We start from the raw sequence: 56,360 nt of genomic DNA, 5'->3' as shown, positions 1-56,360 counted from the left end.
GCTTGCGCCGCAGCCGCCTCGAGAGCCGGGCGTGCCGGGTCGCGGCGCAGGACCACCCACAGCGTGAAGCCATCGGGCTGGACTGGGGTCTGGTCGGCTGCGTCGTCGGGAGTCGGAGCGGATGCCGCCCCCGGAGCGGCCGAGTTCGTCATGGCTTCCAGTCTCTCCCTCAGGGGGCACTGTTGAAAAATCGGGGGGCCTTGCCGGGCATCACATTCGGGTAACTCTGAGTGTGCGCACGGCCCACTCGGGGCATCCATCGAATAAAAGCACGCATTGGAGCGTTACTTCCACTGTTATGAGCACTGAGCGCACCCCGAAGACCGGCGGAGCGCCGAGGGTTCCTCGTCGCAGCCGCCGCCGCAAGAACACCGAATTCGTCGAGCACCTGACCGGTCAGGAGCAGATGCTGATCACCTTCCCGTGGAGCAGGAACCTGTCCGCGGCCGAGCGCCAAGAGTTCGCGGAGGCCTTGGCGAACCACCCGTCGTCGTTCAGCAACGCGCAGCTCGAGGCCCTGATCGTCTCGTGGAAGCGCAAGGCCCAGCAGGCCCAGTCCCGCGCGGCATAGTTTTCCCACCCACCAGACTCAAGTCGTCGCCACTTTTCGGCCCTTTACGAACCTCGGAGGCAACCGGAAGTGGCGACGGCTTGTGAGTGTGGTGTGCCCGGTGGTGACTAGTGCCGGCGGCGGACCAGCAGCGTCACGCTCAGCGCGATGATGCCTGCGGCAACGGTGCCGACCGCTGAGACCCCCGCGAGGAACTTGTTCGGGTCCTCTTCGCGCAGTCGGCGAATCCGCTTCGGGATGTTGACCTTGTCTTCGAGCTCAGTCAGCGCTGCGACGAGCTCGGCCCGGGCGCGCTCGACCTCGGTCTCTTGACCGACGCTGTGCCCGCTGACCGGGCCCACGCGGTGGGCCGACCGGCCGGTGTACTCATTCGTCATAGTCGCCGACTCCCTTCACGGCGTCGACGTCGTTCTTGACGCTGTCGATGGTGTTCTTCGGGGTTGCCGACCCGATCTTCTTGAAGAAGACGATGCCGATGATCGCGAGGATCGCGATGAGGACCAAGAGGATGCCTGCGACGATGAGCGCCGCGAGCCACGGCGCGACGATCGTGCTGAAGCCGAGGATCGCCGCGGCGATGAGCACCGGAACGAACAGCAGAAGCAGCAGCAGGGCGCCGAAGAACATCGCGATGCCGACCGCCGCGACCTTGGCCTTCGCGGTGAGCTCGGACTTGAGCTGGTTGACCTCGGCGCGAACGAGCGCCATGAACAGCTGCGGAAGCTCACTGATGAGCTCCGGAAGAGAACGTGCCCCCTGTGCCATGTTCAGCCGATCAGTCCAGCGGTTCCGCGGTCGACCGCAGCTCTGCGTCTGACTCCGCCGTCGCGGCGCGGGCCGCTGCCCAGCGTGCCGCCTGCGCGGTCGAGTTGGACGAGCTCGACGACCTTGACGAGCCGGAACCCGAGCCGTTCGGCGCCTTGCCCGTCGTCTTCGTCTGCGCACGGTCGATCGCCGCGTTCGTCAGCTTGCGAACACCATCGAATACCGCACCGGGAATATCTCCGACGCGGGCGGCTGCGTAGTCCTGTGCCGCGTGCACCTGCCTCTGAATGCCCGGCGACTGCCAGACCTTGTTCGCGGCGCTCGCGATCTGCTCGTACCTCTTGCGGCCGGCCCGTGCCCCCAGCACGTAACCGACGGCCAGCCCCGTTACGAAAAGCAGCTTGCCCTTCATCGACACCCCCGCGATCTACTCGTTCGGTTTCGTTAGGTTTCCAGCTCAGCTTCCGTCTGAATCGGTCAGCTTTCGCCAGCGTAGCCCACGGATGCGGGCCGCCGCCTCTCTCGCGTGTGGAATGACGGATGCCAGGCCGGTACCCGCGATCCAACTGCCCGTAACCTCGACGCCCTGCAGCTTCTCGACCGCAGCACGCAGCGAGGTCAGCCGTTCACGCTGCCCGACGGCGGCCAGCGGCTGGGCGTTCTGCCACCGCACCCTGGCGAACCCGACCACCATGGATTCCGAAAGCGGAATATTCGTCAGGGCAGCGGCATCCCTCAGCGCGCGAGCGCGGAGGGCGGCATCCGTCATCGCCTCCGTGTCGCTCGCGCGGCCCGCGCGACCGTACGACAGCCTGAGCACGTGACGGCCGGCCGGAAGCTGCTCGCCGACCCACGACCACTTCGCCGTGACGTGCGTCATCGCCTTCGCCGTGGCGAACTCGGGGTCGACCCGGTCGCTCACGAGCAGGCCGGTTCCACGCGGCGCGGCGTCGAGGACGGGCGCGTCGAGCACGAGGGTGACGAGTTCGACGCTGGTCGCCTGCGGCCAGTCCGCGTGCGCGAGCGCCTCGATTTCAGACGAGACGGATGCCAGCAGCGGCAGCGCCTCGGCAGAGGGTGCGTCGATCAGCACGGCGTCGGCCTCGATGGGGTCGTCCTGCCCGGCGATGCGCACGAGATAGCGCGGCCTTTGGCCTCCATTCGGCTGCGCCGAGTCGACCCGCGGGGCCGCGAGCTCGAGATCGACCGCACGTGCGCCCGTGCGCAGCTCGGCGCCGCGGCGGCGGGCATCGGTGATGACGGTGTACGCCAGCCGCCACATGCCGCCCTCGATGCCCCCGACCGCGGAGCCCGCCTTTGACGGCCCGCCCGCGCGCAGCTCGGCGACCGCGCCCGAGAGCGAGCCGGTGCGGGTGAGCGCGGGGTTGAGGCCTGGGGCGGCGACCGCGACGTCGAGCTGGTCGGGGTCGGCCGAGTACACGCCGGTCGTCACCGGCGCGACCAGGTTCTCGAGCACCGCGCGGCCCATGCGCCGTGAGACGAGGCGCCCGAGGTTGCGCTCCTGCCCGATCTTGAGCGGGGGAAGCATCCGATCGAGATACGCGCGCAGCGCACCGCGCCAGCCGATCGCGGCGATCACGTCGGTCGCCAGCGGCGTCGAGGGGATGCCGAGCATGCCGCCCTTCGGCGTGGGCACGGCCTTCCCCGGCAGCTGCAGCCACGACCCCGCCGGATTCGGCTGCACGACCTGGTCGGTCAGGTGCAGCTCGTCGATGAACTTCGCGACGTGGCCGCCGCGGGTGGCGAAGCTCTCGGCGCCGGCGTCGACGGTGACCTTGGTGCCGTCGGCGAGGTCGAGATCGAGTCGCTGCACCGAGCCGCCGAGTTCGTCGGATGCCTCGAGCAGCACCACCTCGAAGCCGGGGCGCGCCAGGTCGCGCGCCGCGACCAGGCCACCCATGCCGCCGCCGATGATGACGACGCGCGTGGGGTCGTCATTGATGAGGTGGTTCAGGGAGTCGCGCGGGTCGTCGCTCACGCGGGGTCTCCATCCGGCTGCGTCGGGGCGACCGGCGGAAGTGAGTGCACGAGGTCGACGATGCGGGTGAGCACGGCGGGGTCGGTCTCGGGCGGAACCCCGTGGCCGAGGTTCAGCACGTGCGCGGGGGCCGCCTTGCCGCGGGCCAGCACGTCGCGCACGTGCGCCTCGAGCACCGGCCACGGCGCGGCCAGCAGCGCGGGGTCGAGGTTGCCCTGCACGGGAACCGCGCCGCCGAGGCGCCGCACGCCTTCGTCGAGCGGGATGCGCCAGTCGATGCCCACGACGTCGGCGCCCACGTCGCGCATCGCGGGAAGCAGTTCGCCCGTGCCGACGCCGAAATGCACCTTCGGAACGTCGAGGTCGGCGATGTGCGACAGCGCGCGCGCCGAGGCCGGCGCGACGTGGGTCACGTAGTCGGCCAGCGACAGCGACCCCGCCCACGAGTCGAAGAGCTGGGCGGCGGATGCCCCGGCCAGCACCTGCGCGCGCAGGAAGAGCCCAGAGGCATCGGCGGCCCACTGCATGAGCGCGGCCCACGCGTCGGGGTCTGCGTGCATGAGGGTGCGCGCGGCGAGGTGCTCCTTCGACGGGCCGCCCTCGACGAGATAGGCGGCGAGGGTGAACGGCGCCCCGGCGAAGCCGATCAGCGGGGTAGAGCCGTCGCCGATCGCGGCGAGGCCCTCGACCGTGCGGCGCACACCGGCGGCCACCGGCGCGAGGTCGTCGACGGTCAAGGTGGGCAGGGCTGCGACATCCGCCGCCGTCCTCACCGGCTTCTCGAAGACCGGGCCGCGCCCAGGGACGATCTCGACGCCGACGCCCGCGAGCTTGAGCGGGATCACGATGTCGCTGTAGAAGATGGCGGCGTCGACGCCGTGCCGGCGGACAGGCTGCAGGGTGATCTCCGACGCGAGCTCGGGGTCGAGGCACGACGCGAGCATCGTGTGCCCGCGGCGCACCTCGTGGTACTCGGGCAGTGAGCGGCCTGCCTGCCGCATGAACCACACGGGCGTCACCTCGGGGCGGATGCCGCGATAGGCCGAGATCAGACGGGAAGAGGCAGGCGCAGAACTCACGCCTGGATTCTTCCAGCCTTGGCTGAGCGCGGGCGCCCACGGGCGTTCTCAGAGCAGGGGTGCGTAAAATCCGAGATCATGCTGTTCTGCTTCACCTCGAGCCACCGCACCGCGGGGTTCGACCTTCTCGATCGTCTTGAGCGCGGCGCAGGCGCCGTGATCGACGCGATCCGAGGGCAGGAAGCAGTGACCGGCTCTGTGGTGCTCGCCACCTGCAATCGCTTCGAGGCCTACCTCGACGTCGATCTCGCCAAGCTTGAGCTGCGCGACCACGCCGCGGCCGCTCTGATCGACCTGGTCGCCGAGGCGGCGGCCGTCGACGTCGACGAGCTGCGCGACGGCAGCCGGCTGATCTCGGGCGACGCGGTCGCCTCGCACCTCTTCTCTGTGTCGAGCGGACTCGAGTCCGTGGTCATCGGCGAGGGCGAGATCGCCGGCCAGGTGCGCCGCGCCTACATCGCCGCCCGCTCATCGGGTACCGTCACCCACGACCTCGAGCGCCTGTTCCAGAGCGCGAGCCGCACGAGCCGCGGGGTCAAGAACACCACCGGACTGATGACCCAGGGGCGCTCGATGGTGCGCCTCGCCCTCGACCTGGCCGAGAGCCGGGTCGCCGACTGGGGCGCCGTGCGGGTGCTGCTCGTCGGCACCGGGCGCTATGCCGCGGCATCCCTCGCCGCCCTGCGCGACCGCGGCGTGACGGACGCCGCCGTGTGGAGCCGCACCGGCCGCGCGCAGGCGTTCGCCGTGAGCCACGCGATCGAGGCGGTGCCCGCCGACGGGTTGACCGCGGCCGTGGCATCCGCGGATCTCGTCATCACCTGCACCGTCTCGCCCGCGCTCGTCATCACCCGCGACCTGGTCGACGAAGCCATGGAGCTCACGGAAGAGGCCCACCGCCTGCTCGTCGTCGACCTCGGCCTGCCGCGCAATGTCGAGGCGGCCGTCAGCGAGGTCGAGCGCGTCGAGTTGCTCGACCTCGAGACCATCTCGCTGCACGCTCCACTCGAAGAGCTGCAGGCCACAGACTCGGCCCGCGAGCTGGTCGGCGCGGCGGCCGCCGAGTTCGCCGCGAAGACCGCGGAACGCGACGTCGAGCCCGCGCTCGTCGCCCTGCGCCAGCACGTCTTCGAGAAGCTCGACGCCGAGATCGCCCGGTTTGCGTCCCGCCAGGACTTCGGCGACATCGAGCGCGCGCTGCGGCACTTCGCGGGGGTGCTGCTGCACTCCCCCAGCGTCAGGGCCCGTGAGCTGGCCCGCGATGGCGATGCGGCCGCCTTCATCGACGGCGTGACCGCGGTGTTCGGAGTCGACCCTGCGACAACGGGCGCGACAATAACCGAATCCGTTGCCCCACGCAACGTGGCTGAGGCGGGCAGGGAAACCGCCTAGGCTGTCACTCGGGTGGGGTGCCCCGGCTCTGCCCGCACAGGGAGGGGAGCCCATCATGACCGACACCATCGACCAGCCCGCACCTGCCACGGTTCCGTTCGACGCGTGCATCGTCACGACCGATCGGCTCGTGCTTCGCCCCCTGACCATCGACGAGGCGGTGGCCGCGCACAGCGACTTCGCCCTCGCCAAGAAGGTCGTCAAGTACCTGCGCTGGGAAGTCCGCGACCACGACGACGAGCAGAGCAACGGCAACGCGACGAAGCGCCTCGTGAACAGCTCGCGCATCAGCAACAAGGGCGACGGGCTCGCCTGGGCCGTCGAGTTCAAGCAGGCCGACGGCTCGCAGGGCGGCGAGATCGGTGACGTCGCACTCTTCGCCAAGAGCATCCGCAACGCGCAGTTCGAGATCGGCTGGGTGTTCCACCCGGCGATCCACGGCCGCGGGCTCGCCACTGAGGCGACCGCCGCCGTCTTCGACCTCGCGTTCGAGAAGATGGGCGCGCACCGCGTCTATGCCGAGTTGGATGCCCGCAACGAGGCCTCTGCTCGACTGTGCGGCATCCACGGCATGCGCCAGGAGGCGCTGCTCAAGGAGCGCGAGATCGTCGACGGCGAGTGGCACGACGTGGCCATCTATGCGATCACGGCCGAGGAGTGGGCCGCGCGCAAGGCGGCTGCGGCGAGCGCGTAGCTCGCGCCGCCTGACCGGCACAGGGCCTGACTGGCACACGGCCTGACGGGCACACACAACGCCGAAGGGCACATCGTTTCCGGGAAACGATGTGCCCTTCGAGGTTTAAGGTGCCGCCGGCTACGCGCCGACGAGCCGCTCGGCCAGGTAGGCCTTGAGGCCGGCGACGGGCACGCGCTCCTGCTTCATCGTGTCGCGGTCGCGCACGGTCACGGCGTCGTCCTCGAGCGAGTCGAAATCGACGGTGACGCAGTACGGCGTGCCGATCTCGTCCTGTCGGCGGTAGCGGCGGCCGATCGCCTGGGTCTCGTCGTAGTCGACGTTCCAGTCGCCGCGCAGCTCGTCGGCGATCTTCTGAGCGAGCGGCGTCAGCGTCTCCTTCTTCGACAGCGGCAGCACGGCCACCTTGAACGGCGCGAGGCGCGGGTCGAGGCGCAGCACCGTGCGGGTCTCGGTGCCGCCCTTCGCGGTCGGCACCTCTTCCTCGTCGTAGGCCGAGAGCAGGAACGCCATGAGCGAGCGGGTGAGACCGAACGACGGCTCGATCACGTAGGGCGTCCAGCGCTCGTTGGTGGTCGGGTCGAAGTACGACAGGTCGCGGCCAGAGACCTCGGCGTGGCTCTTCAGGTCGAAGTCCGTGCGGTTCGCGATGCCCATGAGCTCGCCCCACGGGTCGCCCTCGAAGCCGAAGTCGTACTCGACGTCGATCGTGCGGTCGCTGTAGTGCGCGCGGTCGCCGTCAGGCACGTCGAAGAGACGGATGCTGCCTGGCGAGACACCGAGGTCGACGAACCAGTTGACGCAGTCCTCGACCCACTTGTCGAAGTGCTGCGGCGCCTCGGCCGGCGGCACGAAGTACTCGATCTCCATCTGCTCGAACTCGCGCGTGCGGAAGATGAAGTTGCCGGGCGTGATCTCGTTGCGGAACGCCTTGCCGATCTGGCCGACGCCGAACGGCGGCTTCTTGCGGCTCGTCTGCAGCAGGTTCAGGAAGTTCGTGAAGATGCCCTGTGCGGTCTCTGGGCGCAGGTAGGCGAGGCCCGACTCGTCCTCGACGACGCCGAGGTAGGTCTTGAGCATGCCGTTGAACTGCCGGATCGGCGTCCACTGCCCGACGACCTTGGGGTTGTCGGGGTCGGGGATGTCGTCGAGGCCGTTCACGGGCGGGTGGCCGTGCTCCTTCTCGTACTGCTCGAAAAGGTGGTCGGCGCGGTAGCGCTTGTGCGTCACGAGCGACTCGGTGAGCGGGTCGTTGAAGGTCGCCAGGTGACCGGATGCCTCCCACGTCTTCGGGGGCAGGATGACCGACGAGTCCAGGCCGATCATGTCGCCGCGGCCGCGCACGAAGGTCTTCCACCACTGCCGCTTGATGTTCTCCTTGAGCTCCGTGCCGAGGGGGCCGTAGTCCCACGCGCTGCGGGTTCCGCCATAGATCTCGCCGGACTGGAAGACGAAGCCACGGTGCTGTGCGAGGGCGATGACGGAATCGAGACGGGACTGTTCGGCCATGAGGCGATTTCTCCTGGAGGGGCTCTTCTGATCGACCCCGAGACGGGGAATCCGATCAATTGTATGTGGGGTCCCCCTCCCCGCATTTTGGGGTGCCCGGAACCACATATGATCGACTGATCAGGGAGGGGGCCCCGGATGTTCCATCGCCCAGAGGGAGATCTGCGCACCATGTCCTCCGCCGCCCAGCAAGCCTCAGGCCGCCGCGCCCGTCACACTGCCGTGACGCTCGGAAGACACCGCGGCGAGGAGCTTGCCGACAGCTTCGAGCGCGGCTTCGCGGCGCTCGCCGAGCTCGCCCTCGCCGGCGTGCAGGTGTCTGCGCGCGCCGTCGACCTCTCCACCAGCCAGGTGCTCTTCTCGGTCGACGACCACGTCGTCATGCCCACCGCGTCGGTCGGAAAGGTGCTGCTGCTGATCGAGGTGGCCGCGCAGCTCGAGAACGGCACGGCCAGCGGGCTCACCCTTCTCGATCGTGAGGCGAGGGATGCCGTCGGAGACTCCGGCGTGTGGCAGCACCTCGCCGTCCCGTCGCTTCCCCTCGCGGACCTCGCCGCCCTGGTCGGCGCCACGAGCGACAACCTCGCCACGAACGTGCTGCTGCGGCGCATCGGTCTCGAGGCGGTCGGCGCGCGCACCGAGCAGCTCGGGCTCACCCGCACCGCGCTGCTCGATCTGGTGCGCGACCACCGCGGCCCCGACGACGCCCCGCAGCTCTCGATCGGCTCCGCCTCAGAGCTGACCTGGCTGTTCGCGGCCCTTGCCCGCGGCGAGATCGTGAGCCGCACCGTGAGCCAGCGCGTCGTGCAGTGGCTGTCGCTCAACGCCGACCTGACCATGGCCGCGGCCTCGTTCGGGCTCGACCCCCTCGCGCACCGCAGCCCCGATCACGGCATCCTGCTCGTCAACAAGACCGGCAGCGATCTCGGCGTGCGCAGCGAGGCGGGCGTGCTGCGCGGGCCGCGCACGGGCGTCGCCTACGCGGTGTCGATGGCGTTCGACGACTCTGGGCTGCCTGCGCGCCTGCGCGTGCTCGAGGGCATGCGCACCTTCGGCCTCGACCTGCTCGAGTACGTGCACTGACTTCTGCGAGCCCCGCCGACAACTGTGCCCCGCAAAGCGGGCGCATCTGTCGGGCGGGGACGCAAGTGCGTCACCAGATGGTGACGCGCTGCTCCGGCGGCAGGTAGAGGTCGTCGGACTCCTGCACGTCGAACGCCCTGTAGAACTCGTCGATGTTGCGCACGATCTGGTTGCAGCGGAACTCATTCGGCGAGTGCGGGTCGATCGTCAGCAGGCGGATCACCTCTTCATCGCGCCCCTTCTGCTGCCAGGCCTGCGCCCACGACAGGAAGAAGCGCTGCGCGCCGGTGAGCCCGTCGATGACCGGCGGCTCTGCCCCGCCGAGCGAGCGCACATACGCCTTCCACGCGATGCCGAGACCGCCGAGGTCGCCGATGTTCTCGCCGATCGTGAGTGCGCCGTTGACGTGGGGCGACCCCTCGGGCAGCTGGGCAGGCGTGAGCGCGTTGTACTGCTCGATCAGAGCGCCCGTGAGCTTCTCGAAGGCGGTGCGGTCGTCGTCCGTCCACCACGACTCGAGCTTGCCGTCGCCGTCGAACTTCGAGCCCTGGTCGTCGAAGCCGTGCCCGATCTCGTGCCCGATCACGGCGCCAATCGCGCCGTAGTTCGCGGCAGCATCGCGGTGCGGGTCGAAGAACGGGAACTGCAGGATCGCGGCGGGGAACACGATCTCGTTGAACCCCGGGTTGTAGTACGCGTTGATCGTCTGCGGGGTCATGAACCACTCGTCGCGGTCGATCGGCTTGCCGATCTTCGACAGCTCGCGGTAGAACTCGAATGCCGAGATCGCGCGCACGTTGGCGATCAGGTCGGTCGGGTTGACGTGCAGCGCCGAGTAGTCGCGCCACTTCACCGGGTAGCCGATCTTGGGCGTGAACTTGTCGAGCTTCTCGAGCGCGCGCTTCTTCGTGTCGTCGCCCATCCAGGACAGCGAGCGGATGCTGTCGCGGTACGCCTCGATGAGGTTGGCCACGAGCTCGTCCATCTGAGCCTTCGACTCTTCGGGGAAGTGCCGCTTGACGTACTCGCGCCCGACGGCCTCGCCCATGCCGCCCTCGACGAACGAGACCCCGCGCTTCCACCGCTCGCGCAGCTGCGGAGTGCCCGTGAGCGTGCGGGCGTAGAAGTCGAAGTTCGCCTGCACGAAGTCGGAGCTCAGGTAGGGAGCGCGGGCGTGGATGACCTGCCACGCCTGCCAGTCCTTCCACGCGCCGAGGCGGTCGGCGGTGAGCAGCCCCGCGAGCCCGGCGGTGAACGACGGCTGCCGCAGCACCAGCTCGCGCAGCGCGCCGTGCGGGGCCTTCAGCGCGTCGAGCCACACCTGCAGGTCGGCGCTCTCGCTGCCGGCGAGGTCCTTCAGGTCCTCCCACTTGTAGAGGTTGTAGGTCTTCTCGCTGTCGCGGGACTTCACGTTGTCCCAGTGGTGCTTCGCGAGCTCGGTCTCGAGAGCGAACACGTTCTCGGCCTTGCGCGCGGCATCCGTAACGCCCGCGAGCTCGAACATCGTCTGCACGTGCGTGACGAACGCCTTGCGGATGCCGGCGAACGTGTCTTCCCGGTAGTAGGACTCGTCGGGCAGCGAGAGGCCGGCCTGCTCGAAGAACACGAGGTAGCGCTCGGGGTCGCCCGGGTCGTTGTCGACGAAGAGCTGATAGAAGCCGCCGACGCCGTTGCGCTCGAAGTGCGCGAGCGTCTCGAGGAACTGGTCGATCGAGTGGACGTTGTCGATCATCGCGAGCGAGCTGGCGAGCGGCGTCGCGCCGAGCTGCTCGATGCGCTCGGTGTCCATGAAGCTCGTGTAGAGGTCGCCGATCTTGCGGGCCTCGGTGCCGACCTCGGCGTGCTGCGACTCCTCGATGATCTCACGCACGGCTTTCTCGGCCTCTTCGGCGAGCTGATAGAACGAGCCCCAGCGCGCCTTGTCGGCCGGGATCTCGGTGCGCTCGAGCCAGGCGCCGTTGACGTGCCGGAACAGGTCGTCCTGCGGGCGGATGTCGGGGTCGAGTTCCTCGGTGTGGATGCCGGATGCGGCCGCGTCGCTCATGCTCCCCACCTTAGTGAGGAGCCCACGCGGCGGCCGTGTGACGAAATGTAACGCTCGGTGACTTCATATACGCGCGTATCGGCCGAGAGTGGAAAGATGCGTAGATTCACGACCGCTGCGGCGGCCGCCGCAGTTGCAGCCGCCCTGGTTCTCACCGGCTGCTCTTCGAACGGAACCACGAGCTCCTCGAAGTCCGGCGGCACCCTGACCCTGCTCACCCCGGCCAGCACCGTTTCCCTCGACCCGGCGTCGAGTCAGAACCTGGCGACGACGACCCTCGGCCTCATCGACCGGCGGCTCACCACATGGGAGGTGAAGCCCGGCCAAGACGCCAAGGTCGTCCCGGACCTCGCGACGAACACCGGTGACGTGAGCGACGACGGCAAGACCTGGACCTACCACCTCAAGAGCGGTCTCAAGTTCTCCGACGGCTCGGCCGTCACGAGCGAGGACATCAAGTACGGCATCGAGCGCTCGTTCAGCGACCAGCTGCAGGGCGGTCTCAGCTACCACAAGACGCTGCTCGTGGGCGGGAGCGACTACACCGGCCCCTTCGACGGCAAGAGCCTCGACTCGATCGAGACGCCCGATGACAAGACCATCGTGTTCCACCTCAACAAGTCGTTCGGCGACTGGCCGTGGATCGTGTCGATGCCCGCCTTCTCGCCGGTGAAGCAGTCGAACGGCGCACCGGCCACCTACTCGAAGGCGCCGATCACGACCGGCCCGTACAAAGTGGAGAGCATCAAGGACGGCACGTCGCTGACGCTCACGCGCAACAAGTACTGGAGCAAGAAGACCGACCAGGTGCGCACCGCCTCGGCTGACAAGGTGATCTTCCAGGAGAGCCAGAACCAGTCGACCGCCGTGCAGAACCTGATCAACGACACCGGCGCCTACAAGAACGCCTTCGACGTGCAGTACCTCGGGGCCTCCGATCTGGCATCCGTGACCCATAACGCCGCGGCGAAGTCTCGACTCGCGACGTCCAAGGCGGGCCCGATCCAGTACCTGTCGCTGAACACGCAGAAGGGCGCGCTCAAGAATCTCAAGGTGCGCCAGGCGATCGAGTACGCCGTCGACAAGCAGTCGTACCTCGTCGCCTCGGGCGGCAAGCAGGCCGGCACGTTCGCCAGCACGCTGATCACGCCGGGCATCGCGGGGCGCGTCGACTACGACCTGTACAAGGCGCCGGCGAGCGGCGACGTCAGCAAGGCCAAGGACCTGCTCAGCCAGGCCGGCGTGAGCTCGCTGAGCCTCACGCTGCTCACGCAGAACGACGCGGCGTCGCTCGCCCAGGCCCAGGCGATCCAGCAGGGACTCAAGCGCGCCGGCATCTCGGTGACGCTCAAGCCCGAGGACCAGGACTCGTTCTACACCGACGTCGCGGTCAGCCACCCGACGTTCGACCTCTCGCTGATGAGCTGGCAGCCCGACTTCCCGTCGGCGAACTCCAACATCTCACCGCTCTTCGACTCGAGCCAGATCGGCAACGGCAACTTCAACACCTCCCAGTACTCGAACCCCGCCGTGGACGCGGCGATCGCCGCTGCGCAGGCCGAGGTCGACCAGAAGAAGGCTCAGGCCGACTGGGCGGCGATCGACAAGCAGATCATGGCCGACGCGCCGGTCGTGCCCCTGATCTACGCCAAGCAGTCGTTCCTGCGCGGCTCGGGAGTCGGGAACTTCTTCATTCCGTCGTTCCCCGCCTACCCCGACTATCGGACCGTCACGCTGAGCAAGTGAGTCCGACCAACCCGGCACCGGTTCTCTCCGTTCGGGATCTTTCGATCTCGTTCGCAAGCGGAACGACAGGTGTAGTCGAAGCCGGCCGAGTCGTGGACTCGGTCGGCTTCGACCTTGCCCCCGGCCGCGTGCTCGCCCTCGTCGGCGAGTCCGGTTCGGGGAAGTCGGTGACGGCGATGAGCGTGCTCGGCCTGCTGCCCGACAGCGCGACCGTGACCGGCAGCGTGCGCCTCGAGGGCCGCGAGCTGATCGGGGCTCCGGCAGCCGACCTTCGTGCCGTGCGCGGCGGGCGCATCGGCACGGTGTTCCAGGAGCCGATGAGCGCCTTCGACCCCGTCTACCCGATCGGCGAGCAGATCGCCGAGGCGATCCGGCTGCACCGGCCAGAGGTGCGCGGGCGCGCCCTGCGCGAGCGCGTGCGCGAACTGCTGCGCTCGGTCGGCCTGCCCGAGGCCGACCGAATCGCGACGTCGCATCCGCACGAACTCTCGGGCGGCCAGCTGCAGCGCTCCATGATCGCGATGGCGATCAGCTGCGACCCCGTCGCGATCATCGCCGACGAGCCGACGACCGCCCTCGACGTGACCGTGCAGGCCGGCATCCTCGATCTGCTGCGCACGCTGCGCGATGAGCGCGGCACCGCGATCCTGCTCATCACGCACGACATGGGCGTCGTCGCCGACCTCGCCGACGACGTGCTCGTCATGCGCCGTGGCGTCGCGCTCGAATCCGGACCCGTCGCCGAGGTATTCAGCGCGCCGCGTTCCGAGTACACGCGCGGCTTGCTCGCGGCAGTCCCCACCCTGACCACGTTGACCGAGACAGAGCGAGTGGGCGGTGCGGATGCCGCGGCCGAGCAGGAGCCCGCGACGGAGGCGCTCGGGGCCACTGCGGACCCGACCGTGGTCCTCGACGGGGCGAGCGTGGTCTTCCGCCGCCGCGGCGCCGCGGTGCACGCGGTCAGCGACGCGAGCTTCACGATCGGGCACGGCGAGGTGGTCGGCCTCGTCGGCGAGTCCGGCTCAGGGAAGTCGACGATCGGCCGTGCTCTGGTGGGCCTCGTGCCGATCTCGGCCGGCCGCGCGAGCGTGGGCGGTGTAGAGCTCGGCCGCGCGAGCCGCCGCGAGCGGCGTCGGGTGCGCAGCCGCATCGGCTATGTCTTTCAAGACCCGGCTTCGTCGCTGAACCCCCGCAACACGATCGCGACGAGCATCGCCGAGCCGCTTGAGCTGCACACAAGCGACTCCCCGACGGCGCGTGCGGCCAGGGTGCGCGAGCTGCTCGATCAGGTGCAGCTGCCGGCGGACTTCGCCGACCGCTACCCGCACGAGCTCTCGGGCGGCCAGCGGCAGCGCGTCGCCATCGCCCGCGCCCTCGCGCTCGAGCCGGAGCTGCTGATCGCGGACGAGCCGACCTCTGCGCTGGATGTGTCGGTGCAGGCATCCGTTCTCGAACTGCTCGAGCACCTGCAGCAGCAGCACGGCTTCGCCTGCCTGTTCATCAGCCACGATCTGGCGGTCGTGCGCCGTCTCGCCGATCGCGTCGTGGTGCTGCAGGGCGGTCGCGTCATCGAGCAGGGGCCGGCCGCCGAGGTGCTGGCGGCCCCGACCCAGCCGTACACGCGACGCCTGCTCGCCGCAGCGCCTGTCGCCGACCCGGCCGCCCAATCGCTGCGTCGCGAGCAGTGGCGCGAGCTCGAGGCGGTGGCCGAGTGAACGGACTGCGCAACGTCTGGGGGCACCTTCGGCGCGACCCGTGGGCGCTCGGCGGCCTGATCGTCGTGGCGATCTACGTGCTGGCCGCGATCTTCGCGCCCCTGATCACGGCGATCAACGGGCAGGACCCGTACAGCTACCACCTGCACGCACTCGACGACTCCGGGGCGCCGAAGGGTTTCGGCGGCGGCATCTCGTGGCAGCACTGGTTCGGCGTCGAGCCCCTGACCGGCCGCGACCTGTTCGCGATCGTCGTCTACGGCAGCCGGCTGTCGCTGACGGTCGGCGTTCTCGCCACGGCGGTCTCGGTGGCCATCGGAGTGACGGTCGGGCTCACCGCCGGGTACTTCGGCGGCTGGTACGACCGCATCGCGAGCCGCGTCGTCGACGTGATGCTCGGCTTCCCGAGCCTCGTCTTCATGATCTCGCTCACCGCGATCGTGGCGGCCGCGTTCCCCAGGCCGGTGCTGATGGTGCTGGTGATCGGATTCTTCGGCTGGCCGGCCGTCGCGCGCGTGGTGCGCGGCCAGGCGCTCTCGATCAGACGGCGCACGTTCGTCGTCGCGTCGGAGGCGATGGGCGCCGGCGACGGCCATGTGCTCTGGCGTCAGCTGCTGCCGAACGTCGGCGCGACCATCATCGTCTACGCCACGATCCTCGTACCGTCGATGATCGGAACCGAGGCGGCACTCTCCTTCCTCGGTGTCGGCGTGCCGCCGCCCACGCCGTCGTGGGGTCGTGCGATCGGCGACGCGGTGGCGTGGTTCTCGACCGATCCCGCCTATCTCGCCTTCCCCGGCGGCGCCCTCTTCCTGATCACCCTCGCGCTCAACGCGTTCGGCGACGGGCTGCGGGATGCGCTGGACCCGCGGGTGAACCGCAGAAGAGGCATCCGCTCGACGTCGTCGCAGAGCGCGCACAGCGCGCAGAAGCCCAGCTCGCCCGAGGAGGTGACCCCCTGATGCGCATCGCCCGCCTGATCGGAAGCCGCCTCATCGGCGTCGTCATCGTGCTGCTCGTCGTCACCGCCGTGACGTTCGTGATCTTCTACCTGCTGCCGTCGAACCCGGCGCAGCTCTCGTGCGGCAAGCCGTGCACGCCCGAGAATCTGGCGCGAGCGAAGGACTACCTCGGTCTCAACCTGCCCTGGTACGGGCAGTTCTGGGAGTTCCTGCGCGGCATCGTCGTCGGGCGCACCTTCGGCACGGGCGCCGGCGCAATCGCCTGCGCGGCGCCCTGCTTCGGGTACTCGTTCCAGCTGAACACGCCCGTGACCGAGCTGATCCTGACCCGCTTCCCGGTCACGGCGTCGATCGCGGTCGGCGCGGCCGTGCTGTGGTTCATCGGCGGAGTGGCGGGCGGCGCCGTCGCAGCCGTGTGGCGTAGGCGCGCCGCCGACCGCGCCATCATGACCGTGGCGATCGCGGGGGTTTCTGCGCCCGCATACCTGGTCGGAATGCTGCTGATCCTGCTGTTCGGCTTCGGGCTCGGGTGGCTTCCCACCGGCGGGTACGAGCCCTTCGGCGACGACCCGCTCGGCTGGTTCACGCACCTGCTGATGCCCTGGGCGGCGCTCGCCTTCATCAACGCGGCCGTCTACACGCGGCTCACCCGCAGCGAGCTCATCGACCAGCTGGGGCAGGATTACATCCGCACGGCCAGGGCCAAAGGACTCGGCGAGGGGCCCGTCGTCATCCGCCACGGTCTGCGCAACGCACTGATCCCGGTCGTGACCCTGTTCGGCCTCGACCTGGGCGTGCTGCTCGGCGGCGCCGTGATCTCCGAGCGGGTGTTCTCGATGCAGGGCATCGGCGCTCTGCTGATCGAGTCGATCAGCTCGCGCGACCTGCAGGTCGTCGTCGGGGTCACGCTGTTCGCCGCGTTCCTGATCGCGATCGCGAACGTGTTGGTCGACATCGTCTACGGAATCATCGACCCGCGGGTCCGCGCGGCCGGCTGACTTCGGGGCGCCGGGGCCGTCGCCGCTCCCCGTCGTCGAGTACGCAGTACTCGCGGTTTCGCGCGCGTTTTGAGCGCGAGTACTGCGTACTCGACGAGGGGTGTGGACGAATTGAGCGGGGGATGCCTGCGCCGCGGCATCCTCGTGAGCCATGAGACGCCGCACGCCGCTTCCCGACAGTCTGGTCGGGCGCGCCTTCTCGATCGAGGAGGCGCGAGAGGCCGGGGTGTCGCCCGCACGGCTGAGCGGCAATGACCTCTCGACTCCGCATCGCGGGGTGCGGGCGCCCGCGGGCGAGCGGACCCACGGCCAGCGCCGCGAGGACTACACCGTGCGCATCGTCAACGGCGAGTACTTCAGCCACATCACAGCCGCCGAGCTATTCGGTGTGCCGTTGCCGGCGGAGCTGCTCGCCGGCCCGGTTCACGTCAGCATGTTCCGACCGCAACGCGCCAGACAGGTGCGCGGTGTGATCCACCACGAGCTCGAACCGCGGGGCCAGCTTGCCGGGCATGTCAGTGGGGTGCCGGTACTCCACCCGGCGTTCGTGTGGGTGCAGCTCGCTGGGCTGCTCAGCCTCGACGACCTGATCATCGCCGGCGATTTCCTCGTCACCGGCAGCGAACCCTTCGACGAACGACCACCACTGACAACGATCGACGAGCTACGATCAGCCGTCGCACAGGCGCCGGGCAGCCGCGGTATCCGCGCGGCACGTGCCGCGCTCGAAGAGATTCGCTACGGGTGTCTGTCGCCACAGGAGACGCGGCTGCGCCTGCTGATCGAGCGAGCCGGGCTACCCGCACCAGAGCTCAACCATCGGATCTACGACGAGCGGGGCTCCCTTGTGGCGATGCTCGACGGCGCCTTCCCCGAGCACTTTGTCGGATACGAGTACATGGGCGACCACCACCGCACGAAGAAGTCCACCTACCGCAATGACATGCTGCGGCGGGCCCGCGTCGAAGACCTGGGCTGGAGCCAGCTCGACATCAGCAGCGACGACCTCGAGCTGCGCCCGCTCGAGACGCTCGCCCGCATCGCACGGCGGCTGCACAGCGCGGGGGCGACCCTGCGCCCCATCGAGTACGGCGTCGACGCGCGAAAGAGGCGCCGATAGCCGCGAGCACTGCGTACTCGACGGGCGAAACCCGCCGGCAAGCGCGACTACTCCGTAGTCGATGCGTCGGCGCAGCCCCGTCGCGTCCGCATCCACTCCTCGTAGAGCTCGGGCATGCGGGTGCGCATGAACTCGAAGAACTCCTGCATCTCGGTCAGGCGGGCGAGCGGCCCCTGAGCGCCGGCCTTCTTCGCCGCCTCGATGCCGGCGGGCAGCATCCCCGCGATCTCCGAGTAGAACGGCGGCTGCCGCAGCGACGCCGTGTACCAGGCCGCCTCCGGCAGCTCGTAGAGCTCCTTCCGCGAGCCCTGCTGCGCCCGCCGCCGCACCATGCCGAGCCGCTCGAGGTACGTGATCGCACCAGAGACCGCGGCAGCGCTGATGCCGAGCCGGTCTCTCAGCTCAGCCGCCGTCAGTGAGGCATCCGGCGACATCATCAGTGTCATCAGCACGCGCGACGCCATCCGCGGGAACCCGGCCACCGCGAACATCGCGGCGAGCCGCTCGGTGAACTCGAAGAGCGGGTCGGCCACGTCTCACGCTCCCGGCTTCGTGTCGCGCAGCTTGAAGAGGTACACGGATGCCACCACCAGCACCACCGCGATGAGAGCCATCACCCACCCGCCGGTGAAGCTCGGGTCCGGCAGCGCGACCGCCGGCGTGTGGGCGAAGGGTGCGAGGTCGCGGGCCCACTCAGGCAGGCCGAACAGCGGGCCGAACAGCCCGAAGATCGCGCCGAGCGCGAAGATCGCCCAGCCGACCGCGACCGTCGCGGAGGGCAGCACGGCGAACACGAGCGCGACGATACCGAGGAACACGAGGACCGCGGGCACCTCCCACACGATCGCCCAGAACCAGGTGGCGAAGCCGCCGCCCTCGTCGCCCGCGACCGCTCCGGCGACCAGACCGGCGAGTGCCAGCCCGACGACAGCGCCGACCGCGGCGACGACAAGGAATGACAGTGCCCAGCGCACGCGTCCGGCGGCGGTGCTGAGCACGGCGTCGGCGCCGCCCGCGGCCTCCTCCTGCCGCAGGCGCATGGCGCCCTGCACGCAGATGGCCGAGGCGATGAGGCCCGAGAAGACCGCGCCGACGTTGACGAAGGCCTGCAGCAGCGTGCCGCCGCCCGCGCCGCCGATCTCGTCGAGCGCGTTCGTGACGCCGGCGCCCGTGGTCTGCAGCTGGTCGATCATGACGCCCGAGAGAGAGCCGAGCAGCAGAGCACCGGCGACGAGCGCGGCGGTCCACGCGACTAGCACCCCGCGCTGCAGGCGCAGCGCGAGGCCGAACGTGCCGCCGAGCACCGCCGACGCATCGGCCCGGCCGCGGCGCTCGGCGAGGATGCCCGCGCCGACGTCGCGGCGGTCCTGCACGAGCAGCGCGACGGCGGTCAGCACGACGAACGACGCGAGCCCGAGGAACAGCGGCCACACCCGCGCGTGCTCAGACCACGGCAGGGTGCGCTGGGCCCAGCCGATCGGGCTCGCCCAGATCGGCCAGGCCGGCGTCAGCGTCAGGCTCTGGAGGTGCGGAGTGCCCGCGGCGTCGCCGATGCCGCGCACCACATAGGCCAGCACCGCCAGCGTCGCCGCCCAGCCGTTGGCCGAGCGACCGGCGGGGAACAGCTGCGCGAGCAGGAACGCCACGCCCACGAAGGTCAGCCCGACCATGCCGCAGCCGGCGCCGAAGAGCCACGACCCACCGGCGGGAAGACCGCCGGCCAGGCATCCGATCGCCAATGCGACGGCCGCCACCACGTTCGCGAACACGCCCAGCGCGATCACCGCAAACGACGGCGCCCAGCGCCCCGCGGCCGTCGCCGCGATGGTCTCGGTCTGGCCGACCGCCTCTTCCGCGCGCGTGTTGCGCACGACGAGGAAGGTCGACTGGAACGCGACGATCAGCGCGATGAAGGTGAGGCCGAGCAGGGCCATGAAGTCGCCGGCGCCGGTTCCCTGCGGGGTGCCGCGGAAGACCAGGATCGCGGGCGTCACCATCATGACCCTGACCGTGTTGGCGCGCTCCACCGCGGTGCCGTAGGTCGTGTTGACCGCGCTCACGACCATGTACGCCAGCAGGAAGTGGACGACGCCCCAGACGATCAGCTGCCACCGGTCGCGGCGCAGCCGGAAGCGCAGCAGCTGCCAGAACATGCTCACGCCTCCGCGGGCTCGAGGGTGTCGCCGTAGTGCCTGAGGAAGAGCTCCTCGAGTGACGGCGGCGCGACCTGCAGGCCGGCGACGCCGAGCTCGCCGAGCGACGGCAGCACGGCGGCGACCTGGTCTGAGTCGACGGTGAACGCGACGCGCCCCTCGTTCAGCGTGAGGTCGTGCACGCCGGGGATGCCGGCGAGTTGGGCATCCGTCAGGGAATCCCGCTCGAACGAGAACGAGGTGCGGGTGAGGTGTCGAAGCTCGGTGAGCGTGCCCGACTCGACGATGCGGCCGGCGCGCACGATCGAGATGCGCGTGCACAGCTTCTCGACCTCGCTCAGGATGTGCGAGCTGAGCAGAACGGTGCCGCCCTCGGCGGCGACGCGGCCGACCTGGCGGGTGAACACCGACTCCATCAGCGGGTCGAGGCCGCTCGTCGGCTCGTCGAAGACGTACAGCTCGGCGGGGTGCGCGAACGCCGCGATCAGCGCCACCTTCTGCCGGTTGCCCTTCGAATAGCTGCGCGCCTTCTTCGTCGGGTCGAACTGGAACTCGTCGATGAGCCGCGCGCGCTCGGCTTTGTAGGCCGCGGCTTTCGTGTCGCCGCCGCGCAGCCTGACGAGCAGGTCGATCGTCTCGCCGCCGCTGAGGCCCGGCCACAGGGCGACGTCACCGGGAATGGTCGCGATGCGTCGATGAAGATCGGATGCTTCGCGCCACGGATCCCGCCCGAACACGCGCGCCTCGCCGCTCGTCGCCCGGGCGAGCCCGAGCAGGATGCGGATCGTGGTCGACTTGCCGGCGCCGTTCGGGCCGAGGAAACCGTGCACCTCGCCCGCGCCGACCGTGAGGTCGAGGCCGTCGAGGGCGTGCACCCGGCCGAAGTGCTTGGTGAGAGCGCGGGTCTCGACGACCGGCGATTCGCTGGTGGCGTTCACGGTGCACAAGCTACGCCACGTTCACGAGTTTGTGAATATAGAAAACTCAGGCGGGCGGAAGGGCCGGTGAAGCACCAGCCGCAGCGTTTGCCCGCGCGAGATCTCGCCGCTTCAGCGCCCGGCTGATCAACAGCCAGGCGAGGAACGACGCGATCACATAGGCGGCGATCGTGAGCAGCGTGATGCCGGCACCGAGGTCCTGGTTCTCGGTGCTGTCGGCGGCGCCCGCGCCGAGGTCGAAGAGGCTGTGCGCGACCGCCGAGGCAAGCCACGCGAGCACCGCGACGACGGCGAAGCGATAGCGCGCACGGCCGCCGTTCTGCCCAGGGCGGGCGACCGCGAACCACGCCGCCGTCGCCAGGCCCGTCAGCACGGGGTGCAGGAACGGGCCGAGCAGCTGGCGCGAGATGGCGGTGCCGAGCACGCCGGCGATCGGGCCGCCGTGCGCCGGATCGGTGAGCCCGACCGACCACGACGTCTCGAGGTAGCCGAGGTTCTCGACGAAGGCGAAACCGAAGCCGACGGCGGCGCCGACGAACAGCCCGACGCGCCCGTTCTTGACGGCGAGCGCGCGGCCCAGCAGCAGAGCGCCCGCGAGCTTCGCCGACTCCTCGACCGGGCCGACCAGCACGAAGCTGAGCGTTGCAGGGTGCGCGTCGGTGCCCCCGGCGAAGGCGTCGATGACGCCGTTCACCATTCCCGCGACCACGGCGGCGAGGAATCCGGCCAGCAGTCCGCCGCCGATCAGGCGGCCCAGCGACAGCCCCCAGCGTGCGGGAACGCGGTAGGCCATCGTGTACAGGAAGCCCGCGATCACGCACCCGCTGCCGACCAGCATCAGGATCGGGTCGAGCACGTCGTAGGCGCGCGGCGACGGCCGCTGCACATCGCGCAGCAGCCAGGCGACCAGGAACTCGAGGCCAATGATCCCGATCGCGCCGAGGGCGATCCAGAGCCCGCCCCACGCGCCCAGCCACTTGCGCGGCGGCTTGGGGGGCTTCGGGGCTGCCCACTGCTGGGGCGGGTATTGCGGCGGGTACGGCTGCGCGTACTGCGCCGGGTGGTTCGACGGCGCCTGCTGAGGCGGATAGGCGTACGGCGGCTGTTGCGGCTGGGCCGGCTGCGGCTGCGGCGCCCACTGCGGCTGCGCCGTCGGCGGAGCCCACTGCGGCTGCGGCTGCTGCTCCGGCGGAACCGGCGAGTGGTCCTGGGCGTCGCTCATGCAGGCATTCTTCCCGACCCTGCCAAGATCGAGTTGTGCCCCGCATCACGGCTCCCGGTCAGCCGAAGGCGCTCGACCGCGAGATCCTCGCGCTGGCCGTTCCGGCGCTCGGCGCGCTCATCGCCGAGCCGATCTTCCTGCTGGTCGACAGCGCGCTCGTCGGCCACCTCGGCCGGGTTCCCCTCGCGGGTCTGGGTCTCGCGAGCGCCGTGCTGCAGACCGTGGTCGGCCTCATGGTCTTCCTCGCCTACGGCACGACCCCGGCGGTCGCGCGCCGTCTCGGCGCCGGCGACCGCCCAGGTGCCATCTCGCTCGGCGTCGACGGCACGTGGCTCGCGACCGCGCTCGGCGCGATTCTGGGAGCGATCGGATTCCTCGTCGCGCCGCTGCTCGTCGGCCTGTTCGGCGCCGCCGAGGACGTCACGGCGCAGGCATCCGCCTATCTGCGCGTCGCCATGATCGGGCTGCCGGCCATGCTCATCGTGTATGCCGCGACGGGCCTGCTGCGCGGCCTGCAGGACACGCGCACGCCGCTCGTCGTCGCGGTCGCGGGATTCATCGCGAACGCGGGATTGAACGGATTCTTCATCTACGGCCTCGGGCTGGGGGTCGTCGGCTCGGCCGTCGGCACCGACGTGGCGCAATGGGGCATGGTCGCCGCCTATGCCGTGGTGATCTGGCGCCGGGCGCGCGCCGAGCGAGCCTCGCTGCGGCCGCACGCGCGCGGGGTGCTCGGCGTCGCAGGCGCCGGGTGCTGGCTGCTGATCAGAACCGCGGCGCTGCGGGCGGCGCTGCTGCTCGCGACCTGGGCCGCGACCCGGCTCGGCTCGGTCGAGCTCGCGGGGTGGCAGCTCGTGATGACGGTGTTCAACACGCTCGCGTTCGCGCTCGACGCCCTCGCGATCGCGGCGCAGGCGCTGATCGGCCACGGGCTCGGCGCCGCGGACGTCGATCGCGTGCGCGGGGTACTGCGGCGCTGTCTGCAATGGGGCATCGGCGCGGGCGTGGTGCTCGGCGCGGTCGTGCTCGTGCTCTCGCCGTGGCTCGGCCGCGCCTTCACGAGCGACGCCCGCGTGCTGGCAGTGCTGCCGGTCGGGGTGGCGCTGATTGCGGTCGCGGCGCCCCTCGACGGCTACGTGTTCGTGCTCGACGGGGTTCTGATCGGTGCGGGTGACGCCCGCTATCTCGCCCTCACCGGGTTGCTCAACCTGGCCTGCTTCGTGCCGTGCGCCGTGCTCGTTGCGCTGTTCGCGGCACCGGGGTGGGTGGGGTTCGCCCTGCTCGCGGCATCCTTCACCCTCATCTATCTCGGTGCGCGCGCGCTCACGCTCGGCCTGCGCGCCCGGTCCCCGAAATGGCTGGTCACCGGCGCGTGATCTGGGTACCGTCGGCAACGTGGCCAAGACCAACACCCCGGAACCTGCGACGCTGCTGATTCTCGGTGCGAGCGGCGACCTCGCCTCGCGCCTCTTGATGCCGGGCCTCGGCGGCCTGCTCACCGTTCAACCCGATCGCCGCGTGCAGCTCGTCGGTGCGGGCGTCGAGACCTACACCGACAAGGAGTGGAAGGACCGCGTCACCGCCGCCATGAAGACCGGCGACGCGAGCGGCCCCGCGGTCGACGAGCTGGTCAAGACCACCAGCTACCTGACGGCCGATGTGACGAAGGCTTCCGATCTGCAGAAGCTGCTTGCGGCCTGCGACAACCCGCCCGCCATCTACTTCGCCCTGCCACCGGCGATCACGGCGCTGGCCTGCGACGCGCTCGTCGGCATCGTTCCCGACGGGGTGCGCCTCGCGCTCGAGAAGCCGTTCGGGGTCGACGAGGCCTCTGCGCACAAGCTCAACCAGAAGCTCGCCACCCTGGTGCCCGAGGATCACGCCTTCCGCGTCGACCACTTCCTGGGCACGAGCGGCGTGCTCAACATCCTCGGCACGCGGTTCGCCAACCGCATCATCGAGCCGCTGCTCAACAACACCCACGTCGAGTCGGTCGAGATCATCTTCGACGAGACGCTCGGGCTTGAGGGCCGCGCTCGTTACTACGACCACGCGGGCGCACTGGTCGACATGATCCAGAGCCACCTGCTGCAGACCCTCGCGGTCGTCGCGATGGAGCCGCCCGCCGCCCTCGATGCGGCGGACGTGCGCGATCTGAAGGCGCTCGCGCTGCGCGCGACGCATCTGTGGGCGGATGACCCGGCTGCGGCGTCTCGCCGCGCGCGCTACACCGCCGGCACGATCGACGGGCGGAAGCTGCCGTCGTACGTCGACGAAGAGGGAGTCGACCCCAAGAACGAGACCGAGACGCTCGCCGAACTGACCGTCGAAGTGCGCAACAACCGCTGGGCGGGGGTGCCGTTCACGCTGCGCAGCGGGAAGGCGCTCGGCGCGCCGCGGCACGAGATCGTCTTCACGTTCCGGCTGCCCGCGCACGTGCCCGAGCGGATCCGCGGCTCGGACCAGCCCAACCGGCTGCGCCTCGACCTGAAGACTCTCGAGATGACGCTCGAGCTCGACGTGAACGGGCCGGGCGACCCGTACACGATCGACCGCGCCGAGCTGCGAGCGGCCCTCAATCCCGGCCAACTGCCTGCTTACGGCGAGGTGCTCGCCGGGGTGCTCGAGGGCGACCCCATGCTGGCAGTGCGCGGCGACACCGCCGAAGACTGCTGGCGCCTTGTCGACCCCGTGCTGAAGGCGTGGAAGAAAGGGAAGGTCCCGCTCGAGGAGTACAAGGCGGGGTCGCAGGGGCCTAAGCGCTGGGCTTAGCCGTCGTGTTCCCCTCGTGGAACTCGGCGGTGAACAGGCGCGTCTCGACGTCACTGCCACCGAGCATCGCCTTGATCGCGCGCCCGGCCGCCCGGCCCTTCTCGGCCGCGGGCTGCACGAGCGTGGTCAGGTCGTAGGGCCACAGCCCGTCGACCTTCACGCCGTCGAAGCCGATCACCGAGAGCTGCTCTGGAACGGAAATCCCCAGCTCCTCGGCCGCGCGGATCACGCCGGCGGCGAGCAGGTCGCTCTGCGCGATGATCGCGGTGGGGCGAGAGGATGCCTCACCTGACAGCAGCTCGAGCGCGGCGAGCCGCCCCTCTTCGACGTAGGAGCCGGCGCCGGTGTAGGCGGGCGCGTCAGGAAACACGTCGCGCGCGCCGGCGAGGCGCTCGAGCGTCGTCGAACTCGTGCCCGCCGCGATGCGTTCGGGCGTGACCGGGGCGCGCAGGTGATCGCGGTCGAGCGAGAGCGCGACGATCGCGACGCGCTCGTGGCCGAGCTTCTTGAGGTGCTCGGCGCCGAGACGGGTGGCCTCGCGGTTGTCCTGCAGGATCATGACCACGTCGTCGTCGCCGGGGTTGCCCTCGATCGCGACGACCGGCACGCCGCGGGCGCGCAGCGTGGCGATGGATTCCTCGAAGCGGGGGCTGCACCCCATGAGAACGGCGCCGTCGATCGGCGCGTCGCTCAGGGTGACCGGGTTCTTCTCGTCGCCGCCTGCTTCGCCTGCCACCTCGGTGAGCACCAGCAGGCCGGCGTCGATCTCGCCGAGCTCTTCAGAGATGCCGTCGAGGGTGGCGATCTTGATCGGGTCGCGGAACGCGTCGCGCACGCGCTCTTCGAGCACGACGCCGACGATGCCGCTGCGCCCCCGGCGCAGGGAGCGCGCCCGCGGGTCGGGGCCGCCGTAGTTGAGCTCTCGGGCCGCCTGCAGCACGCGCTCGCGTGTCGCGTCGGAGACCGGCCCGGTGCCGCTGAAGGCGAGGGATGCCGTCGAGGCGCTCACCCCGGCGCGCGAGGCTACGGCGGCGAGCGTGGGGCGATGCTCGTTGTCGACGGCGGTCACGGGTGCTCCTTCGGGTGGCTTCCCTTCGGGGAGGGTTTCAGATAGCTTAGGCTGACCCGGCTATCGAATCGATTCGACAGTCGAATTCTCAGGTACCGCACCGACCCCGTCAAGTGAGCCACATGAGCACCGCCCAAGCCCGCGCCGACCGCACGCCCGCCACGCCGGAACAGCGCCGGTGGCGCAACGCGGTGTTCGTGGTCTTCGCGCTGAGCGGGGTGCTGCTCGCGAGCTTCGCCGCGCGCTTGCCCGCGGCGCGCGACGCCCTCGCCATCGACCCCGGCCAGGTCGGCCTGCTCATCGTCTGCATCTCGCTCGGGGCGATCCTCGGCCTCGTCGTCGCACCTGCGGCATCGCACGTGCTCGGCTCGCGCGCCGGGATGGCGGGAGCGCTCGCCTTCGGGGCGGTCGGCCTGGCGCTATCGGGCCTCGGTGCGACGCTGTGGGGCAACATCGCCGTCACCGTCATCGGCCTCGGAATGCTCGGCCTCGGCAACGGCGCGGTCGACGTCATGATGAACGTCTCGGGGGCGACCGTCGAGCGGCGCATCGGCCGCACCCTGATGCCGCTGATGCACGCGTTCTTCTCGATCGGCACCGTCCTCGGGGCGTTGCTCGGCGCCGGAGCCGCGGCGGTCGACGTGCCCGCGTGGCTGCACCTGTCGGTCGTGGCCGTCTTCCTCATCGTCGTCGCCGTCATCGCCGTGCGCTTCGTGCCCGACCGGGAGGAGCTGCCCGAGGAAGAGGGCGCGGTCGGGGCATCCGGCACCAGCGCCGCGCTCACCACGGGCCAGCGCTTCCGCCGCTCGGTCGTCGCCCGCATCGTCGTGTGGCGCGACCTGACGCTCGTGATGATCGGCGTCGTCATGCTCGGCATGGCCTTCGCGGAGGGGTCGGCCAACGACTGGATCGCCCTCGCGGCCGTCGACGACCATGGCACCACCAAGGCGCAGGGCGCCCTCGTGCTGGACGTGTTCCTGGTCGCGATGACCCTCGGGCGCATGGCGGGCGGCCCGCTCGTCGACCGGCTCGGCCGGGTGTGGGCGATCCGGATCACCGCCGGCCTCGGCGTGATCGGCCTGCTGCTGTTCATCCTCGGCGGCTCGCCCGCCGTCTTCGTCACCGGCGCAGTGTTCTGGGGCCTCGGTGCGTCGCTCGGCTTCCCGCTCGGCATGTCGGCGGCGGCCGACGACGAGCGGAACGCGACCACCCGCGTCGCCGCCGTCGCGATGATCGGCTACCTCGCCTTCCTCGGCGGGCCGCCCTTCATCGGCTTCCTCGCCGACCACGTCGGCATCCTGCACGCGCTGTTCGTCGTGCTGGCGCTCGTCCTCGCGGCGTTCCTGTGCGCGCCGGCGCTGAAAATGCGCAGCTATGCGAGTGGGGCGGATGGCTCGGCCAGTCCGCTTTCGCAGCCGAACGCCGCAGAGCGGAACGGCTGATCGCGGCGGGGCACCTCCGCAGGTAACCGATTCGGTCAATCGGGCCGCGTCTGCGCCAGCCAGCCGGGTGCGGCGTCCGAATCGGTGACCTACGGCACCGCAGGGCCCATGCGCGCTCTCGTAAACTCGTCACGTGCGTCTGGTGATTGCGAAGTGCTCTGTCGAATACGCCGGACGGCTCTCCGCACACCTGCCGCTCGCGACCCGTCTGCTGATGATCAAGGCCGACGGCTCGGTGCTGGTGCACTCCGACGGCGGCTCGTACAAGCCGCTGAACTGGATGAGCCCGCCGTGCACGCTGTCCATCTCCGAGCCGAGCGAAGAGCAGGCATCCGCCGGTATCACCCAGGTGTGGACGGTCGCGGCCAACAAGACGGACGACAGGCTCATCGTCGCGATCCACGAGGTGCAGCACGACAGCGCGCACGAACTGGGCGTCGACCCGGGGCTCGTGAAGGACGGCGTCGAGGCGCACCTGCAGAAGCTGCTCGCCGAGCAGATCGAGCTGCTCGGCGACGGGCACACGCTGGTGCGGCGCGAGTACATGACGGCGATCGGGCCGGTCGACATCTTGGCGAGGGATGCCTCGGGCCGCGCCGTCGCCGTGGAGTTGAAGCGCCGCGGCGACATCGACGGGGTCGAGCAGCTGACCCGCTACCTCGAGCTGATGAACCGCGACCCACACCTCGCTCCGGTCGCCGGTGTGTTCGCCGCGCAAGAGATCAAGCCGCAGGCCCGCACGCTGGCCGAAGACCGCGGCATCCGCTGCGTCGTGCTCGACTATGAGGCGATGAAGGGCGTCGACTCGGGCGTGCCCACCCTGTTCTGATGCGCGCGCCTGCCTTCCCCCAGTCCTACGAGAACCGCGCCGCGGCACTCGCACTCGACCGGCTCGTCGAGAACCCGAGCGAAGAGACTCTGACCGCGCTGCTCGACGCCGCGCTGCGCGGCGGGCTCACGGTCGACGTCACCGGCTCGCCGTCGCCGCAGGACCTGCGCCTGCGCACGCTGCAGACGACGGACGGCCGGCAGGTGCTGCCGCTGTTCACGTCGATGAAAGAGCTGAAGGCGACAGCGGATGCCGCGGGCCTGACCGGCACCAAGGTGAACGGCATTATCGTCCCCGGTCGTCAGGCGCTCGGCTTCATCGAGACGGCCGACTTCGTCGCCGTGCAGTTCGACCCGCGGAAACCCGGCGGGGTGGTGGCGCGCGAGCACGTGCTGCGCGCGCTCGGCGACTGAGTCGTTTCCAGCGACCCACCCATACACTTGTCGGGCTATGACTCTCGAAACACCTGAGGTGGCCCGCAACTGGTCCTGCGTGCTGTTCGACCTCGACGGCACCCTCACCGACTCGGCCCCCGGCATCACGCACTCCCTTGAGCGGATGTTCGAGGCCATCGGCCGCCCGGTCCACTCCGAAGAGGAGCTGCTGGCCTACGTCGGGCCGCCGCTCGCCGTGACGCTGCGCGACCGCGAGGACTTCACCGAGGCCGAGGCCGCGCACGCCCTCGAGGTGTACCGCAGCTTCGCCGAGGAATCCGATCTCGTCGACAACGCCGTGTTCCCCGGCATCGCGGGCCTGCTCAAGTCGCTCGCCGCGCAGGGAATCCCGGTCGCCACCGCCACCAGCAAGCCCGAGCGCCGCGCGCGCCGCATCCTCGAGCACTTCGGCCTCGCCGACTGCATCACCTTCGTAGGCGGCGCGAGCGACGACGAGTCGCGCGCAGAGAAGGCGGACGTCATCGCCTACACGCTGGCCGAGCTCGAGAAGCTCGGTGTCGACACCTCGCGCCCCGTCATGGTGGGCGACCGCTTCTACGACGTCGAGGGCGCGAGCGCCAACGACGTTCCGACGATCATGGTCGAGTGGGGCTACGGCTCGCCCGCCGAGGCGAAGGGTGCCATGGCGGTCGTGCACTCCGTCGACCAGCTGCGCTCACTGCTGCTCGGGCAGGCCGTCGCGGCGTAGCATTCCCGGGTGGGGAATCCTCGCTCGGGCCCGGTGGTGGTCGGACTTTCGCCCGACACGCCCGACCGCGTCCTCGACGAGGCCGTCGCGATGGCGCACGACCTGCGCATCCCGCTCGCCTGCGTCTACGTCGACGAGACCCGCGTGCCCATCGGCGAGGCGCCTGACGGGTCGGTGGTGACCGCGCCCGTGGCAGCCGCGGGGCACAACGAGTCCGTCACCGAGAAGCTGCAGCCCGCACTCACCGAGATCGCCGCACGCATCGTCGCGCGGGCCAGCGAGGCGAACGTCACGGTCACCCACCACACGCTCGCCGGCGACCCCGTGACGGCGCTCTCGCGCTTCGCCGTCGACCGCGATGCACGCGTCATCGTGGTCGGCACGCGCCAGCCCGGCGTGCGCGCGTCGCTCTCGCTGCTGCTTGCGGGGCCCGTCGCGTCGCGCCTCGCGCGCCGCCAGCCGGTGCCGGTTCTCGTGGTGCCGCTGCATGACCGCTCGCCGCTGCCTGCTGCCGCTGTCGATGATGAGACGGATGACCCGGCCGACGTTCCCGACCCGGGCGATGTGCTCTTCGGCGAGGGTCATGCCTAATCCCCTGCACACGCGCCCCCTGCCCGTGCTGCTCGTCTTCCTCGGCGGCGCACTCGGCACCGTGTCGCGCTATCTGCTCGGCCTCGCGATTCCGACCCTCGGGCCCGGATTCCCCCTGCCGACCTTCCTCGTCAACCTCGTCGGCGCCTTCGCGCTGGGGCTGCTGCTCGAAGGCCTGCTGCGCGGCGGCAACGACGTCGGCTGGCGGCAGCGCGTGCGCCTGCTGCTTGGGCCCGGGTTCATGGGCGGATTCACCACCTACAGCTCACTCTGCGTCGAGACGGTGCTGCTCACCGAGAACGGGCACTACTTCGTCGGCGGCCTCTACGCCGTCGCGTCGCTGCTGCTCGGCGTCGCCGCCGCGGCGGGCGGCGTGTGGGTCGCCGCGAACCTCGTCGAGGTGCCCGCGGTCACGGTGGCGCACTCGACGCTGACGTCGACGCAGGTGCTGCACCTCGCGCAGCCGCAGACGCTCGCGCAGCCCGAACCGCCGGCCCAACGGGGCCGGCTGATCGACGCGCCGCCTGCGGCGGATGCGCCGGGTCGACTCGACGACGGAGTCGGCGAACGCAGACCAGATCACGGAGGCATCCAGTGATCGTCCCCCTGCTGGTCGCCCTCGCGGGCGGCGTGGGCGCGGTCTCGCGATTCGTGCTCGACGGTCTGATCCGCTCACGCCTCTCGTCGCTCGTGCCCGCCGGCACCATGGTCATCAACGTCTCGGGCTCGCTGCTGCTCGGCTTCGTCACCGGCATCGTGCTCGTCGGCGCAGAGCCCGCCGACTTCCGGGTGGTCCTCGGCACCGGCTTCCTCGGCGGCTACACGACCTTCTCGACCGCGATGATCGAGACCGTGCGGCTGCTGCAGCAGCGCCGCTGGGTCGCCGCGGGAGTGAACGGCGTCGCCATGATGATCCTCGGCCTCGGCGCCGCGGTGCTCGGCGTCTTCCTCGGCACCCTCTTCTAGCTTGCCCTGGCGGTCGCCTGAGTGCCGGCCTCACGACGAAGCGCCACCGCCTCGAAGAGCGGAATGAGCAGCAGCGCGGCGGCTCCGATGAACGCCCACCGGTAGCCGAGCCAGTCGCCGTCACCGGTGACGGATGCCGCGAGCGAGCCGCCCAGGCGCACGAGCAGCGCTGCGACCGCGATGCCGAGACCGGCCGCCACCTGCTGCATCGTCGACGCAAGCGTGTTGGCCCCGTTCGTGAGTGCCGCGGGCACGTCGACGAACTGGATCGTGTTGTACCCGCTGAAGCCGATCGACCGGAACGCGCCGCTCGCCACGAGCAGCACAACGGTCACGGCGACGGGCGTCCGCGCGTCGACGAACGCGAGCGCCACGAGGATCGCCGCCCCGATCGCGTTCGAGCCCACGATCACCGTACGGAAGCCGAACCTCTTGATCAGCGGAGTCGTCGCCGGCTTGATGCCGATGTTGCCGACGAACAGCGCGATGACGATCAGACCGGCCTGCGCGGCCGACCAGCCGAAGCCCGCCTGGAACAGCAGCGTGACGAGGAACGGCACCGCGCCGATCATCAGGCGATACACCCCGCCGCCCGCATTCCCCGCGCGGAATGTATCGATGCGCAGGGCTGAGAAGTCGAGCACGGGATGCTTCGCGCGGCGCACGCGCCACCAGAACAGGCATCCGCTCACGACCGTCACGACGAGCGCGACGGCAACCGCGAGCCAATCGGCCTGCGTCTCACCGACGAGCTCGCCGGCCATCACCAGACCGGCCAGCGCGACGGCGATCAGCACCAGCCCGGACCAGTCGAGCGGCACGGGACGCAGCTCGTCGGCTTTGGGAACGAGCACAATCGCGGCGATCAGCGTTGCGATGCCGATGGGCACGTTGATCAGGAAGATCCAGCGCCAGCCGACGGTGTCGGCGAGCACGCCGCCGACGACCGGCGCGATGACCGGCGCGAGCAGGGCCGGCCAGGTCAGGTAGGCCATCGCGTCGAGCAGGTCGCGCGGCTCGATCGAGCGCAGCACCGCGAGCCGCCCGACCGGCACCATCATCGCGCCGCCGACGCCCTGCAGCACACGGAAGACGCAGAGCCAGAACAGGTCGGGCGAGAACGCGCACAGCACCGAGGCGACACCGAACGCCACGATCGCGGTGAGATACACCCTGCGGGTGCCGAAGCGGTCGGCGAGCCATCCGGTTGCGGGAATGCACACCGCGAGCGCGAGCAGATACGCCGTCATCGCGACGTTGATGTCGGTCGCGCGCACACCGAACTCACGCGCGATCGCGGGCGCGGCCGTCTGGATCACGGTTCCGTCGAGGAACTCCATGAAGGCCGTGATGGCGACGAGCAGCGCCAGTCCACGATTGAAGCTCGCGCCCGGCGCCATCTATGCCTGCTCGGGCATGTTTGGAGATCCGCGCCGCGTGCGCACGGCCCAGCGGCCCTCGTGGCGGCTGATCGTCACCGGGTAGTCCAGCGTCTCGGACACCAGCTCGGTCGTCAGGACCTCATCGGCCGGGCCCTGCGCCACCACCTTGCCGTCGCGCAGCAGCATGGCGTGCGTCGTCGAGGCGGGCAGCTCTTCGAGGTGATGCGTGACGAGAACGGATGCCAGATCGGGGTGCTGCTCGCGCAGCTGGTCGATGCGGTCGAGCAGCTGCTCGCGGGCGGCGATGTCGAGACCGGTCGATGGCTCGTCGAGCAGCAGCACGTGCGGGTCGGCCTGCAGGGCGCGCGCGATGAGGGTGCGCCCCCGCTCGCCCTGGGACAGGTTCGGCCACCGCGCCTCTCTCAGCGCACCCATGCCGAGCAGCTCGAGCAGATAGTCGGCGCGCTCGACCTCTGCCGGGCTCGGCGACCAGCGCATCGGCAGCTCGGTGCCGCCCGTGCCGCCGGTCAGCACGACCTCGCGCGCGGTGAGCGGGTTCAGCAGCTGATGCCGCGGGTTCACGTGGCCGATGAGTGTGCGCAGCTCACGCAGCTCAACGCGGCCGAGGCGCTTGCCGAGCACCTCGACGGTGCCGCGCGTCGGGTGCTGCACCGCACCGAGCAGCGACAGCAGCGTCGACTTACCCGCGCCGTTCGCGCCGATCAGCGCCCAGTGCTGACCGCGCTGGACCTCGAGATCGATGTGGTCGAGAATCACCCTGCCTTCCCGCACGAAGTCGACGCCGACGACGGAAAGGACGGGGGTGCTGCTCACGCTCTTACGCTACCGAATCGTTTCGACTAGCCACGCGGTTCGGCTCTCGCGAGCGCTGACGCGCACGCGGCGGCTGCCGCGCGACAGCCCACTGGGGTGTCGCCGCTATGCCGCAGCCGCCTTCTCGGCCTCTGCGAGCAGCAGCGCCGTGCAGAATCCCTCGAGCCCCGCGTTCAGGTCCTCGATGGTCGGGAACGTCGGCGCGATGCGGATCACTGCGTCTTCGGGGTCGTCGAGGTACGGGTGCGTCGAGCCGGCCGGCGTGATCGCGATACCTGCGCCCGCGGCGAGCGCGATCGCGCGCTTCGCGACACCGGGCGAGACCGTCAGAGTCACGAAGTACCCGCCCTTGGGGTCGGTCCAGCTGCCCACGCCGAATGGCGACAGCCGGCGCCCGAACACCTCTTGCACGGCGGCGAACTTGGGCGCGATGAGCGCGCGGTGCTTCTCCATGTGCGCGGCGACGCCCTCTGGCGACTGCAGCAGCGCGACGTGGCGCAGCTGGTTGAGCTTGTCGGGGCCGATCGACTGGAACGCCGCCCAGCGCGAGAACCACTGCACGTTCTCGACCGACGAGCCGAAGAACGCCACGCCGGACCCCGCGTACGTCACCTTGGACGTCGAGCCGAAGACGAAGACCCGATCGGGATGCCCCGCCTCAGCCGCGAGCGACAGGATGTCGATCGGCTCTGGCCTCCAGTCCGTGATGTGGTGCACGGCATAGGCGTTGTCCCAGAAGATGCGGAAGTCGTCGGCGGCGTCGAGCGAGACGAGTTCGCGCGCCACCTCTGGCGAGTACACGTCACCGGTCGGGTTCGAATAGACGGGAACGCACCAGATGCCCTTGATCGTCGGGTCAACCGCGATCGCGGCCTTCACCGCGGCGATGTCGGGTCCGTCCTCGTTCAGCGGCACCGGGATCATGCGCACCCCGAGTGCCTCGGTGATCGCGAAGTGCCGGTCGTAGCCGGGCACCGGGCACAGGAACGACACGGTCTCTTCGCGACCCCACGGCCGCTCCGAGCCCGGCACCCCGTGCAGCATCGCGAAGGTCAGCACATCGTGCATCAGCGTCAGCGACGAGTTGCCGAGCGCGAGCAGCTGCGGCACCGGCACCTGCAGTGCGTCGGAGAAGATCGCGCGCAGCTCGGGAAGGCCGGACGGGCCGCCGTAGTTGCGCAGGTCGGTTCCCGCGGCATCCGTGAACACGCCCTCGCCCGGCAGGGAGAGCATCGCGTCCGACAGCGCGAGCTGGTCCGCCGCGGGCTTGCCGCGCGTGAGATCCAGCTTCAGACCGCGCGCCTTCAGCTCGTCGTACGCCGACTGGAATTCGGCGAGACGGTCGGACAGGGTGCTGGTCGCGGCTGTGCTCACACGAAGATCGTACCGGCGAGGCATCCAGATCAAATCGTGTGAACGGATGCCTCGACGGGTACGAGCCGGGCATGACTGATCAGGACGACCCGCGCCCTTACGACCCCGAGGAACTCGACGACGACGCCGACGAATTGGACGAGCTCGACGGCGAGATCGATGAGGCGAAGGGCGACGCGCAGCAGACGGATTCCGACGACGACGAACTGCCCGACGAGCTGCCTCGTGCGACGCCTCCCGGCTCGGCGGCCGAGCTCGACGAAGAGCCCGGCAGGCGCGACCCGACGAACGACGACAACTAGGCCGGCTGCTGCGCGTGCTCCTCTTCCCACTGCGCGACGAGCACGCGCTTCAGCACCTTCCCTGACGGCCCGAGCGGCAGTGCGTCGACGATCTCGACCTCACGCGGGTACTTGTACGGCGCCACCTTCTCTTTGACGAACTCCACGAGCTCCGCGGGCTCGACCGACGCCCCGGCATGAGCGTGACCGCCGCGACGACCTCCTGCTGGTGCACCGGGTGCGGCACCCCGAACACGGCGCAGCCCGAGACGGCGTCGTGCCGCGCGAGCACCTCCTCGACCTCACGCGGGTACACGTTGTAGCCGTTGCGCACGATCATGTCCTTCTTGCGATCAACGATCGTGACGTAGTCGTCCTCGCTCATCGTGCCCAGGTCTCCGGTGCGGAACCAGCCGTCGACGACCGCCTCGGCGTCGGCATCCGGTCGGTTCAGATAGCCCTGGAACACGTTGTGGCCGCGCACGCAGATCTCGCCGAGCTCACCGCGCGGCAGCTCTTCGATGCGGCCTTCCAGCTCGGCGTCGGCGATGATCACCGAGGTTCCCCAGATCGGCTGGCCGATCGTGCCGGGGCGCGTCGGGCGGCCGTAGTGGTTGAAGGTCGCCACCGGAGAGGTCTCGGTGAGGCCGTAGCCCTCGTGCACCGAGATGCCGAAGTCCTCAGACATCCGCCCGATCACCGCGACCGGCAACGCCGCGCCGCCCGACAGCCCGTAGCGCAGCGGCGGCCGCTCGGGGTTCGACTTCGCCGCCTCGAGCAGCGCGATGTACATCGTGGGCACGCCCGTCATGATCGTGCAGCGGTGCGCGTTGAGCAGGGCGAGCGCGGTTGCGCCGTCGAATTTGGGGACCAAGACCACGGATGCCCCGCGCCGGAACGCCACGTTCATGACGCACATCTGGCCGAAGGTGTGGAACAGCGGCAGGCACCCGAGGATGACGTCGTCCTCATGGATGTCGATCGCCCCGAGCAGCAGCGTGTTGACGTGCTCGACGAGCGAGAAGTGCGAGCCCCTGGCGCCCTTCGGCTTGCCCGTGGTGCCGCTCGTGTAGAGGATCGTCGCAGTCGCCGTCGGCGGTAGGAACTCGTATCCGGCGACGGGCTCGGCGTCTTTCGCGAGGTCCTCGAGGCGCGGGAACGGAGCCTCGGCGAGCTTGTCGTCCGGCACCAGCACCGACAGCAGCGGTACCTTCGCGAGAGCGGCGCCCTTCGCACCCTCGGCCAGCAGTGGTGCCGCGACGATGAAGTGGGTCGCGCCGGAATCCTGCAGCACATAGGCGATCTCTTCACCCTTGAGCAGCGCGTGCACCGGCACGACGATCGCGCCGAGGCTCAGAATCGCGAAGTACGACCGCGGAAAGTCGGGCACATTCGGCAGCAGCACCGCCACACGGTCGCCGCGCTTCACACCGAGGTCGCGCAGCGCGCCGGCGTAGCGCTTTGTCTCCTCCCACAGCCGGCCGTAGCTGATGTGGTCGGCGCCGAAGATCAGCGCCGTGCTCTCGGGCACACGCTTGGCCGTCTCGGCCAGGATCGCGGCGAGGTTCACGGTCGCGAAGCCCTGATCGGGCAGCTCGGCTCGCTGGGCCGACGTGAGCTGTTCGGCCTGTTCGGGCAGATCGGGCAGGTCGGGCAGGTCGTTCGGGTCTGACACTGGGGATCCCCTCTCGTCGTCATTGACGATGCGTGCAACAGCGCGCGCTTGCCTGGGATGCTACGCGGCTGTGGAGAGCCCGCGCGAGGCTCGCACCGCCCCCGTTAGCGTGTCGCGCATGAAGCGGGTGCCGTGATGCGCACCCGCGTCGTGCACGCGGCACCTTCAGGCGCGGGCGACCATGGCGGCGAGGTCGATGCCGGTGGGCAGGCTGCCGAAGAGGGCAGACGGGTGGCCGATGCGCGCGGCGACGAACGCGCCCGCCACGGGGATGGGCGCGTAGCGCAGCATGAGGGATGCTTCGAGCAGCACTCCGAGCCGTTCGGTGAACTCCCGTGCCCGCAGCTCGGCCGCGCCGCTTCCTTCCTGCAGCATCCCCCGCAACCTGCGAGCGAGGTCCTGAACCGCATCCAGCTCCTCGTCGAACAGCTGGAAGTCGCCGCGGGCGATGCCGACTTCGGTGAAGAACGCGTGAAAGCTCTCGGGCTCGCGGGCGAGCGCGCGCAGCACGTCGAGGGCGATGACGTTGCCGCTGCCCTCCCAGATGGCCATCACCGGCTGCTCGCGATAGCGGCGGGCCAGCGGGAACGCCTCGGTGTAGCCGTTGCCGCCGAGGCATTCCAGGGCTTCGTAAGCGTGGGCGGGGCCGCGCTTGCAGACGAGGTATTTCGCGACGGCGGTCGCCAGGCGGCGGAACGCCAGCTCGCCGGCATCCCCCTCTGCGTCCTCATCGTGCGCACGCGCCAGCCGCATCGCGGTGAACGTCGCGGCCTCGGCTTCGAGCTGCAGGTCCGCGATCACGGCGGTCATCGCGGGCTGGTCGATGAGGGTGCGGCCGAACGCCGAGCGGTGGCGCACGTGCCACGCCGCCTCGGCGACCGACTGGCGCATGCCCGCGGCGGTCCCGATGACGCAGTCGAGGCGGGTGCGACTCACCATCGGCAGGATCGCCCGCACCCCGCGGCCTTCCTCGCCGACGAGCCAGCCGATCGTGCCGTCGAACTCGACCTCGCTCGAAGCGTTCGAGCGGTTGCCGAGCTTGTCCTTGAGGCGCTGGATGAGGAAGGTGTTCCGCGTGCCGTCCGGCAAGGTGCGCGGCACGAAGAAGCACGACAGCTTGGGCTCCGGCGAGTCCGCCCCGGTCTTCGCGAGCACGAAGAACGCGTCGCTCATCGGAGCGCTGCAGAACCACTTGTGGCCGGTGATGCTGAACGAGCCGTCGGCGTTCGGCGTGGCACGAGTGGTGTTCGCGCGCACGTCCGACCCGCCCTGCTTCTCGGTCATCGCCATGCCGAACAGGGCGGTCGGTCTCCATTCGGCTCCTTCGTCGCCGAGTCGACCAGCGAGGTCGCCGCTCGCCGGTCGACTCGCCGAAGGCGAATGGAGACTCGGCACGTAGTCACGCGACATCGCGCGCGCCCACCACTCATCGCGGCCCGGAAGATCAGCAGCCTTGAGGATCGCCGCCCCGGCGTGCGTCATCGAGATCGGGCACGCATGGCCGGGCTCGACCTGCGCGAACAGAGAGAACATGGCTGCGCGGTCGACGGATGCCCCGGGCTTCGGCTCCGCCCACGCGGAGGTGTGCGCTCCCCGCGCGATCGCGTCGCCGATCACCCGGTGGTAGGCCGGGTGGTATTCCACTTCATCGATGCGGTTCCCGTGCCGGTCGTGGGTGTGCAGCACCGGCTCGTGCGTGCCCGCGAGCTCGGCGTCGCGCTGGAAGTCGGCGGAGCCGACGAGGGCCCCCGCTTCCGTAAGCAGTGCGGACGCGGCATCCGTGCCCCAGATCTTCACCGCGTCGACCAACGCGGCGTTGCTCTCGAACTCGTTCACGTCGACCCGATCGGGCGCCTGATTGAGGACCTCGTGCGTGATCACCGGCGACCACCTCCGGTGTCGAGGCTAGCCAGCGGCGCGCGCCGGGGCGGCACCTTGCGTCGGATTCAGATCGGGCAATCCGCCGCAAGTCACCGCGTTTTGTACAAAACGCGTAAGGGGGAATGTGCCACCCCGGCACGCGGCACGCGGAGCGCTGGGGGCATGGGCGACGGTCAGTGCGTCTCGGCGTGCACCGGGTCGGCGAGCTGCTCGATCGCGTCGAGCTCGGCGACGACCTCTGCCGGCAGCTCGAGCGCGGCCGCCGCGATGTTCTCGGCCAGGTGCGCGCGGCTCGACGTGCCGGGGATGAGTGCGATGTTCGGCGAGCGCTGCAGCAGCCAGGCGAGGGCGACCTGCTGCGGCGAGGCCTCGAGCCGCTCGGCGACCGACGCGAGCACCCCCGACTGCAGCGGCGTGAAGCCGCCGAGCGGGAAGTACGGGACGTAGGCGATTCCGAGCTCGGCCGTGCGGCGAAGCATCCCCTCGTCATTGCGACGCACCAGGTTGTACAGCGACTGCACGCCGACGACGGGGGTGATCGCGAGCGCCTCGCTGAGCTGCGCGTCGGTCACCTGGCTGAGCCCGAGGTGGCGGATCTTGCCCTGCTGCTGCAGCTCGACGAGGGTGCCCACGAGGTCGGCGATCGGCTCCTCGACGGTGGCCTCGGGCGAACCCATGCGCAGGTTCACGACGTCGAGCGTCTCGAGCCCGAGGTGCTCGAGGTTGTCGTGCACCTGGGCCACGAGCGAGGCCGGCGTGCGGTCCATGTTCCAGGCGCCGTCGGGGCCGCGCGAGGCGCCGACCTTGGTGACGATGTGCAGCTCGGCGGGGTACGGGTGCAGCGCCTCGCGGATCAGGTCGTTCGAGACGTTGTAGCCGTAGAAGGCGGCCGTGTCGAGATGCGTGATGCCGGCCTCGACGGCGGCGCGCAGCACGGCGATCGCCTCGTCGTGGTCGCGCGGCGGCCCCCACACACCGGGGCCGGGAAGCTGCATGGTGCCGTAGCCCATGCGCGTGATCGTGAGGTCGGGGGCAAGGCTGAGGGTTCCACCGGGAAGAGTCATCGGGCTCTGCTTTCTCGTCGCAAGCTAACTATCTGGTTAGTCAGAGGCTACGACCGGACTAACCATTTAGTCAAGACGTACGATGCAAGGACGAGAGCGTCGATGAGCGAGCAGAGAAGGGGCCGGGATGCCTGAACCGGAGCAGTCCGCAGCGGGCGCCGGCCGCGCCGAGGCGACCAGGCAGCGCATCCTCGAGGCATCCTTCGCCGAGTTCTCCACCTACGGCTTCGCCGGCGCGCGCGTCGACCGCATCGCGAAAGCCGCCGGGTGCAACAAGAACCTGATCTACATCTACTTCGGCAGCAAAGAGGGCCTCTTCGACGCGACGCTGCGCAGGCGGCTGCGGCGCGTGTCGGAGGAGAACCCGCTGACGCCCGGCGACCTCGCCGAGTTCGCGGGCAGGACCTTCGACTACGTGATGGCGCACCCCGAGGTCATCCAGCTGACGGCCTGGACGACGCTCGACCCCGACACACCCGATCCCGCCACACACGGCGAGGGCGTCGGCGCGAAGGCTGCGATGCTGCGCGCCGCCCAAGACGCGGGCGATCTGACGGATGCCTGGGACCCGGAGTTCCTCATCACCTTCGTCATGTCGCTCGCGACCGCGTGGGTGCCGGCGTTCCCCTATGGCTCCCCCGGCCTCGACCACGCGCGCATCCGCGCCCAGATCGTCGCCGCGGTCGCCGCGGTGCTCGATTCGCGACCCTGACCCCAACGGGGTTGACGCCCGCCTTAAACCGCTTTAGGTTTCTTGAACCGGTTTAAGCCAACGGAGGCGACCGGCACCGACACATGATGCGCAAGCCAACGATCGACGACGTCGCCCGCGAGGCAGGGGTGAGCAAGGGGCTCGTGTCCCTCGCGCTCAACGGCCGCCCGGGCGTCTCGGCCGCTGCCCGGGAGCGCATCGACGCGGCGGCGGCCGAGCTCGGCTGGCGGCCCAGCACGAACGCGCGGTCGCTCGCGATGAAGCGGGCGTACTCCCTGGGCCTCGTGGTGCGCCGCGACCCCTCGACCTTCGAGGCCGATCCCTTCTTCGCGGCCTACGTCGCCGGCGTCGAGAGCGTGCTGGCGGCCCACGGCCAGGTGCTCGTGCTGAGCGTCGTCCCCGACCACGAAACCGAGACGCAGACCTACCGCCGCTTGATCGCCGACCAGCGCGTCGACGGCTTCCTGCTCACCGACCTGCTCGAGAGCGACCCGCGCATCGAACTGATCGCCGGCCTCGGCGGCCGCGCCGTGACGCTCGGCCGGCCGCAGGGCGAGAGCCCATTCCCGGCAGTGACCAGAGACTATGCATCCGGAATCGAGTCGCTGCTCACGCACCTCGCCGAGCTCGGCCATCGCCGCGTCGCGCACGTCGCCGGCGACGAGAACATGCAGCACGCGCGCACGCGCCTTGAGCGCCACCGAGAGGTGGCCGATCGCCTGGGGCTTGAGACCGTCGTCGAGCACACCGACTTCTCGCCGGAGCAGGGCATGGATGCCACGCGGCGCCTGCTCGCCCGACCCGACCGCCCGACGGCCATCGTCTATGCGAACGACCCCATGGCGTTCGCCGGGATCGCGGTGGCACACGAGCTAGGGCTCGACCTTCCCGGTGAGCTCTCGATCGCGGGAATGGACGGCTCGGACATGGGTCGGTTCGTCTACCCGACGCTCACCACTCTTGACAATGACCCTGCCGGTTGGGGGCGCGCCTCGACGCAGGCGCTCCTCGACCTCGTCGAGCGGGGGCAGGCGGCCGACGTGCCGCTGCCGCCCGCAGCCCTGATAGTCCGCGCGTCGACAACAGCGCCGACCGCCACCGCCTAGAACCAACAGCGCACCACTCGATCCGCGGCAGCACGCCTGCCCGCGGCGGTGATCGGTGTGCCCGAAACCGGCCGAACAGGCCTGGAAAAACGTCAACCAAGGAGGATCCAATGCAATGTCGCACCTGGACTGCCGCCGCAGCCGCGGCGATCGGAATCGCAGCGCTCACCCTCAGCGGGTGCTCAGGCGGAGGCTCCGGCTCGGCCTCGGACGCCATGAAGAAGCACGGCCCCATCACGATCTGGTACTCGAACAACGAGCAGGAGGTCGCGTGGGGCAAGGCGATGGTCGCCGCTTGGAACGCCGACCACCCCAAAGAGAAGATCAAGGCGCAAGAAGTGCCCGCGGGCAAGAGCACCGAAGAGGTCATCGGCGCCGCGATCACCGCCGGCACCACCCCGTGCCTGGTGCTCAACAACCTGCCCGCGGCCACCGGCCAGTTCCAGAAGCAGGGCGGCCTCGTTGACCTGTCGAAGTTCCCCGGCGCCGACAAATACATCGAAGACCGTAGCGGGAAGGCGGTCGCCGACCAGTACAAGTCGGCCGACGGCGACTTCTATCAGATGCCGTGGAAGTCGAACCCCGTCATGATCTTCTACAACAAGACCATCTTCCAGAAGGCGGGTCTCGACTCCGAGAATCCCAAGCTGTCGACCTACGCCGACTTCCTCGCCACGGCCGAGAAGATCAAGTCGAGCGGCGCCGCGCCCTACGCGATCTATCCGTCGCCGACGAGCGAGTTCTTCCAGCCGAACTTCGACTTCCTGCCGCTGTATGCCGCAGAGTCCGGCGGCACGCCGCTGATCAAGAACGACAAGGCGACGATCAACAGCCAGGCCGGTAAGGACGTCGCGCAGTTCTGGAAGACGATCTACTCCGAGGGCCTCGCCGGCAAGGAGCCCGTGCAGGACGACGCCTTCGCCTCGGGCAAGGCCGCGATGGCGATCGTCGGCCCCTGGGCGATCCCGGTCTACAAGTCGGTGAAGTGGGGCGAGGTGCCCGTGCCGACGAAGGACGGCAAAAGCCCCGACCAGATCTACACCTTCCCCGACGCCAAGAACATCGGCATGTACACCTCGTGCAAGAACCAGGGCACCGCGTGGGACGTGCTGAAGTTCGCGACCAGTGAGGACCAGGACGGCAAGCTGCTGCAGACCACCGGCCAGATGCCGATCCGCAGCGACCTGCAGAGCACCTACGCCGACTACTTCGCAAAGAACCCCGCCTACAAGGACTTCGCGAGCCAGGCCGACCGCACGGTCGACGACCCGACCGGGCCGAACACCGTCGCGACGCTGCAGGCGCTGCGCGACTTCTACACGAAGGCCGTGATCTCGGGCCAGGGTGACCTGGATTCGCAGCTCAAGGATGCGAGCAAGCAGATCACGCAGACGTGGACGAAGAAGTGATCGGATGTCTGTGAGTCACACCGTCGGCACGGTCGGCCCAGGCGCGCAGCGCACGGGCCGACCCCCGGGCGAGGCGCCGCTGCGCAGGCATCCGGTTCATCTTCGAATCCTGGGGAAGAATCCGCTGGGCTGGCTTTTCAGCGCGCCCTATCTCGTGTTCGTGCTCGTGATCTTCGCCTACCCGCTGGGTTTCGCGATCTACATGTCGTTCTTCGACTACTTCTTCGCGGCGCCCGGCGCGCAGGTGGACCGGCCCTTCGTCGGGCTCGCGAACTACGCGCAGGTGTTCACCGACCCGAAGGTCATCCAATCCTTCGGCAACGTGCTGGTGTTCCTCGTGATCAACGTGCCGCTCACCGTCGTGCTGTCGCTGCTGCTCGCGACCGCGCTCAACTCGGTGGTGCACGCGCGCACGTTCCTGAGGGTGAGCTACTACGTGCCGTATGTCACGGCGAGCGTCGCCGTCGTCGGAGTGTGGCTGTTCCTGTTCAGCGGCCACGGGCTGGTGAACCGGATTCTCGGGCCGCTCGCGCCCGACCCGTCGTGGCTCGTCAACTCGCACCTCTCGATGCCGACGATCGCGCTGTTCGTGACGTGGAAGCAGCTCGGGTTCTACATCCTGCTCTACCTCGCCGCGCTGCAGAACGTGCCTGGGGAGCTCTACGAGTCGGCGGCCACCGACGGCGCGGGCAAGGTGCGCTCGTTCTTCTCGGTGACCGTGCCCGGCGTGCGGCCCGCGACCGTGCTGGTGCTGCTGCTGTCGACCGTCATCGGGGCGAACCTCTTCACCGAGCCGTACCTGCTGACGGGCGGCGGCGGACCGAACGGCGCGTCGTCGAGCCCCGTGCTCGTGATGTACCAGCAGGGCATCGAGCAGGGGCACCCGGGCTACGCGGCGGCGATCGGCATCGTGCTGGTCGTCTTCGTGCTGATCATCGCGTTCCTGCAGAACCGCTTCGCAGGGGGGAACGACTGATGCGCGCCACATCACTCAGCCGAGGGCAGGCGATCCTTCGCGGGGTCGTACTGACCATCGGCGCGATCGTCTTCCTGTTCCCGTTCTATTACATGGTCATCGGCTCGCTGCAGAAGGCGCCGGACACGACCGTGGCGGGCGCGTTCCCCGAGCCGGGCAACCTGACGTTGAGCAACTTCGCCGACATCAACAGCCGCATCAACCTGCTCACGGGGCTGATGAACTCGGGCATCTTCACGGGCGGCGTGCTGCTGTGCACGGTGGTGTTCGGCATGCTCGCGGGCTATTCGCTCGCGGTGCTGCAGTGGCGCGGCCGGGGCACGACCTTCGCGCTTGCGCTGCTGGTGCAGGTGATCCCGTTCCAGCTGCTGATCATTCCGCTCTACGTGCTGATCGCGCGCGACTACGGCCTGGCCGACAGCTACCTCGGCATGATCCTGCCATTCGCGATCAACTCGACGGCGGTGATCATCTTCCGGCAGTACTTCCTGCAGGTTCCGAAGGAGCTCTTCGAAGCCGCCCGCATCGACGGCGCCGGCGAGTTCCGCCTGCTGTGGCGCGTGGCGCTGCCGCTCGTGCGGCCGGCGCTCGTGACCGTGCTGCTGCTCGTGTTCATCGGCCCGTGGAACGAGTTCCTCTGGCCGTTCCTCATCACGAAAGAGGCGAGCATGCAGCCGCTCGCGGTCTCGCTCGCCAACTACATCAGCAACGTCGCGGCGACGGCGGCGAACCCGTTCGGCGCCGTGCTCGCGGGTGCCGTGGTGCTGGCAGCGCCCGTCGTCGTGCTCTTCATCGTGTTCCAGCGCTACTTCATCTCGACCGATATCGGCTCGGGCGTGAAGGGCTGAATTTGCCGGCACGGATGCCTGAGGCATCCGCAACCCACAAGGAGAACTCATGACTTCCTTCCCCTACTCGCTCACCCGCCTCGGCCTGCTCATGGCGCCAGAGCCCGGCAATGAGCTCGAGGTCGAGGGCGTGCTCAACCCCGCCACCGTGCGCGGCGCTGACGGCTCGCTCTATCTGCTTCCGCGGCTGGTGGCTGCCGGCAATGTCTCGCGCGTCGGGCTCGCCAAGATCGAGCTCAAGGATGCCGTCCCTGTCGGCGTCTCGCGCGAGGGAGTGGTGCTCGAGCCCGATCGCTCGTGGGAGCACGGCGCGCAGAATGCCGGCGTCGAGGACCCGCGCGTGACCTTCCTGCCCGCGCTCGGTCTGAACGTCATGACCTATGTCGCCTACGGGCCGCTCGGGCCGCGCACCGGCATCGCGGTCTCGCCGGACGAGCGCTCGTGGAAGCGGCTCGGGCCGGTCACCTTCGAGTACGACGACGAGCAGGGGTTCGACCTCGGGCTCTACCCCAACAAGGACACCGTGTTCTTCCCCGAGGTGGTCGCCGACCCCGACGGCGTGCCGTCGTTCGCCGTGCTACACCGGCCGTCGTGGGACCTCGAGGGCATCCGCCCCGGCGAGGTCGCCCGCCCGCCGGCAGGGCTCCCCGATGAGCGCGCCAGCATCTGGATCTCGTTCATGCCGGTCTCCGCGGTCGAAGAGGATCTTGGCGCCCTCACCTGGTGGCGCAAGCACCGCGTGGTCGCGACGCCGCAGTTCCCGTTCGAAGAGACCAAGATCGGGTCAGGGCCCGCGCCATTGCGGGTGCCCGAGGGGTGGTTGCTCATCCACCACGGCGTCGTCGGCGACATCGTGCCCGGCGTCGACCAACAGAAGAACGTGAACTACGCCGCCGGCGCGATGATCCTGGATGCCGACGAGCCGTGGCGCGTCGTCGCTCGCACGGCCGAGCCCCTGCTCTCGGCCGAGAGTGAGGACGAGCGCGAGGGCATCGTCGCCAACGTCGTCTTCCCCACCGCCATCGAAGAGATCGATGGCCGCCAGTTCGTCTTCTACGGCATGGCCGACGCCAAGATCGGCGTCGCCGAGCTGCACAGATCGGAGCAATGATGCTCAAGCCCTTCCTCACGGCGGTCGCCGCCGCAGCCCTCTTCGCCACCCCGGTGGCGCCGGCCCTCGCCACCACTCCATCGACGCATGCGCCGGGTCAGACATCCGTCACCAATCTCGCCCACCTCGACTCGCTGCTCGACAGCGTGCCGCTGCGCGCCGGGGTTGCCGGCCACACGACGTACCGCCTGGCGGCCGAGCCGACGGCAGAGGCACCGTGGGTCTACGCGAACCACCAGGCCGACGGCTCGTTCCAGCGCGTCGGCGGCGGCGCCTTCGACCCGGAGACCGGCTACTACGGCCAGGGGGCGTTCGACGCCGACGACATCGCCCGCGCCGCGGTCGTCTATGTGCGCGACTGGCAGCAGAACCACACGGCCTCGAGCCGTCGGCACGCCTACGAGCTGCTGCGCGAGCTGACCTATCTCCAGACCTCGAGCGGGCCGAACGCGGGCGACGTGGTGCTGTGGCAGCAGTCCGACGGCACGCTCAACCCCACGCCGACGCCCGCGGACTCCCCCAACCCGAGCGACGCCGGCGAGTCGTTCTGGCTCGCGCGGACACTCTGGGCGCTGGGCGAGGCGGCGCCGGCGTTCGGGTCCGCCGACCCGTCGTTCGCGCGGTTCCTCGGGCAGCGGTACGCGCTCGCGCTAGCTGCACTGAACCGCGGATCGCTGACCCGCTACGGGCAGTACGACGTCGCGAACGGTGCGCGCGTTCCCGCGTGGATCGTCACGCAGAGCACCGCCGCGACCACCGAGGCGACGCTCGGCTTGAGTGCGTGGTTGAAGGCGAACCCGAGGGATGCCGCAACCCGAACGGCCCTCGGAAAGGAAGCGGCAGGGCTCGCGGCCATGGCCGTGGGTTCGCCCGGGACGTGGCCCTTCGGCGGATTCCTCGCGACGACCACCTCGCGGTCGATGTGGAACGGCTGGGGCGGCGAGGCGCCCGCGGCTCTGTCGGCGGCGGCCGCGGTGCTCGGCCGCCCCGACTATCAGGCCGTCGCCGAGCGCGCGGTGCGGAACTTCATTCCGCAGGTGCTCACCACCGGCGGGCCTGACAACGGCTGGACTCCCACACCGTTCGACCAGTCGCAGATCGCCTATGGAGCGGACTCGCTCGTCGAATCCGCGCTCACCGTGGCGTCTCATTCGCACGACCCGTCGCTGCGCCGGCTGGCCGGAGTGGCCGCGGCGTGGTTCTTCGGCGCCAACCGCACCAACTCGCCGCTGTACGACCCGGCCACCGGGGTCTGCGTCGACGGGGTCGCCGGCAACGGCGACGTGAACCGCAACTGCGGCGCCGAGTCGACCATTCACACCGAGCTCACGATGCTCTCGCTCGACGCGCACCCCGACGTGCGGGCTCTGGCGACTGCGGGCACCTCGGTGGTGTCGCGGACTGGGCTCGCGGTCGTCGAAGCCGAATCGGGCACGCTCGCCGGTGGTGCGACGCTCGCGTCCCCCGCTTCCGCGTGGACGGGTTCCGCCAACTGGTCCGGGTCGTACGTGCAGGCTGCAGCCGGCGCGAGCGTGACGATTCCGGTGTCGGCCGACCGCGGCGACGTGGTGCACCCGGTGGTGAACCTCGCGGCGGAGCCCACGGGCACCACGGCATGGACCGCAACGCTCGCCCCGGGTCGCGTCGTTCCGCTGGGCTCGACGCCGAACGGCGGCCTCGGCGCCCAGGGCATCGCCGCGACCTCGAGCGCGCTGCTGCCGCTGACCCTGCCGCCGCTGCCCGCCGGCACGGTGGCCGTCACGGCGCGAGTCACCTCAGGCTCACTGCAGCTCGACGCCCTGCTCGTCCAGCCGGCGGTCGCTCACCTCACCCTGCCGAACCTCACCCTGACGGCCCCAGCGTCGGGAGGTTTCACGATCACCCGCTGATCCGGCCCGCGTTCGCCATCGTCACGTTGGTCGACTCGGCGAAGCCGAATGGAGACCCTCTGCTTTACGCTGACCCCATGCCCTACGAGTTCACCAGCGAGCTCTACGAGTGGTCGGTCCGCAGCAACTGGTTCTTCGTCGACCTGCCGACCGGCGTGAGCGACGAGATCACCGCGCTTCCCCTGATCCCCGGCGGATTCGGCTCTGTCAAGGTCGAGGCGACGGTGGGCCACGTGACGTGGCGCACCTCGGTCTTCCCGGACGACAAGCGCGGCACCTTCGTCCTCCCGATCAAGAAAGAAGTGCGAGCCCGCAACTCGCTCGTTGCGGGCTCGCCGGTCGAGGTCACCCTCGAGGTTGTGCGATAGGCGCTGCGTGAACGCCTGACCTCGGGCCGAGACCCCTGCGCCCAGCATCCGGGTCGCCTGCGCCGAACGCCTGTGCGACGCGCTCCGCAAGCCGATGCCAGTGCTCGTTGGCGTGCTTCTGCTTCGTGTATTTGGCCTGCTGCCGAAGCTCGAGAATCCAGTCGGCGTACTCGACCTCTTCGGCGCGGGACATGGTGTTGTGCGACACGGCCCCCTCCTCAAAAAACGTGACCGATGCGGCGCTCTGCCTACTCTTCGAGGCTACGAACGACCACTGACATTGGTGCGGACGAGCGGCGACCGGAAGGCCGCGAACACCGTCTCGTGCCGCGACTGCGACAGTCGGCTCTTGGCTGCGCGCAGTTCGCGCTGGAGCTGCTTCACCGCTTCGGCGGCGTCGACGGGCAGCTCGATGGTGTGGTCGTAGCGAGACATTTCGATTCCCCTTTGAGTGCTTTCCCGTCCCTCTAGCGTGAGAGGGCCCACCGACATTCGGTGGCTGGCTGCTTACGTCAAGGGGTCGAAGCCAGCGCGTCGATCACGACATCGGAGAGCCGGGAAATGTGATCGAGGCCAGAACGGCGCGGAAGGATCACGCTGTTCAGCCACACCATGAGCGTGTCGTTCTCGGGGTCGGCCCATGCGTTGCAGACCGCGCTGCCGTTGTGGCCGAACATGCTCTCGTTCGCGCGCGTTCCCATGGGGCGCACTTGCCGGGGAAAGCCGAGCTGGAAGCCGGTGCCCCACCGCATGGTGTGCCCGATCACGCGATCGAGCTCGCCATCCGCCGACGCCTCGCGCGCTGCGGCGATGACCTCGGCCGGAATGACGCCGTCCCCGCCGCACAGCAGAGCCCGATAGAACCGGGCCAAATCGCGGGCCGTGGTCTGGATGCCCGCCGCCGGTATCACCGCCTCGCGCACCGTGCGACGGTTGAATGCCGCTTCGCGTATATGTTCCACGGGGTGCCCGGCCCGCAGCGGAATGTGCCGGCTCCAGGCATCCCTCGTGAGCGCGAGATGGGTGTCTGCGAGACCGAGCGGGCGCGCGAATTCGTCGTCGATGAAGCGGTCGATCTCGCGCCCATCGACGCGGCGCACGAGCTCGCCCAGCGTGAACCCGAAGCTGAGCAGTTCGTACGCGACGACGTCGCCGGGCGGGTAGCGCAGGTGCGCTTCTTCCGCTGCCTGAACGGATGCTTTCCAGTCGGCCATGCGCACGGCGTCGCCCACCGCCCACCCGCTCGAATACGGCGCCCCGCTGCGGTGGGTGAGCACGTGCCGGACTGTCACCCGGGACTTTCCGTTCATGGCATATTCGGGCCAGTACTCGGCCACGGGGGCGTCAAGCTCGAGCTCACTGCGATACGCGAGTAGGTGCACCGCGAGCGCGGTGAACGGCTTGCTGACGCTGAAGGTATAGAAGAGATCGCTCGGGCCGGCGCCGATGAGCTGCTCGAAGACGATGTCGTCCCCGCGCATCACGATGATCGACGAGGCGTGCCCGCGCGCACGTGCGACGCGGCCGACATCATCCCAGGTCACGTCGATCTCCGATCGTTGAGGAGCACGTCCCCTCCCGCTCGTTGAGGAGCACGCGGAGCTTGCGGCCCTTCGAGACGCGGCGCTTCGCGGCGCTCCTCAGGATCCGCGCGCGTCTCGAAACGACGCCCCAACCCGCGCCCCGACACAATGCCGCACGATCTTCCCCAGCACAACCGGCGAAGCATCCGATCTGTCCCCATTTCGGCACTTGGGGCCCTCGGCCAGTCGCCGCGCCTCTCTAACGTCCTCAGCCATGACGACGCGAATGGATGCGCCCACGGTCGCCCAGCTGGTGGCTCGACTGCGCTCGGCTTCGGCTGCGGCGGGCGACGCCGAGCAGGCCGCGATGCTGGCGTTCGAGGGACTCTTGGCGAAGGCGGCCCCCTACCCGGACGTGCACGCGGCGCTGGCGCAGTACTGGCAGGCGCGCACGGGCAGCGGCACCGCGATCTGCGGTCACATCGGCCAGGTGGCCGAGGCCCTGTCTGAGGCTGCGGACGAGCTCGAACACGACGACCAGATCGTCACCGGGATGCTGACGTGAGCGCCACTCTGACGGTCGTCGACTTCGGGCCGCTCGCCGACGCTGCCGCCGACTACCGGCTGGCAGTGGGGCGTCTCGAGGCTGCGGCGGCTGACGCCGAGACGGCGTGGAAGCAGCTGCCCGCCGCGCTCGATTCGCCGGGCACGCAGCTTGCTGTCGGGCGCTATGTCGGGCCGGCGCACCAGCTCTCCACCGCTCTGATGAACGCGGCGGATGTCTTGCACAACGTGCTGCAGACAGAGGTCGAGCCGCTGCGTGCGCTCTCGCGCCCGCCCGAACCGGACCCTCTCGACCTCAGTTGGCTCGACGGCGCGGACGCGGCCAATGCGGCCCGCGCCGAGGCGCTGGCTGCCGCCGAGGCGGCGTGTGCGGCGGCGATCGCGGCGATTCGCGGCGGAGAAGCCGGGTCGGTCGACCTGCCGTGTCCCACCACTCCTTCGGCGTCGCCGATGCACGTCGCGCCGGTCAGCATGGCAATTCCGATCTCGCCCAGCGCCGGCTTCCCCGCCTTCGGCGCCGGAGCGATCGACGCGGGTGCCGCGGCGGCTGCCGGAGCCTTCGCCCTGCTGGGCGTCGTCGGGCTGATCCTCTCGATGGGCGGCTCGACCGACGCGGCCGTGCCCCGCCGGAAGCGCCGCCCCGGGCCGGACGCGATCGAGGGCAAGGACTTCGTGATCACCCCGTATCAGGAGTGCTCGCCGCTCTTTCACGGCCCGGGGTGCCAGGACCACGAACTGGGTGTGGATAAACCCGGCGATGAACCGTTCACCGGTGACAAGGTGAAGGGCGATGAGCCGCCCGGCGAGATGCCCGGCACTGAGTCCGACTGGACGCAGAGGCTCGCCGACAACGGGCACGGCCAGGTTTACAAGGCGCCTGACGGAAGGGAGGTGCGGGTGATGGACCCCGCGAAGACGGCGGAGAAGGAATACGACCGCCGCTACCCGAACGGCTATGTCGTGTTCAAGCGACCCGGGGAACGCCCGCTCGACCTGTCGGGCAAGCCGAGCCGCATCGCAGACGACACACACATCGTGCGCAACCCCGACGGCAGTTTCCCGATCCCCGAAGGATGGAACCAGTGACGAACGACACCGAACGCGATCTGCGACTCGACCGCGCCAGCAGCCCTGTGTCTGGCGTCCTCTTCTCAGAGTGGTCCGTCGAAGTGGAGCTTGGGGACTCCAGCCTGATTCTGCGTGCGCCGTTCGGGGTCACCTGGGCCGACGGTTCGGTGGCTCCCTTCGACCCGCGCAGCGTCGCGAGCAATCCCGACGCCGCCCGGCTGCTGTCGGAACTGCTGGGGGCGAAAGTGACGCGCTCGGTGGCCGGCGTCGAGCGCTCCTATCTGCAGGTGGAGTTCGACAACGGCGCACGCATTCACTTCGAGCCGGCGGACTCCGGTTGGGAGGAATGGGAGGTGCGCGACTTCGAAGACGTCCTCTACATCGGCCTGCCGCACGGCGAGACCGCCTGGTTCACGCCGGCGCCGAAGCAGGCGGCAGGGGCAACGTCGAAGCAGCCCTCGACTGCGGCCGGCGCGACGACCACTCCCGAGACTCCGGCGCCGGCGCCCGCGCCCAGCCCGGCGGCCGATGAGCCCGCGTGGTACGACGGCGATGAGCCGCGCGTCATCGACCTCGAGATCAGCGACCACATCTACGGCGTGACCATCTTCGGCGCGAGTGTGCAGCTCGAAACCCGTGGCGGCTCGATCTATCTGGCCGGTCCGTTCCAGGTCACCGATTCCTCTGGCGAGGTCTTCGAGTTCGACCCCACCCGGCTGCGCGATGACACCGTCGCCGGCGCGATCCTCTCCGTTCTCATCGACCGGAAGATGGGCCAGATCACGCTCAAGCCCGACACCAGCGAGCTGACTGTGACTCTGGCGTCTGGTGCCGGACTTTCGTGGAAGGCCTCGAGCGCGGCGCAGGCGCAGTTCTCGGCGAAGCTGCGCAACGGCCGCCAGTTCTGGAGCAAGGGCGACGGCACCATCTACTGGTTCGGCGGCCCAGAGGGCACCCAGCCGAAGTTCCTCGTCGGCGGCCCGAAAGCGACCGACTGACGCGCAGCTCGCCCCCAACCGAACCGAGTCAGCGAAACGCCCACGATGCGCCCGCCGATGTCGGTGGCGCGCCGGACAATTGCCGCGAAAGAAGGCGGGCAACCGCATGGCACACCGAACCACGCGTGACCCCCATGAGAGGGGCCCCGGTGTTGGGACTGATACTCCCGCCGGGGCAGACGTAGGACTGTAGCGTGACCGATCTGCGAGGGGCGAACAGCGCGACGGCCGCGGCGACCTCGCTGCGGGCGCATCCGGCTGCGGCATCCGCGATCGCGTCGTGCCTCAACGCGCAGGCAGAATCCCGGCCCCGCACCCTCGTCGGTCGCACCTTCGGAACGAGCCCTCTTTCTGAGGCATCCCGTCGCCCCTACATCGAGGCCCTCGGCGAACTGCATGTGGCTGATGAGCTCGACAAGCTCGGCGCCGGCTGGGTCATCCTGCACGACGTTCCCTGCGGCGAGCGCGGCGCGGTCATCGACCACCTGGCGATCGGCCCGGCGGGCGTCTTCGCCATCACCGTCGCGCACCAGCAGTCCGACGCGGTCGCCGTGCACGGCGAGCTGCTTGAGATCAACGGCCTCGCTCGGCCCCACCTCGCGCTCGCGCGCGACCTGGCGACCGAAGCGGCCGTCAGCCTCACCCACGCGGCCGGCTGCAACGTGCCGGTGCGTGGTCTCATCGTCTTCATCGCACCGCAGTCGCTGTCGGTGCGCGACGAGCCCGACGACGTCGGCGTCGCGAGCGACCGCTCGTTGCTCAAGTGGCTGGCCGGTCGCGAGCAGGTTCTCGACGGCGCGATGGTGACGGCGATTGCGGATGCCGCCGCCGAGCCCGCCACCTGGCGGGGTGCCGCCCCGCGCCGCACCCCGAGCTACGACAGTGCGGCCTTCGACGCCCTGTGCGTCGAGGTGCAGCGCGCCTGGCTCGCCCGCGGCTTCTGGAGCACCGCTCTGATCGCGGCCGTGGCCATCACCGCGGTGCAGCTCTTCAACCTCTGAGCGCCCGCGCCGCCGTGTGCTCCCCGAAGTGGGTCTGCGGCCGCCGCGCTTGCCAGGAATAGACAGGACGAGTGACCGACCTCACCGAGTCCGCGCGTACTGAACTGCGTGCGGGGCGGCCGGCCGCGGCATCCGTCATCGCCGCGTGCCTGGCCGAGCAAGCCAAGCTGTTGCCGCGCAGGCGGCTCGCCGACATCCTCGGCATCAGTCCGCTCGCCGACGACGCGGTGCCCTGGTACACGGGCGCGATCGGCGAGCTGGCCGTCGGGCGCGAGCTGGCGCGCCTCGACGCGAGCGAGGGCTGGGTTGTGCTGCACGCGGTGCGCGTCGGCACGCGCGACAGCGATATCGACCACGTCGTGATCGGCCCTGCCGGAGTCTTCACCATCAACACCAAGCACCACGCCGGTCAGCGCGTCTCGACGGGGCGCAGCCAGATCTTCGTGAGCGGGCAGGCGAAGCCGTACGTCAGGAACTCGGTCTTCGAGGCCGAGCGCGCGTCGAAGCGGCTGACCGACGCGGTCGGATTCCCCGTGACCGCGCGCCCGATCCTCGCGTTCGTCGACCCGAAAGCGCTGGCGGGCAAGCGCGAGCTGGATGGCGTCCACCTCACGAGCGCGACCGGCTTGGTGCGCTGGCTCACGAAGCAGCCGGCGATCTGGGGGCCGGATGTCTCAGCCGCCGTCACCCGCGCCGCCGCGCTCCCCTCGACCTGGCGCGCCGGCGACGCCGACTGGTCGTCGGACGACGCCAACCTCGCGGCCTTCGCCGAGCTGCGCGCGAAGGTCACCGCGATGGCCCGAGTCCGAGCCCTCTGGGCGCTCGGCGGTGCCGCGGCCCTGCTCGCGGCGAGCTGGTCCGCGATCGAGCTCCTCGGGCACCTCGCGTAGCTGCTCGATGGTTGAGGAGCACGCGGAGCTTGCGGAGCGCGCGTCTCGAAACCCTCTCCTGCCCTAGCGGATCCCGACCGCGCGGCGCGCATTCACCGTCTTCGTCTGCGACGGCAACGTGAACAAATCGACGATCGTCCCGATCCCGAAGACCCCAACGGTCAACAGCCACAGGATGCCTCGCCCGAACTTCCCCAGATAGAAGTGCTGCAGCCCGGCGATCCCGAACAGCCCGAAGATCCAGAACACATACGCGACCCCAAGCGACTTCGGCTTGAGCGCCCGGCGCGGATACGACATGCACCCACGCTAGGCGTGATGGCCATCGGATGCCACACGCCGGAAGCGCCCCGACTTCGCGGAATGTACCCCTTGATCAAGTTGAGCGCACGGCCAATGCAATCGCGATGGCGACTTCAGCAGCGTCTTCGTGCTCCCAAAATCGCAGCACGGTCCACCCCGCCGCACCTAAGCGGGCCGTAGTTTCGAGGTCACGCGCTCGGTTTGCCGCTACTTTGGCGTCCCAGAATTCCATGTTCGACGCCGGGCGTTGATAATGCTCAGCGCAACCGTGCCAGTAACAGCCGTCTATGAAGACGGCCACTTTCGCTCGGGTAAATGCGATGTCAGCGGTTCGCCGAGGCAGCACCGTGTAGTTGACCCTGTAACGGAGACCCGCAGCATGCAGGAGCCGGCGGACCGCGAGTTCAGGCTTCGTGTCACGCCCTTTGTTGCTTCGCATCGAGCGCCGGACGCTCTCCGACGATGCCCATGATTCGCGTTCGACAGCCACTCTTCTATGGTCGCGCGCTCTAGCTCAGTCCACCTCGATGATCTGTCGCAACGGCACACCCTGCTTCTTCGCGCGGAAGCCGACTCGCCCGAGCGCCGCCGTGGACGCAGGCATCGCTATCGAGAACAATGAAGCGACGTTCTTCGGGTCCGCGGGCCCCACGATCTGCGAAGTAGGGCGACTCTCCGACGTGGTCGGCGACGTGGGGTAGTCGTCGGCGAAAGTGAATAAGACGGACCCTCGGTTCGGTTTCCGAAGTGCCTCAGCCCCCGCCCCGGGAGTCGCCTTCGCTGCGCCGGCGATGTACTCGGCAGCGTGGCGCTGACGGGCTGAGCTTCCTGAGAATCCGTTTCTGCCTGACCGGCGCGTGCGCTGGAGGATCTGAACTTGTCGACCGGCAACGTCATGCGTGCGTTCACCCTTGATCTCCAGTTCAGGGAAGATGACCGCGAAGTCTTCGAGTTTTCCTTCGTCCACCGCCCGTCGGATAAAGTTCACGGTGGGGGCGAACGAATAGCCCTCCGCCCACTCGAACTTCTCGAGCACCGACGCGACTTCAGCTGCATCGACCACGACCACCCGCGCATCGTATGAAGCGCCAAGGTCGGTGTTCAGAACGACGGGTTCTTCGCGCCGGTCCAGCCACGGAGCGACGAGCTCGAAGTGTTTCGCATTTGCCGCGCCCGAGCCGCGATCCGGTTGAAGAGGGAAGTCCTTCACCTTTCCGGGATTTCCCTCGAACGCCAACTCGACGTTGTACATCTTGTTCCCGGCGGTCGGCCGGAGCCAGGGCAGCTGCTGGAAGACGAGAGGCGGCACATCGATGGGGCGCATTGCGGGCTTGCCGGTCTCGGGGTCCAGCTCCGCGAAGTCATCGAGCTGTGCGCGGAAGGCCTCTTCGTCCTCCACCATGGCTGTAAACGCCTTGTAGAGGTCGTAACTCTTGTTCTTGTTGTCGACGACGTCGCGTGCGATGTACAGCCGGACGAGATCACGGTAGCCGGGACGATAGCCGAACCAGCGCCCCATCTGCATGAAAGTATCTGCCGCCATCGCGCGTCGCTTGAAGTACGTGACAGTCAGACCTTCGACAGTGAAGCCTCGACTCAGCTTGGCGCCACCGACCATTACGCGCCAGAAGTCCTTCGTCGTGAAATCCATCGCGTTGTAATCGCTCTCTTTGGAGCCATTGACGACAACGACGGGCGAGTTGTCCGACATGATTTTGGTCACTGTCTCACCGATGTACTGCCCGAGGTCATCGAACGAGTCGGGGAGGGAAGCCCCCCAACCGTTTCTCGCGCGGTGAACCGGGACGAAGTCGTTCTCGTACAAGGCGCGCAGCCGCGCCTTCGCCTCAGGCGAGCTGTAGCCGGCTTCGAACCACACCTTCTTGATCAGGTTCGCGAGATCTGTGTGGGCGGCCTGCTTGACGTCCTCGTGAACCAACATCGTGTGATGACGGAAGCTCAAGTCCGGATCGTGCGCCTGCCGCCAGAGCTTGATGGCGCCGGTCAGCACGAATGCGTCGAGTGCTCCGCGGATCTCCTCGGCTTCCGCCTCCCCTGCGTCTGCTTTGAGATTGCGCACGTGGGCGAGCTCGTTCGAGTTGGCGGCCGTGCGCTGTACGCCGGGTGGCAGCTCCTCGAGATCATGGAAACTGGTCCCGCCCATGTAGTCGGGCGACGCCTTGAGGCGCACGATGAAGTCCTTCGGGAAGATGTCGATCTTGTCGTCCGGTTCGACGAAGACGTTGGCGAAGGGCGTGGCCGTGTAACCGACGTACTGTGCGCGCGGCATCAGCTTGAGGA

The 56,360-nt window shown here is 69.4% G+C and carries 56 protein-coding genes and 1 pseudogene (2 of these 57 only partly in view); 32 read left to right on the top strand and 25 right to left on the bottom strand.

Annotation, left to right across the window (positions count from 1 at the left end; translation table 11 throughout):
* On the bottom strand, positions 1–152 hold the 5' end (the start) of the coding sequence (hemQ, locus tag ABD736_RS11455; RefSeq protein WP_344791897.1) for a hydrogen peroxide-dependent heme synthase. The gene continues 592 nt to the left of window position 1, outside the view; the window shows 152 of its 744 coding nt (coding positions 1–152); it begins with the start codon at positions 150–152; its stop codon lies beyond the left edge, outside the window.
* A gap of 146 nt (positions 153–298) precedes the next feature.
* Between hemQ and ABD736_RS11450 the strand changes: the two genes are divergently transcribed.
* Positions 299–571, top strand: coding sequence for a hypothetical protein (locus tag ABD736_RS11450; RefSeq protein ID WP_344791896.1), 273 nt, complete (start codon positions 299–301; stop codon positions 569–571).
* Between the two features lie 107 nt (positions 572–678).
* On the opposite strand, the gene ABD736_RS11445 is transcribed toward ABD736_RS11450, so the two are convergent.
* Genes ABD736_RS11445 through hemE form a run of 5 tightly spaced genes read right to left on the bottom strand, consistent with a single transcriptional unit; the run spans position 679 to position 4,414 of the window.
* Complete coding sequence (locus ABD736_RS11445; protein ID WP_344791895.1) at positions 679–948, bottom strand: hypothetical protein; 270 nt, start codon at positions 946–948, stop codon at positions 679–681.
* Positions 938–1,336, bottom strand: coding sequence for a phage holin family protein (locus ABD736_RS11440; RefSeq protein WP_344791894.1), 399 nt, complete (start codon positions 1,334–1,336; stop codon positions 938–940). Before ABD736_RS11440 ends, ABD736_RS11445 begins: the two co-directional genes overlap by 11 nt.
* A 10-nt stretch (positions 1,337–1,346) precedes the next feature.
* The gene (locus ABD736_RS11435) at positions 1,347–1,748 is read right to left on the bottom strand and encodes a hypothetical protein (protein WP_344791893.1); all 402 of its coding nucleotides are present in this window, start codon (positions 1,746–1,748) and stop codon (positions 1,347–1,349) included.
* Between the two features lie 45 nt (positions 1,749–1,793).
* On the bottom strand, positions 1,794–3,335 hold the full coding sequence (hemG, locus tag ABD736_RS11430) for a protoporphyrinogen oxidase (protein ID WP_344791892.1): 1,542 nt from the start codon (positions 3,333–3,335) through the stop codon (positions 1,794–1,796).
* Positions 3,332–4,414, bottom strand: coding sequence for a uroporphyrinogen decarboxylase (gene hemE, locus ABD736_RS11425; protein WP_344791891.1), 1,083 nt, complete (start codon positions 4,412–4,414; stop codon positions 3,332–3,334). Before hemE ends, hemG begins: the two co-directional genes overlap by 4 nt.
* Positions 4,415–4,492: 78 nt before the next feature.
* On the opposite strand from hemE, the gene ABD736_RS11420 reads away from it, so the two are divergent.
* Together ABD736_RS11420 and ABD736_RS11415 are read left to right on the top strand one after the other, a co-directional pair.
* Positions 4,493–5,806 carry a glutamyl-tRNA reductase gene (locus ABD736_RS11420; RefSeq protein ID WP_344791890.1) on the top strand — a complete coding sequence of 438 codons (1,314 nt, stop codon included), beginning with the start codon at positions 4,493–4,495 and terminating at the stop codon, positions 5,804–5,806.
* 55 nt (positions 5,807–5,861) lie between these two features.
* Positions 5,862–6,500, top strand: a complete 639-nt coding sequence (locus ABD736_RS11415) for a GNAT family N-acetyltransferase (RefSeq protein WP_344791889.1) — start codon at positions 5,862–5,864, stop codon at positions 6,498–6,500.
* Between the two features lie 120 nt (positions 6,501–6,620).
* On the opposite strand, the gene ABD736_RS11410 is transcribed toward ABD736_RS11415, so the two are convergent.
* Entirely contained in the window at positions 6,621–8,009 is a 1,389-nt protein-coding gene (locus tag ABD736_RS11410; RefSeq protein ID WP_344791888.1) for a glycine--tRNA ligase, read from the bottom strand.
* 171 nt (positions 8,010–8,180) lie between these two features.
* Here ABD736_RS11410 and ABD736_RS11405 point away from each other — a divergent pair, with 171 nt between their 5' ends.
* The gene (locus ABD736_RS11405) at positions 8,181–9,092 is read left to right on the top strand and encodes a serine hydrolase (protein WP_344792250.1); all 912 of its coding nucleotides are present in this window, start codon (positions 8,181–8,183) and stop codon (positions 9,090–9,092) included.
* 70 nt (positions 9,093–9,162) lie between these two features.
* On the opposite strand, the gene ABD736_RS11400 is transcribed toward ABD736_RS11405, so the two are convergent.
* The gene (locus ABD736_RS11400) at positions 9,163–11,136 is read right to left on the bottom strand and encodes a M13 family metallopeptidase (RefSeq protein ID WP_344791887.1); all 1,974 of its coding nucleotides are present in this window, start codon (positions 11,134–11,136) and stop codon (positions 9,163–9,165) included.
* Between the two features lie 96 nt (positions 11,137–11,232).
* On the opposite strand from ABD736_RS11400, the gene ABD736_RS11395 reads away from it, so the two are divergent.
* The 5 genes from ABD736_RS11395 (at position 11,233) to ABD736_RS11375 (ending at position 17,677) form a co-directional block, all read left to right on the top strand.
* Positions 11,233–12,882, top strand: a complete 1,650-nt coding sequence (locus ABD736_RS11395) for an ABC transporter substrate-binding protein (protein WP_344791886.1) — start codon at positions 11,233–11,235, stop codon at positions 12,880–12,882.
* A complete protein-coding gene (locus ABD736_RS11390) occupies positions 12,879–14,597 on the top strand; it encodes a dipeptide ABC transporter ATP-binding protein (protein WP_344791885.1) in 1,719 nt (572 codons plus the stop codon). The genes ABD736_RS11395 and ABD736_RS11390 overlap by 4 nt, the downstream gene beginning before the upstream one ends.
* The gene (locus ABD736_RS11385) at positions 14,594–15,559 is read left to right on the top strand and encodes an ABC transporter permease (protein ID WP_344791884.1); all 966 of its coding nucleotides are present in this window, start codon (positions 14,594–14,596) and stop codon (positions 15,557–15,559) included. Before ABD736_RS11390 ends, ABD736_RS11385 begins: the two co-directional genes overlap by 4 nt.
* On the top strand, positions 15,559–16,557 hold the full coding sequence (locus ABD736_RS11380) for an ABC transporter permease (protein WP_344791883.1): 999 nt from the start codon (positions 15,559–15,561) through the stop codon (positions 16,555–16,557). Before ABD736_RS11385 ends, ABD736_RS11380 begins: the two co-directional genes overlap by 1 nt.
* Before the next feature lie 151 nt (positions 16,558–16,708).
* Positions 16,709–17,677: a hypothetical protein gene (locus ABD736_RS11375; protein ID WP_344791882.1), complete on the top strand. Its 969-nt coding sequence runs from the start codon at positions 16,709–16,711 to the stop codon at positions 17,675–17,677.
* Positions 17,678–17,724: 47 nt separating this feature from the next.
* Here ABD736_RS11375 and ABD736_RS11370 read toward each other — a convergent pair whose 3' ends face one another.
* Genes ABD736_RS11370 through ABD736_RS11355 form a run of 4 tightly spaced genes read right to left on the bottom strand, consistent with a single transcriptional unit; the run spans position 17,725 to position 21,990 of the window.
* Positions 17,725–18,210: a GbsR/MarR family transcriptional regulator gene (locus tag ABD736_RS11370; protein WP_344791881.1), complete on the bottom strand. Its 486-nt coding sequence runs from the start codon at positions 18,208–18,210 to the stop codon at positions 17,725–17,727.
* Positions 18,211–18,213: 3 nt separating this feature from the next.
* Complete coding sequence (locus ABD736_RS11365) at positions 18,214–19,830, bottom strand: ABC transporter permease (protein ID WP_344791879.1); 1,617 nt, start codon at positions 19,828–19,830, stop codon at positions 18,214–18,216.
* A gap of 2 nt (positions 19,831–19,832) precedes the next feature.
* Positions 19,833–20,768: an ABC transporter ATP-binding protein gene (locus ABD736_RS11360; RefSeq protein ID WP_344791878.1), complete on the bottom strand. Its 936-nt coding sequence runs from the start codon at positions 20,766–20,768 to the stop codon at positions 19,833–19,835.
* Between the two features lie 46 nt (positions 20,769–20,814).
* Positions 20,815–21,990 (bottom strand): PrsW family glutamic-type intramembrane protease, encoded by a 1,176-nt coding sequence (locus ABD736_RS11355; RefSeq protein ID WP_344791877.1) that lies wholly within the window; start codon positions 21,988–21,990, stop codon positions 20,815–20,817.
* Positions 21,991–22,034: 44 nt separating this feature from the next.
* On the opposite strand from ABD736_RS11355, the gene ABD736_RS11350 reads away from it, so the two are divergent.
* On the top strand, positions 22,035–23,366 hold the full coding sequence (locus ABD736_RS11350) for an MATE family efflux transporter (RefSeq protein WP_344792249.1): 1,332 nt from the start codon (positions 22,035–22,037) through the stop codon (positions 23,364–23,366).
* Positions 23,367–23,385: 19 nt separating this feature from the next.
* On the top strand, positions 23,386–24,762 hold the full coding sequence (locus ABD736_RS11345; RefSeq protein ID WP_344791876.1) for a glucose-6-phosphate dehydrogenase: 1,377 nt from the start codon (positions 23,386–23,388) through the stop codon (positions 24,760–24,762).
* On the opposite strand, the gene ABD736_RS11340 is transcribed toward ABD736_RS11345, so the two are convergent.
* Complete coding sequence (locus tag ABD736_RS11340; RefSeq protein WP_344791875.1) at positions 24,746–25,831, bottom strand: LacI family DNA-binding transcriptional regulator; 1,086 nt, start codon at positions 25,829–25,831, stop codon at positions 24,746–24,748. The two genes, ABD736_RS11345 and ABD736_RS11340, sit on opposite strands and share 17 nt — an antisense overlap.
* A gap of 122 nt (positions 25,832–25,953) precedes the next feature.
* Here ABD736_RS11340 and ABD736_RS11335 point away from each other — a divergent pair, with 122 nt between their 5' ends.
* The 7 genes from ABD736_RS11335 (at position 25,954) to crcB (ending at position 30,802) form a co-directional block, all read left to right on the top strand.
* Positions 25,954–27,273: an MFS transporter gene (locus ABD736_RS11335; protein ID WP_344791874.1), complete on the top strand. Its 1,320-nt coding sequence runs from the start codon at positions 25,954–25,956 to the stop codon at positions 27,271–27,273.
* Between the two features lie 133 nt (positions 27,274–27,406).
* Positions 27,407–28,102 carry an endonuclease NucS gene (gene nucS, locus ABD736_RS11330; protein ID WP_344791873.1) on the top strand — a complete coding sequence of 232 codons (696 nt, stop codon included), beginning with the start codon at positions 27,407–27,409 and terminating at the stop codon, positions 28,100–28,102.
* Complete coding sequence (locus tag ABD736_RS11325; RefSeq protein ID WP_344791872.1) at positions 28,102–28,515, top strand: SseB family protein; 414 nt, start codon at positions 28,102–28,104, stop codon at positions 28,513–28,515. Before nucS ends, ABD736_RS11325 begins: the two co-directional genes overlap by 1 nt.
* Positions 28,516–28,552: 37 nt before the next feature.
* Positions 28,553–29,245, top strand: coding sequence for an HAD hydrolase-like protein (locus ABD736_RS11320; protein WP_344791871.1), 693 nt, complete (start codon positions 28,553–28,555; stop codon positions 29,243–29,245).
* Between the two features lie 9 nt (positions 29,246–29,254).
* Positions 29,255–29,836 carry a universal stress protein gene (locus ABD736_RS11315; protein WP_344791870.1) on the top strand — a complete coding sequence of 194 codons (582 nt, stop codon included), beginning with the start codon at positions 29,255–29,257 and terminating at the stop codon, positions 29,834–29,836.
* Positions 29,829–30,434, top strand: a complete 606-nt coding sequence (locus ABD736_RS11310; protein ID WP_344791869.1) for a fluoride efflux transporter FluC — start codon at positions 29,829–29,831, stop codon at positions 30,432–30,434. The genes ABD736_RS11315 and ABD736_RS11310 overlap by 8 nt, the downstream gene beginning before the upstream one ends.
* On the top strand, positions 30,431–30,802 hold the full coding sequence (gene crcB, locus ABD736_RS11305; RefSeq protein ID WP_344791868.1) for a fluoride efflux transporter CrcB: 372 nt from the start codon (positions 30,431–30,433) through the stop codon (positions 30,800–30,802). Before ABD736_RS11310 ends, crcB begins: the two co-directional genes overlap by 4 nt.
* On the opposite strand, the gene ABD736_RS11300 is transcribed toward crcB, so the two are convergent.
* From ABD736_RS11300 to ABD736_RS11290, 3 genes are all read right to left on the bottom strand, one after another.
* The gene (locus ABD736_RS11300; protein WP_344791867.1) at positions 30,799–32,202 is read right to left on the bottom strand and encodes an MFS transporter; all 1,404 of its coding nucleotides are present in this window, start codon (positions 32,200–32,202) and stop codon (positions 30,799–30,801) included. The genes crcB and ABD736_RS11300 overlap by 4 nt on opposite strands.
* On the bottom strand, positions 32,203–33,018 hold the full coding sequence (locus tag ABD736_RS11295; protein ID WP_344791866.1) for an ABC transporter ATP-binding protein: 816 nt from the start codon (positions 33,016–33,018) through the stop codon (positions 32,203–32,205).
* Positions 33,019–33,123: 105 nt separating this feature from the next.
* Entirely contained in the window at positions 33,124–34,392 is a 1,269-nt protein-coding gene (locus ABD736_RS11290) for an aspartate aminotransferase type Ic (RefSeq protein WP_344791865.1), read from the bottom strand.
* 71 nt (positions 34,393–34,463) lie between these two features.
* Here ABD736_RS11290 and ABD736_RS11285 point away from each other — a divergent pair, with 71 nt between their 5' ends.
* Entirely contained in the window at positions 34,464–34,694 is a 231-nt protein-coding gene (locus tag ABD736_RS11285) for a hypothetical protein (RefSeq protein ID WP_344791864.1), read from the top strand.
* Here ABD736_RS11285 and ABD736_RS11280 read toward each other — a convergent pair.
* From ABD736_RS11280 to ABD736_RS11270, 3 genes and pseudogenes are all read right to left on the bottom strand, one after another.
* Positions 34,691–36,267: pseudogene (locus ABD736_RS11280) on the bottom strand (long-chain-fatty-acid--CoA ligase). The gene ABD736_RS11285 and the pseudogene ABD736_RS11280 sit on opposite strands and share 4 nt — an antisense overlap.
* A 246-nt stretch (positions 36,268–36,513) precedes the next feature.
* Entirely contained in the window at positions 36,514–38,229 is a 1,716-nt protein-coding gene (locus ABD736_RS11275; RefSeq protein ID WP_344791863.1) for an acyl-CoA dehydrogenase family protein, read from the bottom strand.
* Positions 38,230–38,402: 173 nt separating this feature from the next.
* The gene (locus ABD736_RS11270; RefSeq protein ID WP_344791862.1) at positions 38,403–39,293 is read right to left on the bottom strand and encodes an oxidoreductase; all 891 of its coding nucleotides are present in this window, start codon (positions 39,291–39,293) and stop codon (positions 38,403–38,405) included.
* Between the two features lie 127 nt (positions 39,294–39,420).
* Here ABD736_RS11270 and ABD736_RS11265 point away from each other — a divergent pair, with 127 nt between their 5' ends.
* The 8 genes from ABD736_RS11265 (at position 39,421) to ABD736_RS11230 (ending at position 47,712) form a co-directional block, all read left to right on the top strand.
* The gene (locus ABD736_RS11265) at positions 39,421–40,005 is read left to right on the top strand and encodes a TetR/AcrR family transcriptional regulator (protein WP_344791861.1); all 585 of its coding nucleotides are present in this window, start codon (positions 39,421–39,423) and stop codon (positions 40,003–40,005) included.
* A gap of 86 nt (positions 40,006–40,091) precedes the next feature.
* Positions 40,092–41,111, top strand: a complete 1,020-nt coding sequence (locus ABD736_RS11260; RefSeq protein WP_344791860.1) for a LacI family DNA-binding transcriptional regulator — start codon at positions 40,092–40,094, stop codon at positions 41,109–41,111.
* 110 nt (positions 41,112–41,221) lie between these two features.
* Positions 41,222–42,520: an ABC transporter substrate-binding protein gene (locus ABD736_RS11255; protein WP_344791859.1), complete on the top strand. Its 1,299-nt coding sequence runs from the start codon at positions 41,222–41,224 to the stop codon at positions 42,518–42,520.
* A gap of 4 nt (positions 42,521–42,524) precedes the next feature.
* Entirely contained in the window at positions 42,525–43,496 is a 972-nt protein-coding gene (locus ABD736_RS11250) for a carbohydrate ABC transporter permease (protein WP_344791858.1), read from the top strand.
* Entirely contained in the window at positions 43,496–44,344 is an 849-nt protein-coding gene (locus ABD736_RS11245) for a carbohydrate ABC transporter permease (RefSeq protein ID WP_344791857.1), read from the top strand. Before ABD736_RS11250 ends, ABD736_RS11245 begins: the two co-directional genes overlap by 1 nt.
* Positions 44,345–44,393: 49 nt before the next feature.
* Positions 44,394–45,455, top strand: a complete 1,062-nt coding sequence (locus ABD736_RS11240; protein WP_344791856.1) for a glycoside hydrolase family 130 protein — start codon at positions 44,394–44,396, stop codon at positions 45,453–45,455.
* Positions 45,455–47,344 (top strand): hypothetical protein, encoded by a 1,890-nt coding sequence (locus ABD736_RS11235; protein ID WP_344791855.1) that lies wholly within the window; start codon positions 45,455–45,457, stop codon positions 47,342–47,344. Before ABD736_RS11240 ends, ABD736_RS11235 begins: the two co-directional genes overlap by 1 nt.
* Before the next feature lie 77 nt (positions 47,345–47,421).
* The gene (locus tag ABD736_RS11230; RefSeq protein WP_344791854.1) at positions 47,422–47,712 is read left to right on the top strand and encodes a DUF1905 domain-containing protein; all 291 of its coding nucleotides are present in this window, start codon (positions 47,422–47,424) and stop codon (positions 47,710–47,712) included.
* Here the strand turns inward: ABD736_RS11230 and ABD736_RS11225 are convergent.
* From ABD736_RS11225 to ABD736_RS11215, 3 genes are all read right to left on the bottom strand, one after another.
* Positions 47,690–47,920 carry a hypothetical protein gene (locus tag ABD736_RS11225; protein ID WP_344791853.1) on the bottom strand — a complete coding sequence of 77 codons (231 nt, stop codon included), beginning with the start codon at positions 47,918–47,920 and terminating at the stop codon, positions 47,690–47,692. The genes ABD736_RS11230 and ABD736_RS11225 overlap by 23 nt on opposite strands.
* A 53-nt stretch (positions 47,921–47,973) precedes the next feature.
* A complete protein-coding gene (locus ABD736_RS11220; RefSeq protein ID WP_344791852.1) occupies positions 47,974–48,147 on the bottom strand; it encodes a hypothetical protein in 174 nt (57 codons plus the stop codon).
* Positions 48,148–48,224: 77 nt separating this feature from the next.
* Positions 48,225–49,256, bottom strand: a complete 1,032-nt coding sequence (locus ABD736_RS11215; protein ID WP_344791851.1) for a serine hydrolase domain-containing protein — start codon at positions 49,254–49,256, stop codon at positions 48,225–48,227.
* A gap of 253 nt (positions 49,257–49,509) precedes the next feature.
* On the opposite strand from ABD736_RS11215, the gene ABD736_RS11210 reads away from it, so the two are divergent.
* The 5 genes from ABD736_RS11210 to ABD736_RS11190 all read left to right on the top strand — a co-directional run bounded on the left by ABD736_RS11210 (position 49,510) and on the right by ABD736_RS11190 (position 53,756).
* A complete protein-coding gene (locus ABD736_RS11210; protein WP_344791850.1) occupies positions 49,510–49,800 on the top strand; it encodes a hypothetical protein in 291 nt (96 codons plus the stop codon).
* The gene (locus ABD736_RS11205) at positions 49,797–50,885 is read left to right on the top strand and encodes a hypothetical protein (RefSeq protein WP_344791849.1); all 1,089 of its coding nucleotides are present in this window, start codon (positions 49,797–49,799) and stop codon (positions 50,883–50,885) included. Before ABD736_RS11210 ends, ABD736_RS11205 begins: the two co-directional genes overlap by 4 nt.
* Positions 50,882–51,865: a DUF6188 family protein gene (locus tag ABD736_RS11200; RefSeq protein ID WP_344791848.1), complete on the top strand. Its 984-nt coding sequence runs from the start codon at positions 50,882–50,884 to the stop codon at positions 51,863–51,865. The genes ABD736_RS11205 and ABD736_RS11200 overlap by 4 nt, the downstream gene beginning before the upstream one ends.
* A 194-nt stretch (positions 51,866–52,059) precedes the next feature.
* A complete protein-coding gene (locus tag ABD736_RS11195; RefSeq protein WP_344791847.1) occupies positions 52,060–52,866 on the top strand; it encodes a nuclease-related domain-containing protein in 807 nt (268 codons plus the stop codon).
* 71 nt (positions 52,867–52,937) lie between these two features.
* Positions 52,938–53,756 (top strand): nuclease-related domain-containing protein, encoded by an 819-nt coding sequence (locus tag ABD736_RS11190; RefSeq protein ID WP_344791846.1) that lies wholly within the window; start codon positions 52,938–52,940, stop codon positions 53,754–53,756.
* 63 nt (positions 53,757–53,819) lie between these two features.
* Here the strand turns inward: ABD736_RS11190 and ABD736_RS11185 are convergent, their stop codons facing one another.
* From ABD736_RS11185 to ABD736_RS11175, 3 genes are all read right to left on the bottom strand, one after another.
* Positions 53,820–54,056 (bottom strand): TM2 domain-containing protein, encoded by a 237-nt coding sequence (locus ABD736_RS11185; RefSeq protein WP_344791845.1) that lies wholly within the window; start codon positions 54,054–54,056, stop codon positions 53,820–53,822.
* Positions 54,057–54,132: 76 nt separating this feature from the next.
* Positions 54,133–54,549 (bottom strand): very short patch repair endonuclease, encoded by a 417-nt coding sequence (locus tag ABD736_RS11180; RefSeq protein ID WP_344791844.1) that lies wholly within the window; start codon positions 54,547–54,549, stop codon positions 54,133–54,135.
* 24 nt (positions 54,550–54,573) lie between these two features.
* Positions 54,574–56,360, bottom strand: partial view of a Z1 domain-containing protein gene (locus ABD736_RS11175; protein WP_344791843.1) — the 3' portion only. 1,225 nt of this gene lie beyond the right edge of the window; the window shows 1,787 of its 3,012 coding nt (coding positions 1,226–3,012); its start codon lies beyond the right edge, outside the window; its stop codon occupies positions 54,574–54,576.

Origin of the sequence: Gryllotalpicola daejeonensis, from assembly GCF_039538145.1 — a bacterium.
Classification (GTDB): Bacteria; Actinomycetota; Actinomycetes; order Actinomycetales; family Microbacteriaceae; genus Gryllotalpicola; species Gryllotalpicola daejeonensis.
The sequence above is the reverse complement of the archived record's forward strand: the minus strand, read 5'-3'. Positions and strand labels throughout refer to the sequence as shown.

Coding starts and splice junctions, on each gene's coding strand:
- ABD736_RS11375 (WP_344791882.1), top strand. CDS start 16,709: ATGAGACGCCGCACGCCGCTTCCCGACAGTCTGGTCGGGCGCGCCTTC.
- ABD736_RS11300 (WP_344791867.1), bottom strand. CDS start 32,202: ATGGCGCCGGGCGCGAGCTTCAATCGTGGACTGGCGCTGCTCGTCGCC.
- ABD736_RS11445 (WP_344791895.1), bottom strand. CDS start 948: ATGACGAATGAGTACACCGGCCGGTCGGCCCACCGCGTGGGCCCGGTC.
- ABD736_RS11440 (WP_344791894.1), bottom strand. CDS start 1,336: ATGGCACAGGGGGCACGTTCTCTTCCGGAGCTCATCAGTGAGCTTCCG.
- ABD736_RS11450 (WP_344791896.1), top strand. CDS start 299: ATGAGCACTGAGCGCACCCCGAAGACCGGCGGAGCGCCGAGGGTTCCT.
- ABD736_RS11185 (WP_344791845.1), bottom strand. CDS start 54,056: ATGTCGTATCCGCGCCGGGCGCTCAAGCCGAAGTCGCTTGGGGTCGCG.
- ABD736_RS11250 (WP_344791858.1), top strand. CDS start 42,525: ATGTCTGTGAGTCACACCGTCGGCACGGTCGGCCCAGGCGCGCAGCGC.
- ABD736_RS11435 (WP_344791893.1), bottom strand. CDS start 1,748: ATGAAGGGCAAGCTGCTTTTCGTAACGGGGCTGGCCGTCGGTTACGTG.
- ABD736_RS11245 (WP_344791857.1), top strand. CDS start 43,496: ATGCGCGCCACATCACTCAGCCGAGGGCAGGCGATCCTTCGCGGGGTC.
- ABD736_RS11220 (WP_344791852.1), bottom strand. CDS start 48,147: ATGTCTCGCTACGACCACACCATCGAGCTGCCCGTCGACGCCGCCGAA.
- ABD736_RS11260 (WP_344791860.1), top strand. CDS start 40,092: ATGCGCAAGCCAACGATCGACGACGTCGCCCGCGAGGCAGGGGTGAGC.
- ABD736_RS11420 (WP_344791890.1), top strand. CDS start 4,493: ATGCTGTTCTGCTTCACCTCGAGCCACCGCACCGCGGGGTTCGACCTT.
- ABD736_RS11395 (WP_344791886.1), top strand. CDS start 11,233: ATGCGTAGATTCACGACCGCTGCGGCGGCCGCCGCAGTTGCAGCCGCC.
- ABD736_RS11355 (WP_344791877.1), bottom strand. CDS start 21,990: ATGAGCGACGCCCAGGACCACTCGCCGGTTCCGCCGGAGCAGCAGCCG.
- ABD736_RS11210 (WP_344791850.1), top strand. CDS start 49,510: ATGACGACGCGAATGGATGCGCCCACGGTCGCCCAGCTGGTGGCTCGA.
- ABD736_RS11265 (WP_344791861.1), top strand. CDS start 39,421: ATGCCTGAACCGGAGCAGTCCGCAGCGGGCGCCGGCCGCGCCGAGGCG.
- ABD736_RS11240 (WP_344791856.1), top strand. CDS start 44,394: ATGACTTCCTTCCCCTACTCGCTCACCCGCCTCGGCCTGCTCATGGCG.
- ABD736_RS11310 (WP_344791869.1), top strand. CDS start 29,829: ATGCCTAATCCCCTGCACACGCGCCCCCTGCCCGTGCTGCTCGTCTTC.
- ABD736_RS11410 (WP_344791888.1), bottom strand. CDS start 8,009: ATGGCCGAACAGTCCCGTCTCGATTCCGTCATCGCCCTCGCACAGCAC.
- ABD736_RS11235 (WP_344791855.1), top strand. CDS start 45,455: ATGCTCAAGCCCTTCCTCACGGCGGTCGCCGCCGCAGCCCTCTTCGCC.
- ABD736_RS11365 (WP_344791879.1), bottom strand. CDS start 19,830: ATGTTCTGGCAGCTGCTGCGCTTCCGGCTGCGCCGCGACCGGTGGCAG.
- ABD736_RS11255 (WP_344791859.1), top strand. CDS start 41,222: ATGCAATGTCGCACCTGGACTGCCGCCGCAGCCGCGGCGATCGGAATC.
- ABD736_RS11320 (WP_344791871.1), top strand. CDS start 28,553: ATGACTCTCGAAACACCTGAGGTGGCCCGCAACTGGTCCTGCGTGCTG.
- ABD736_RS11325 (WP_344791872.1), top strand. CDS start 28,102: ATGCGCGCGCCTGCCTTCCCCCAGTCCTACGAGAACCGCGCCGCGGCA.
- ABD736_RS11380 (WP_344791883.1), top strand. CDS start 15,559: ATGCGCATCGCCCGCCTGATCGGAAGCCGCCTCATCGGCGTCGTCATC.
- ABD736_RS11270 (WP_344791862.1), bottom strand. CDS start 39,293: ATGACTCTTCCCGGTGGAACCCTCAGCCTTGCCCCCGACCTCACGATC.
- ABD736_RS11400 (WP_344791887.1), bottom strand. CDS start 11,136: ATGAGCGACGCGGCCGCATCCGGCATCCACACCGAGGAACTCGACCCC.
- ABD736_RS11405 (WP_344792250.1), top strand. CDS start 8,181: ATGTCCTCCGCCGCCCAGCAAGCCTCAGGCCGCCGCGCCCGTCACACT.
- ABD736_RS11230 (WP_344791854.1), top strand. CDS start 47,422: ATGCCCTACGAGTTCACCAGCGAGCTCTACGAGTGGTCGGTCCGCAGC.
- ABD736_RS11415 (WP_344791889.1), top strand. CDS start 5,862: ATGACCGACACCATCGACCAGCCCGCACCTGCCACGGTTCCGTTCGAC.
- ABD736_RS11335 (WP_344791874.1), top strand. CDS start 25,954: ATGAGCACCGCCCAAGCCCGCGCCGACCGCACGCCCGCCACGCCGGAA.
- ABD736_RS11285 (WP_344791864.1), top strand. CDS start 34,464: ATGACTGATCAGGACGACCCGCGCCCTTACGACCCCGAGGAACTCGAC.